Source organism: Lactiplantibacillus modestisalitolerans (assembly GCF_005405425.1).
Classification (GTDB): Bacteria; Bacillota; Bacilli; order Lactobacillales; family Lactobacillaceae; genus Lactiplantibacillus; species Lactiplantibacillus modestisalitolerans.
Genome location: NZ_BJEA01000003.1, coordinates 57,672 through 115,342 on the forward strand (window position 1 = coordinate 57,672; position 57,671 = coordinate 115,342).

Annotated in this window: 61 protein-coding genes, 1 tRNA gene and 1 other annotated feature (1 of these 63 only partly in view); of the genes, 56 read left to right on the plus strand and 6 right to left on the minus strand. The window is 48.9% G+C overall.

What is annotated here, in order from left to right; all coding sequences use genetic code 11:
• The 7 genes from FFM79_RS01920 to FFM79_RS01950 all read left to right on the plus strand — a co-directional run.
• A protein-coding gene (locus tag FFM79_RS01920; RefSeq protein WP_137641781.1) for a peptidoglycan D,D-transpeptidase FtsI family protein crosses the window boundary here: on the plus strand, positions 1-1,013 show its end. The gene continues 1,018 nt to the left of window position 1, outside the view; the window shows 1,013 of its 2,031 coding nt (coding positions 1,019-2,031); its start codon lies beyond the left edge, outside the window; its stop codon occupies positions 1,011-1,013.
• Positions 1,014-1,143: 130 nt separating this feature from the next.
• Positions 1,144-1,293: a 50S ribosomal protein L33 gene (gene rpmG, locus FFM79_RS01925; protein ID WP_003638573.1), complete on the plus strand. Its 150-nt coding sequence runs from the start codon at positions 1,144-1,146 to the stop codon at positions 1,291-1,293.
• 142 nt (positions 1,294-1,435) lie between these two features.
• Positions 1,436-2,002 (plus strand): 5-formyltetrahydrofolate cyclo-ligase, encoded by a 567-nt coding sequence (locus FFM79_RS01930; protein ID WP_137641782.1) that lies wholly within the window; start codon positions 1,436-1,438, stop codon positions 2,000-2,002.
• A complete protein-coding gene (locus FFM79_RS01935; protein ID WP_137641783.1) occupies positions 1,989-2,672 on the plus strand; it encodes a rhomboid family intramembrane serine protease in 684 nt (227 codons plus the stop codon). Before FFM79_RS01930 ends, FFM79_RS01935 begins: the two co-directional genes overlap by 14 nt.
• An 18-nt stretch (positions 2,673-2,690) precedes the next feature.
• On the plus strand, positions 2,691-2,912 hold the full coding sequence (locus FFM79_RS01940; RefSeq protein ID WP_137641784.1) for a YqgQ family protein: 222 nt from the start codon (positions 2,691-2,693) through the stop codon (positions 2,910-2,912).
• A gap of 17 nt (positions 2,913-2,929) precedes the next feature.
• Entirely contained in the window at positions 2,930-3,892 is a 963-nt protein-coding gene (locus FFM79_RS01945; RefSeq protein ID WP_137641785.1) for an ROK family glucokinase, read from the plus strand.
• A gap of 285 nt (positions 3,893-4,177) precedes the next feature.
• Positions 4,178-4,591: a rhodanese-like domain-containing protein gene (locus tag FFM79_RS01950; RefSeq protein WP_137641786.1), complete on the plus strand. Its 414-nt coding sequence runs from the start codon at positions 4,178-4,180 to the stop codon at positions 4,589-4,591.
• A 53-nt stretch (positions 4,592-4,644) separates the two neighbouring features.
• Here FFM79_RS01950 and FFM79_RS01955 read toward each other — a convergent pair whose 3' ends face one another.
• The gene (locus FFM79_RS01955) at positions 4,645-4,821 is read right to left on the minus strand and encodes a DUF3042 family protein (protein ID WP_003640329.1); all 177 of its coding nucleotides are present in this window, start codon (positions 4,819-4,821) and stop codon (positions 4,645-4,647) included.
• Positions 4,822-4,917: 96 nt separating this feature from the next.
• Between FFM79_RS01955 and FFM79_RS01960 the strand changes: the two genes are divergently transcribed.
• From FFM79_RS01960 to FFM79_RS01995, 8 genes are all read left to right on the plus strand, one after another.
• Complete coding sequence (locus FFM79_RS01960) at positions 4,918-5,661, plus strand: glycerophosphodiester phosphodiesterase (RefSeq protein WP_137641787.1); 744 nt, start codon at positions 4,918-4,920, stop codon at positions 5,659-5,661.
• Entirely contained in the window at positions 5,658-6,584 is a 927-nt protein-coding gene (gene miaA, locus FFM79_RS01965; protein WP_137641788.1) for a tRNA (adenosine(37)-N6)-dimethylallyltransferase MiaA, read from the plus strand. The genes FFM79_RS01960 and miaA overlap by 4 nt, the downstream gene beginning before the upstream one ends.
• 111 nt (positions 6,585-6,695) lie before the next feature.
• A complete protein-coding gene (locus FFM79_RS01970; protein ID WP_137641789.1) occupies positions 6,696-7,076 on the plus strand; it encodes a MerR family transcriptional regulator in 381 nt (126 codons plus the stop codon).
• Between the two features lie 47 nt (positions 7,077-7,123).
• Entirely contained in the window at positions 7,124-8,470 is a 1,347-nt protein-coding gene (locus tag FFM79_RS01975) for a glutamine synthetase family protein (protein WP_137641790.1), read from the plus strand.
• 169 nt (positions 8,471-8,639) lie between these two features.
• The gene (locus tag FFM79_RS01980) at positions 8,640-8,876 is read left to right on the plus strand and encodes a hypothetical protein (protein WP_137641791.1); all 237 of its coding nucleotides are present in this window, start codon (positions 8,640-8,642) and stop codon (positions 8,874-8,876) included.
• Positions 8,877-9,147: 271 nt separating this feature from the next.
• Entirely contained in the window at positions 9,148-10,035 is an 888-nt protein-coding gene (locus FFM79_RS01985; protein WP_137641792.1) for an exonuclease SbcC, read from the plus strand.
• Positions 10,025-10,975: a hypothetical protein gene (locus FFM79_RS01990; protein WP_137641793.1), complete on the plus strand. Its 951-nt coding sequence runs from the start codon at positions 10,025-10,027 to the stop codon at positions 10,973-10,975. The genes FFM79_RS01985 and FFM79_RS01990 overlap by 11 nt, the downstream gene beginning before the upstream one ends.
• A 14-nt stretch (positions 10,976-10,989) precedes the next feature.
• Complete coding sequence (locus FFM79_RS01995) at positions 10,990-11,529, plus strand: dUTPase (RefSeq protein ID WP_137641794.1); 540 nt, start codon at positions 10,990-10,992, stop codon at positions 11,527-11,529.
• Positions 11,530-11,571: 42 nt separating this feature from the next.
• Here FFM79_RS01995 and FFM79_RS02000 read toward each other — a convergent pair whose 3' ends face one another.
• The gene (locus FFM79_RS02000; RefSeq protein WP_137641795.1) at positions 11,572-11,916 is read right to left on the minus strand and encodes a hypothetical protein; all 345 of its coding nucleotides are present in this window, start codon (positions 11,914-11,916) and stop codon (positions 11,572-11,574) included.
• A gap of 172 nt (positions 11,917-12,088) precedes the next feature.
• Here FFM79_RS02000 and FFM79_RS02005 point away from each other — a divergent pair.
• Positions 12,089-12,162 (plus strand) — tRNA-Arg (locus FFM79_RS02005).
• A 538-nt stretch (positions 12,163-12,700) separates the two neighbouring features.
• Positions 12,701-12,826: a hypothetical protein gene (locus tag FFM79_RS12790; protein ID WP_263854447.1), complete on the plus strand. Its 126-nt coding sequence runs from the start codon at positions 12,701-12,703 to the stop codon at positions 12,824-12,826.
• Positions 12,827-12,973: 147 nt separating this feature from the next.
• Here FFM79_RS12790 and FFM79_RS02010 read toward each other — a convergent pair whose 3' ends face one another.
• Together FFM79_RS02010 and FFM79_RS02015 are read right to left on the minus strand one after the other, a co-directional pair.
• Positions 12,974-13,171: a hypothetical protein gene (locus FFM79_RS02010; RefSeq protein ID WP_137641796.1), complete on the minus strand. Its 198-nt coding sequence runs from the start codon at positions 13,169-13,171 to the stop codon at positions 12,974-12,976.
• A gap of 223 nt (positions 13,172-13,394) precedes the next feature.
• Complete coding sequence (locus FFM79_RS02015; protein ID WP_137641797.1) at positions 13,395-13,550, minus strand: hypothetical protein; 156 nt, start codon at positions 13,548-13,550, stop codon at positions 13,395-13,397.
• Positions 13,551-13,841: 291 nt separating this feature from the next.
• On the opposite strand from FFM79_RS02015, the gene FFM79_RS02020 reads away from it, so the two are divergent.
• The 20 genes from FFM79_RS02020 to FFM79_RS02115 all read left to right on the plus strand — a co-directional run bounded on the left by FFM79_RS02020 (position 13,842) and on the right by FFM79_RS02115 (position 31,770).
• Positions 13,842-14,471 (plus strand): TetR/AcrR family transcriptional regulator, encoded by a 630-nt coding sequence (locus FFM79_RS02020; RefSeq protein ID WP_137641798.1) that lies wholly within the window; start codon positions 13,842-13,844, stop codon positions 14,469-14,471.
• A gap of 62 nt (positions 14,472-14,533) precedes the next feature.
• Positions 14,534-14,607: a sequence feature (ribosomal protein L21 leader region), on the plus strand.
• A 23-nt stretch (positions 14,608-14,630) separates the two neighbouring features.
• Positions 14,631-14,939: a 50S ribosomal protein L21 gene (gene rplU, locus FFM79_RS02025; protein WP_137641799.1), complete on the plus strand. Its 309-nt coding sequence runs from the start codon at positions 14,631-14,633 to the stop codon at positions 14,937-14,939.
• A gap of 21 nt (positions 14,940-14,960) precedes the next feature.
• Entirely contained in the window at positions 14,961-15,296 is a 336-nt protein-coding gene (locus FFM79_RS02030) for a ribosomal-processing cysteine protease Prp (RefSeq protein WP_137641800.1), read from the plus strand.
• Between the two features lie 24 nt (positions 15,297-15,320).
• Positions 15,321-15,599, plus strand: a complete 279-nt coding sequence (gene rpmA, locus FFM79_RS02035) for a 50S ribosomal protein L27 (protein ID WP_137641801.1) — start codon at positions 15,321-15,323, stop codon at positions 15,597-15,599.
• A 138-nt stretch (positions 15,600-15,737) separates the two neighbouring features.
• Positions 15,738-16,802: a M24 family metallopeptidase gene (locus FFM79_RS02040; RefSeq protein ID WP_137641802.1), complete on the plus strand. Its 1,065-nt coding sequence runs from the start codon at positions 15,738-15,740 to the stop codon at positions 16,800-16,802.
• Positions 16,803-16,872: 70 nt separating this feature from the next.
• Positions 16,873-17,430 carry an elongation factor P gene (efp, locus tag FFM79_RS02045; protein WP_137641803.1) on the plus strand — a complete coding sequence of 186 codons (558 nt, stop codon included), beginning with the start codon at positions 16,873-16,875 and terminating at the stop codon, positions 17,428-17,430.
• A 45-nt stretch (positions 17,431-17,475) separates the two neighbouring features.
• Positions 17,476-17,934 carry an Asp23/Gls24 family envelope stress response protein gene (locus tag FFM79_RS02050; RefSeq protein ID WP_137641804.1) on the plus strand — a complete coding sequence of 153 codons (459 nt, stop codon included), beginning with the start codon at positions 17,476-17,478 and terminating at the stop codon, positions 17,932-17,934.
• The gene (gene nusB / locus FFM79_RS02055; protein ID WP_137641805.1) at positions 17,931-18,350 is read left to right on the plus strand and encodes a transcription antitermination factor NusB; all 420 of its coding nucleotides are present in this window, start codon (positions 17,931-17,933) and stop codon (positions 18,348-18,350) included. Before FFM79_RS02050 ends, nusB begins: the two co-directional genes overlap by 4 nt.
• Positions 18,351-18,494: 144 nt before the next feature.
• The gene (locus FFM79_RS02060; RefSeq protein WP_137641806.1) at positions 18,495-19,352 is read left to right on the plus strand and encodes a bifunctional 5,10-methylenetetrahydrofolate dehydrogenase/5,10-methenyltetrahydrofolate cyclohydrolase; all 858 of its coding nucleotides are present in this window, start codon (positions 18,495-18,497) and stop codon (positions 19,350-19,352) included.
• Complete coding sequence (gene xseA / locus FFM79_RS02065; protein ID WP_137641807.1) at positions 19,349-20,701, plus strand: exodeoxyribonuclease VII large subunit; 1,353 nt, start codon at positions 19,349-19,351, stop codon at positions 20,699-20,701. The genes FFM79_RS02060 and xseA overlap by 4 nt, the downstream gene beginning before the upstream one ends.
• Positions 20,694-20,930, plus strand: a complete 237-nt coding sequence (locus tag FFM79_RS02070; protein ID WP_137641808.1) for an exodeoxyribonuclease VII small subunit — start codon at positions 20,694-20,696, stop codon at positions 20,928-20,930. The genes xseA and FFM79_RS02070 overlap by 8 nt, the downstream gene beginning before the upstream one ends.
• A complete protein-coding gene (locus FFM79_RS02075; RefSeq protein ID WP_371852195.1) occupies positions 20,923-21,816 on the plus strand; it encodes a polyprenyl synthetase family protein in 894 nt (297 codons plus the stop codon). The genes FFM79_RS02070 and FFM79_RS02075 overlap by 8 nt, the downstream gene beginning before the upstream one ends.
• Positions 21,817-21,830: 14 nt before the next feature.
• The gene (locus FFM79_RS02080) at positions 21,831-22,646 is read left to right on the plus strand and encodes a TlyA family RNA methyltransferase (RefSeq protein WP_137641810.1); all 816 of its coding nucleotides are present in this window, start codon (positions 21,831-21,833) and stop codon (positions 22,644-22,646) included.
• Between the two features lie 87 nt (positions 22,647-22,733).
• Positions 22,734-23,192, plus strand: a complete 459-nt coding sequence (locus FFM79_RS02085; protein WP_137641811.1) for an arginine repressor — start codon at positions 22,734-22,736, stop codon at positions 23,190-23,192.
• A 97-nt stretch (positions 23,193-23,289) separates the two neighbouring features.
• Positions 23,290-24,987: a DNA repair protein RecN gene (recN, locus tag FFM79_RS02090; protein WP_137641812.1), complete on the plus strand. Its 1,698-nt coding sequence runs from the start codon at positions 23,290-23,292 to the stop codon at positions 24,985-24,987.
• A gap of 256 nt (positions 24,988-25,243) precedes the next feature.
• Positions 25,244-28,096, plus strand: a complete 2,853-nt coding sequence (locus FFM79_RS02095) for an endo-beta-N-acetylglucosaminidase (protein WP_137641813.1) — start codon at positions 25,244-25,246, stop codon at positions 28,094-28,096.
• 252 nt (positions 28,097-28,348) lie between these two features.
• Positions 28,349-29,539, plus strand: coding sequence for a betaine/proline/choline family ABC transporter ATP-binding protein (locus FFM79_RS02100; RefSeq protein WP_174795720.1), 1,191 nt, complete (start codon positions 28,349-28,351; stop codon positions 29,537-29,539).
• On the plus strand, positions 29,536-30,168 hold the full coding sequence (locus tag FFM79_RS02105; RefSeq protein ID WP_137641815.1) for an ABC transporter permease: 633 nt from the start codon (positions 29,536-29,538) through the stop codon (positions 30,166-30,168). Before FFM79_RS02100 ends, FFM79_RS02105 begins: the two co-directional genes overlap by 4 nt.
• A gap of 13 nt (positions 30,169-30,181) precedes the next feature.
• The gene (locus FFM79_RS02110; protein ID WP_137641816.1) at positions 30,182-31,117 is read left to right on the plus strand and encodes an osmoprotectant ABC transporter substrate-binding protein; all 936 of its coding nucleotides are present in this window, start codon (positions 30,182-30,184) and stop codon (positions 31,115-31,117) included.
• Positions 31,117-31,770: an ABC transporter permease gene (locus FFM79_RS02115; protein ID WP_137641817.1), complete on the plus strand. Its 654-nt coding sequence runs from the start codon at positions 31,117-31,119 to the stop codon at positions 31,768-31,770. Before FFM79_RS02110 ends, FFM79_RS02115 begins: the two co-directional genes overlap by 1 nt.
• Positions 31,771-31,925: 155 nt before the next feature.
• Here the strand turns inward: FFM79_RS02115 and FFM79_RS02120 are convergent, their stop codons facing one another.
• Positions 31,926-32,267: a hypothetical protein gene (locus FFM79_RS02120; protein WP_137641818.1), complete on the minus strand. Its 342-nt coding sequence runs from the start codon at positions 32,265-32,267 to the stop codon at positions 31,926-31,928.
• A 189-nt stretch (positions 32,268-32,456) separates the two neighbouring features.
• On the opposite strand from FFM79_RS02120, the gene gmk reads away from it, so the two are divergent.
• From gmk to FFM79_RS02175, 11 genes are all read left to right on the plus strand, one after another.
• On the plus strand, positions 32,457-33,077 hold the full coding sequence (gene gmk / locus FFM79_RS02125) for a guanylate kinase (RefSeq protein ID WP_137641819.1): 621 nt from the start codon (positions 32,457-32,459) through the stop codon (positions 33,075-33,077).
• A complete protein-coding gene (rpoZ, locus tag FFM79_RS02130; protein ID WP_137641820.1) occupies positions 33,074-33,286 on the plus strand; it encodes a DNA-directed RNA polymerase subunit omega in 213 nt (70 codons plus the stop codon). The genes gmk and rpoZ overlap by 4 nt, the downstream gene beginning before the upstream one ends.
• Positions 33,287-33,531: 245 nt before the next feature.
• Entirely contained in the window at positions 33,532-34,764 is a 1,233-nt protein-coding gene (coaBC, locus tag FFM79_RS02135) for a bifunctional phosphopantothenoylcysteine decarboxylase/phosphopantothenate--cysteine ligase CoaBC (RefSeq protein WP_137641821.1), read from the plus strand.
• 15 nt (positions 34,765-34,779) lie between these two features.
• Positions 34,780-37,197, plus strand: coding sequence for a primosomal protein N' (gene priA, locus FFM79_RS02140; RefSeq protein WP_137641822.1), 2,418 nt, complete (start codon positions 34,780-34,782; stop codon positions 37,195-37,197).
• A 21-nt stretch (positions 37,198-37,218) separates the two neighbouring features.
• A complete protein-coding gene (fmt, locus tag FFM79_RS02145) occupies positions 37,219-38,166 on the plus strand; it encodes a methionyl-tRNA formyltransferase (protein WP_137641823.1) in 948 nt (315 codons plus the stop codon).
• The gene (gene rsmB / locus FFM79_RS02150; RefSeq protein ID WP_137641824.1) at positions 38,166-39,509 is read left to right on the plus strand and encodes a 16S rRNA (cytosine(967)-C(5))-methyltransferase RsmB; all 1,344 of its coding nucleotides are present in this window, start codon (positions 38,166-38,168) and stop codon (positions 39,507-39,509) included. Before fmt ends, rsmB begins: the two co-directional genes overlap by 1 nt.
• 17 nt (positions 39,510-39,526) lie before the next feature.
• Positions 39,527-40,276 carry a Stp1/IreP family PP2C-type Ser/Thr phosphatase gene (locus FFM79_RS02155; protein WP_137641825.1) on the plus strand — a complete coding sequence of 250 codons (750 nt, stop codon included), beginning with the start codon at positions 39,527-39,529 and terminating at the stop codon, positions 40,274-40,276.
• Positions 40,273-42,300 (plus strand): Stk1 family PASTA domain-containing Ser/Thr kinase, encoded by a 2,028-nt coding sequence (gene pknB / locus FFM79_RS02160; RefSeq protein WP_137641826.1) that lies wholly within the window; start codon positions 40,273-40,275, stop codon positions 42,298-42,300. Before FFM79_RS02155 ends, pknB begins: the two co-directional genes overlap by 4 nt.
• Positions 42,301-42,393: 93 nt before the next feature.
• Positions 42,394-43,290, plus strand: coding sequence for a ribosome small subunit-dependent GTPase A (gene rsgA, locus FFM79_RS02165; protein WP_137641827.1), 897 nt, complete (start codon positions 42,394-42,396; stop codon positions 43,288-43,290).
• Positions 43,291-43,308: 18 nt separating this feature from the next.
• Positions 43,309-43,962, plus strand: a complete 654-nt coding sequence (rpe, locus tag FFM79_RS02170; RefSeq protein WP_137641828.1) for a ribulose-phosphate 3-epimerase — start codon at positions 43,309-43,311, stop codon at positions 43,960-43,962.
• Complete coding sequence (locus FFM79_RS02175) at positions 43,962-44,615, plus strand: thiamine diphosphokinase (protein ID WP_137641829.1); 654 nt, start codon at positions 43,962-43,964, stop codon at positions 44,613-44,615. The genes rpe and FFM79_RS02175 overlap by 1 nt, the downstream gene beginning before the upstream one ends.
• 582 nt (positions 44,616-45,197) lie before the next feature.
• On the opposite strand, the gene rpmB is transcribed toward FFM79_RS02175, so the two are convergent.
• On the minus strand, positions 45,198-45,383 hold the full coding sequence (rpmB, locus tag FFM79_RS02180) for a 50S ribosomal protein L28 (protein ID WP_003638622.1): 186 nt from the start codon (positions 45,381-45,383) through the stop codon (positions 45,198-45,200).
• A 236-nt stretch (positions 45,384-45,619) separates the two neighbouring features.
• Between rpmB and FFM79_RS02185 the strand changes: the two genes are divergently transcribed.
• From FFM79_RS02185 to ftsY, 8 genes are all read left to right on the plus strand, one after another.
• A complete protein-coding gene (locus FFM79_RS02185) occupies positions 45,620-45,982 on the plus strand; it encodes an Asp23/Gls24 family envelope stress response protein (protein WP_137641830.1) in 363 nt (120 codons plus the stop codon).
• Between the two features lie 35 nt (positions 45,983-46,017).
• The gene (locus tag FFM79_RS02190; protein ID WP_137641831.1) at positions 46,018-47,721 is read left to right on the plus strand and encodes a DAK2 domain-containing protein; all 1,704 of its coding nucleotides are present in this window, start codon (positions 46,018-46,020) and stop codon (positions 47,719-47,721) included.
• Between the two features lie 407 nt (positions 47,722-48,128).
• Positions 48,129-50,165 (plus strand): ATP-dependent DNA helicase RecG, encoded by a 2,037-nt coding sequence (gene recG / locus FFM79_RS02195; protein ID WP_137641832.1) that lies wholly within the window; start codon positions 48,129-48,131, stop codon positions 50,163-50,165.
• Positions 50,166-50,198: 33 nt separating this feature from the next.
• On the plus strand, positions 50,199-51,242 hold the full coding sequence (plsX, locus tag FFM79_RS02200) for a phosphate acyltransferase PlsX (RefSeq protein ID WP_170177357.1): 1,044 nt from the start codon (positions 50,199-50,201) through the stop codon (positions 51,240-51,242).
• 38 nt (positions 51,243-51,280) lie between these two features.
• Positions 51,281-51,526 carry an acyl carrier protein gene (gene acpP / locus FFM79_RS02205; protein WP_137641834.1) on the plus strand — a complete coding sequence of 82 codons (246 nt, stop codon included), beginning with the start codon at positions 51,281-51,283 and terminating at the stop codon, positions 51,524-51,526.
• A 249-nt stretch (positions 51,527-51,775) separates the two neighbouring features.
• Entirely contained in the window at positions 51,776-52,480 is a 705-nt protein-coding gene (rnc, locus tag FFM79_RS02210) for a ribonuclease III (RefSeq protein WP_137641835.1), read from the plus strand.
• 20 nt (positions 52,481-52,500) lie between these two features.
• Positions 52,501-56,088, plus strand: a complete 3,588-nt coding sequence (gene smc, locus FFM79_RS02215) for a chromosome segregation protein SMC (protein ID WP_137641836.1) — start codon at positions 52,501-52,503, stop codon at positions 56,086-56,088.
• Positions 56,089-56,108: 20 nt separating this feature from the next.
• Complete coding sequence (gene ftsY / locus FFM79_RS02220; RefSeq protein WP_137641837.1) at positions 56,109-57,650, plus strand: signal recognition particle-docking protein FtsY; 1,542 nt, start codon at positions 56,109-56,111, stop codon at positions 57,648-57,650.
• The last annotated feature ends 21 nt before the right edge of the window (positions 57,651-57,671 follow it).

Sequence of the window (57,671 nt, forward strand, 5' to 3'; positions counted from 1 at the left end):
CGGGGGCTTACGCCGTGATTTTGAATCCAAATACGGGTGCAGTTTACGCGATTGCTGGGGTTGACCGTGATACCTCAACTGGAAAAATCACCGAAAACGCTCTCGGTTCAATTAACCAATCGATCGTTATGGGTTCGGTCGTCAAGGGGGCGACCGTGATGGGAGCACTGCAAGATGGTGTGATTACGCCAACCAACAGTACCCTAACCGACGTGCCGATTAAGTTAGCCGGAACCGCGGCCAAGACCTCGTGGTTCAACAAGAGTGGGAATTTGAACCTAACCCTGAACGCCTCAACCGCGATGGAAGTTTCCTCTAACTCTTACATGATGCAGTTGGCCATGAAGGAAGGGAACTTCCACTACGCAGCTGGTAAGGCGCTAACGATGTCCAATTCAGTCTTCTCAAAGATGCGGGGTTACTTCAACCAGTTCGGCCTCGGGGTTAAGACCGGGATCGACTTACCTGGTGAAGCCACAGGGTATCAAGGGGATTCCAGTCAAAGTAGTATTGGTAAAGCGTTAGACTTGTCCTACGGGAACTACGATTCTTATACGACGGTTCAAGTGGCTCAATACATTGCCACGATGGCTAACGGTGGTCGGCGAATCGCACCGCACGTCGTGGGAGCGGTCACGGGAACCAAGGCTAACGGTAAGCAGGGGGCGGTTAAGACTAACGTTAAGGGCCGCGTGCTCAATACGATCGACGTCCCAGCATCCTACTTTGACGTAGTTCACCAAGGCTATTGGGACGTGGTTCACGGGAGCTTAACACAACGTACGGGGAGCGCCTTAGCGGACCTTTCCCCGAAGGTTGCGGCTAAGTCTGGGACCGCCGAAACGTTCCACGGGACGACTTCGACCGAAACGTTAAGTTTGGCGACCTACGCGCCGTACAAAAATCCGAAGGTGGCCATGGCCATTGTCTTCCCCGGCATGTCCGGTGGGAGTGCTAATACCACGGCGGCCATTCAGATTTATAAAGCGTTCTGGAAGTATTATGGGAAATAATTAAAACCGTTCATTTTAGATGCCAGTATCTGATATTGATACTGGTATTTTTTAGTCATTAATGGTATAGTAGTTCAAGTTAAGGGTTCCGGCCCTGTAATTATGCGAATGAGTTTGGAGGGTCATCAACATGCGGGTACACATTACACTTGAATGTACTGAATGCCATGAACGCAACTACTTATCTTCAAAGAACCGTCGGAACAATCCGGATCGGGTTGAATTTAAGAAGTATTGTCCACGGGAACACAAAGTTACATTACATCGTGAAACTAAATAACAACGGGGATACCTGTTGTTTTTTTCGCAACATTGTCATTCGACAATGGGTTTCTCATTTGTTAGCAGTTACCAGGTTGAATTTTCAATTTGGGATGTTGATGAATGAGATTTTTTTATCTCATTAATTTGGAGGTGCCATCGTGGAAAAAAAAGCATTTCGTCAACAACAAATTCAACGGCTGAGCCAACTACCGGCCGAAAGCCGGGTCGCACAGAACCTATCCTTGCAACAACAACTGTTTGCTAGCCCGGAATGGCAACGGGCGCAGACGGTTGCCATTACAATTAGTAGCGCAATTGAAGTCGATACGCGGCCGCTCGTTAAGCAGGCTTGGGCGGATGGCAAACAGGTCGTAATTCCGAAAACGTTACCGCACCGGCAGATGGCGTTTTATCCGTATAACGACGCGACGGAACTTGCACGGACGAAGTTTGGCATTTTGGAACCAACGACTGGGACCCCCGTCGATAAGCGCGCGATTGACTTGATTTTAGTACCTGGGTTGGGCTATAGCCGGGAGCAGCTTGCACGGATCGGTTTTGGCGGTGGCTACTATGACCGCTTCTTAGCCGACTACCCCGGGACCAAGTTAACGCTAGCGTTTCGCGAGATGGCCTTTGCGACGGCGCAGTGGCCGGTTGCGCCTTACGATGTTTTACTTGATCGGTTATTAATTGCAAAGGATGGTCAGCATGGGACGGATTAAACGCTGGTGGCAAACGGAGCCAGTGATGACCCAAGTGCTACTTGGGCTGACGGTCGGCATTTTCTTAATTGAATGGCTACTTGGTGACGGGATGGTCGCAATGATGAACATGCTTGGTGCCAAGAATAACCAAGCCATCGTGGCCGGCCAATGGTGGCGGTTTGTTACCCCCATTTTTCTACATATGGGGTTGACGCACATTGCTTTAAACGCGGTCGTCATTTACTTTATGGGGATTCAAATTGAAGCAATGTTTGGGCATTGGCGGTTACTCGCAATTTACTTACTCGGTGGCATTAGTGGAAACATCATGAGTTTTGCACTCTCCGATAACCAGTCGGTAGGCGCAAGTACCGCCGCCTTTGCGTTATTTGGTGCTTTTCTAATGGTAGGGGAATCCTTCTGGGAGAACCCGGTTATTCGGCAATTAACGGGCCGCTTCCTTTTGCTGACGGTCATGAACCTCGTGTTTGACCTATTTTCGACGGGGATTGACATTTGGGGCCACGTTGGCGGCTTAGTAGGTGGCTTCTTAATTGCCTACATGCTTGGCGTTCCGCGGATTGGCAAAATCGCGACCCTTAAGCGGGTGGTGGCTACCATCGTGCTAATTATTAGCTGGATAGCATTGTTAAAAATAGGTTTTACAAATGTCAATTTAACTGTATAATAAATCGAGGATATGCACATGAAAACACTTTACGACGTTCAACAATTACTGAAAAAGTTTGGTGTGTACGTTTACGTGGGCAAGCGCATCTGGGACATCGAACTCATGGCAATTGAGGTGGACCACTTATACCAAGCGGGCGTTATCGATGCCAAGTTGTACGCACACGTAAAACTCGTATTGACTCATGAGCACCGGCTAGAAGCAGAACGTGAGCGCGTTAAGGACGCGCATCATTAATGGAGGGATTTAGCAACATGGATCGCAAGTTAATCGGAGTCGACCTAGGTGGGACGACAACTAAGTTCGCTATTTTAACTGAAGATGGCGACATTCAACAAAAGTGGAGTATTGATACGACGATTTTGGACGAAGGGGCCCACATCGTACCAAACATCATCGACTCAATTAATCACCACATCGACCTGTACAAGATGGACCGGTCACAGTTTGTCGGTATCGGGATGGGAACTCCCGGAACCGTTGACCGTGATAAGGGAACGGTTATTGGTGCGTACAACTTAAACTGGAAGACGCTTCAACCCGTTAAGGAACAAATTGAAGCCGGTACTGGGATTAAGTTTACGCTGGATAACGACGCGAACGTTGCCGCTTTAGGCGAACGCTGGAAGGGTGCTGGCGAAAACGACAATGACGTTGTGTTCGTTACCCTTGGAACCGGTGTTGGTGGCGGGATCATTTCCGAAGGCCGCTTACTGCACGGGGCCGCTGGCGCTGCTGGTGAAATTGGCCACGTTACGGTTGAACCCAACGGTTACATGTGTACTTGTGGTAAGAAGGGTTGCTTGGAACAATACGCTTCCGCAACTGGGGTCGTGCACGTTGCGCGTGACATGGCTGAAGAATTCTCTGGGGACTCCAAGTTGAAGCAATTATTGGACAACGGGGAAGAAATCAGTTCTAAGATTACCTTTGACCTTGCTAAGGAAGACGACGTCCTTGCTAAGCGGGTCGTAGACCGCGTTTCTTACTACTTAGGGTTAGCTTTAGCTAACGTTGGTAACACCATGAACCCAACCTACATCGTTATTGGTGGTGGGGTTTCAGCTGCTGGGGATTTCCTATTACAACAAGTCATCAGTTACTTCAAACAATTTACGTTCCCAACGGTACGGAATACGACGACTTTGAAGTTAGCCGTTTTAGGTAACGATGCTGGTGTAATCGGTGCGGCTTCATTAGCACAACGGTTTATCTAATTAAATTTAAATATGGGAGGACCTTCTTTGTGGAGGGTCCTTTTTTGTTGGTCTGTGCTAGTTGGTGCTGAGATTGCTCAGCGGTTTTCTGGGTGAGCTTAAATTGATGCCCGCAGTGTTCCAGCTAACCGGTGACACCCGCTACTGGCGGCAGCGTTATTACTAATAGGGGTAGCGTTCAATTAATTAATCTGTCGACGAATCAATGGCAGTAATTTGCCTAAGCCCCTAGCCAAAGTAAGCGGTTTTGTGTAAAATGGTAAGGTAGAAAATAGGAGGGATAACGTGGTTGTAGGTGCAATTACCGGTATGGGTTACGTCAATATTGTTTTACTTATTATTATCGCAGCGTATGTGATTTATGCGTTATATAGCTATATTCGGCGGCGTCAAGTTTCAACGATGTTGGAAGAGGATGAATTTCAAGCCGGTATGCGGAAAGCGCAAGTGGTTGATTTACGCGAAAAGAAGGACTTTGATGCGGGCCACATTTTAGGCGCGCGCAACATTCCGTTTAATAGTTTGAAAGTTCGGATGGGCGAGCTGCGAACGGACATGCCCGTTTACGTTTATGATCAAACCCACGCGCTGAGTACGCGGGCCGTTGTTACGTTAGCGAAAAACGGTTTCAAAGAATTATACATTCTGAAACCGGGTTACGCGCGTTGGGAAGGCAAAACTAAAAAAGCGAAGTATTAAAAAATGGCGGCTGAGACAAATTAGGTTTTGTTCGGCCACCATTTTTATTTGCATTAACCGTTGTGTGCGGAACGGCTCTTGCGCATTGCTTTTTTACGATTTTCTTCAAACTTGTTTTCTTGGTCTTCAATTGGGTCGACGACCTGCTTCTTGAAGGATAAAACAGAACCGATAACGGCTCCAGCCGTCGCAACGACTCCGAATAAGAAGCCCCGTGTAAATGATTTCATAGTTTGAACCTCCTAGCTATTGTTAGTTTCATTATGCTTGTTTTGAGATAAGATAGCAATCATTTCAGATTAAATTTTAAAAAAGTGGGTGAAAAAATGTTAACCAAAATCATTGCGCACCGCGGTAGTAAGGGCACGCATCCGGAAAATACCATCTTAGCGTTTGAAGCGGCGCTGGCTGCTGGGGCGGATGGGATTGAAACGGACGTTCACCTGTCGAAGGACGGGCACTTGATTATTATGCATGATGAAACCGTTGATCGGACGACGGATGGGACTGGCAACATTCAGGACCTGACTTTGGCGGAAATCAAAGCATTAGACGCGGGCAGTTGGTTTGCGCCCCGGTTCGTGGGTGCCCGGGTCCCGACGTTAGACGAGGTTGTGCAATGTTTGATTACCCACCACTTTACCGGAATCTTTAACTTGGAATTAAAGACGAACCGCATTCATTATCCGGGAATCGAAGCGCAAGTTGCGACCTACTTTAAGCAGCATCCGGTGCCGTTTCAGTTGGTCTACTCTAGCTTTTATGGCCGGTCGCTGGAGCGGTTGTACCGGTTGCAACCGGACGCGGAATTTGATAGTCTATTTAGTTTAAAAGCCCAGGACGCTAGGCGATTGTTGGCGCGCCACGTTATTTTAGGTTATCACCCGGATATGCGCTGGGTGCGCTGGCACTGGTTATTTTTACCCAAGGTGCAGTTACGACCCTGGACGGTTAATAGGGTCCGCGACATGCGTTTTTGCTACCGCCACCACTTAGCGGGCTTAATTACGGATTATCCGGAGCTTGCGTTTCAAGTGCGGGCTCGAATGCAGAAAGGACGGAAGGATTGACAAAGACAAAGGTTTTAATCATTGCTGGGCCAACTGCGGTTGGTAAAACGGCCTTATCATTAGCGTTAGCTAAGCAGTTGAACGGCGAAATCATTTCAGGTGATTCAATGCAAGTGTATCGCCGCCTAGATATTGGGACGGCTAAGGTTCGACCAGCTGAGCAAGCGGGGATTCCGCACTATTTAATTGATATTAAGGACGTTACGGAACGGTTTACGGTTGCGGAGTTTGTGACCAGGGCTAGCCAACTGATTGCGGACATTACGGCCCGGGGAAAATTACCAATCATCGTTGGCGGAACTGGTTTTTACCTCCAATCGCTACTGGACGGATTCCAATTTGGCACCAGTGCGACCGAACCGGATTGGAGCTACCGCCAACATTGGTTTGACGTAGCCGCTGAGCAGGGCAATGCGGCCGTTTGGACGGCGTTAAAGCAGTGCGATCCGCAGGCCGCGGCCGCGATTGCGCCGAATAACCTAGTTCGGGTCGTGCGTGCGCTTGAATACCAACACGTTAGCGGTGAGCGGTTTTCGGCGCAAGCCGACCGGCCCCACCAAGCGTTGGACGCGTTCACAATCTGCCTGACGACGGAACGGGCGCGGTTATACGACCGGATTAACCAGCGGGTCGATCAAATGATGAGCGCCGGTTTAGAAACGGAAGCCCGATGGCTCGATGATCAAGGGGGACGCGCGCTGCCAGCCGGAAAGGGCATTGGTTATCATGAACTTTTCCCTTACTTTGCGGGTGAGCGGGACTTAACAACCGCCGTTGAACTGATTAAGCGCGACTCGCGACACTACGCGAAACGCCAATTGACCTGGTTTCGTAATAAGATGACGGTTGCCTGGTTTGACCTATTGGAACATCCGGAGCAACGCAAGCAAATTGACCGACAATTAGCCGGTTGGTTAAATTAAAATATAAATTGGTATACCTTAATTAAATGATGTGATATTTTCTTACATGAATGATTGACAAGTGGGGTTGAGATTGCTAATATTAAGTCTGTATTCGAGAGGAGGGTCGTCATGAAAGAGAAGGAATTACGTCGTTCGTTGGCTGTCTTGCCAATTGGTACGGTTATGAAGCTGACTGATTTATCGGCTCGGCAAATTCGCTATTATGAAGAACAAGGGCTGATTCAGCCCGAGCGGAATGCCGGTAACCGCCGAATGTTTTCGTTAAACGATGTTGATCGGTTATTAGAAATTAAGGACTACTTAACCGATGGAATCAATATGGCTGGAATTAAACAGATTTATGCCATGCAAAAGCAACGGGCTGCTCAAAAAGAGGCTGACTTGGCAAGGCCGCTCACGGACCAGGACGTACGCCGAATCTTACATGATGAGTTCTTGAATATTGGGGGACTAAAGTCTCAGCGGGGCCCCAACTATCCTCAACACTAACCAATGCGTCTGCATCCATTAGGCACTTAATTTAAGGAGCGATTTTCATGGCAAAACAGCAGTACACGAAGGACGATATTCGGCGAATCGTCAAGGAAGAAAACGTTAACTTTTTACGGTTAATGTTTACTGATTTATTTGGTACCATCAAGAACGTGGAAGTACCCGTTTCACAACTCGATAAGTTGTTAGATAACAAGTTGATGTTTGATGGTTCTTCCATCGACGGCTTTGTTCGGATTGAAGAAAGCGATATGTACTTGTATCCAGACCTTTCGACTTGGTTGATCATGCCGTGGAACACGGAACACGGTAAAATCGCACGGCTAATCTGTGAAGTCTACACGACTGATAAGAAGCCGTTTGAAGGGGACCCCCGGAATAACTTGATTCGGGTCTTAAATGACATGCGTGATGCGGGGTATACCTCGTTTAACGTTGGGACGGAACCAGAGTTCTTCTTATTTAAGATGAACGATAAGGGCGAACCAACGACCGAATTGAATGATAAGGGGAGCTACTTCGACTTGTCGCCAATGGACCTTGGTGAAAACTGCCGGCGCGATATTGCCTTAGAACTTGAACGGTTAGGGTTTAACGTTGAAGCCAGCCACCACGAAGTCGCTCCTGGCCAACACGAAATTGACTTCAAATACGCTGATGCCTTGACTGCTGCGGACCATATTCAAACGTTTAAATTGGTTGTTAAGACGATCGCCCGGAAGTATAACCTGTGGGCAACCTTCATGCCAAAGCCGTTAAACGGTGTGAATGGTTCCGGGATGCACGTGAACATGTCCTTGTTCCATGATAAGGGGAACGCGTTCTATGATCCTGAAGAAAAGGATGAGTTACAATTATCCGATGACGCTTACCACTTCTTAGGTGGGTTAATGAAACACGCCCGGAGTTACACGGCCGTGACGAACCCAACGGTTAACTCGTATAAGCGGTTAGTTCCAGGTTATGAAGCACCCGTTTACGTGGCTTGGTCCGCATCGAACCGGTCACCAATGATCCGAATTCCAAGTGCCCGTGGTTTATCAACCCGGTTGGAATTACGGAGCGTGGACGCGTCAACCAACCCATATTTAGCCTTTGCAGCGGTCTTAGAAGCCGGCTTAGACGGGATTAAGAATGGGATTGAACCACCAAAGAGCGTTGATCGCAATATTTACGTGATGGACGAAGACGAACGGCATTCAGCCGGAATCGTTGACTTACCATCAACCTTGCACAATGCTTTGAAGGAATTCCAAACGGACCCAACCATGAAGAAAGCCTTGGGACCACACATTTACCAAAGCTTCTTGGAAGCAAAGCGACTTGAATGGGCTTCTTATCGCCAACAAGTTAGCGAATGGGAACGTGATCAGTACATGGAATTGTACTAAAACTTAATTGAAATGAACGAAGCGGTTGAGGACTCTTTTGAGTTTTCAACCGCTTTTTTGAAAAAAACGTGAACCGCGCCCCCGGCGAACGCCGAAGCCAACCACAGATTTAAAACCAGCGCGAAAGCCAGGACCAGAATCAGCATCAACGTCAACGGCCAGCGCTACAATGAATGATTCAGGCAGTGATTATTTAGGTGCCGCGGACCAGTCAACGACTAGTTTGCCGATTGCTTCAAGTTCGCAGCCAGCCGGGCACCCCGACACAATGCTTGCGGTTAAGCAATCAATCAAGTTACCGCAAACGAGGACCTCAACGGGTTCCGGGATAACGCTACTTGGCGTGGTGCTCAGCCTATTAACCTTTGGCTGGTTTGGCGTTTATGCAAAACGGCGGCATTCTTAAAAATTAATTTGTAAGTAGGTACGGCGCGCTCATAAACTTATTTGTGGGCGCGTTTTTAGTTGCTTTTTTAAACGGCAAAAGGACAAAAATCTGCTATGATTATACTAATGACCCGCATCGTTTGCTGACCCAACGGTCACTGGCGATGAAAAGGTTATAAATTTCAAAAAACGCTGGTGTTAACCTTTATTAATTTTCGCTTTTTCGGTAACATTAGTTATAGCAGTGCAATTCAGCAAGTTATTAATTAATTGATTGCAAGGAGATTATTATGGAAAAACAAAATCAGCCTGATCTTGAGAATCAAGATCAACCTACGCGCGCGCTTACGAAACACCTCCAAGATAAGTTGGATTACGTAACCACGCTGCGCCAAGCAATTACGGCTGGTGACGACCGGTTGATCTACGAATTGATCGATGGTGACCATTATCACCAAGCCTTATTAAACGAGGAACCGGATCCAACCCGTAATGCCCAAGTGGATCTAATTACGGATGTCCATCCGGCAATCAGTCATTACTTGAGCACTAAATTGATCGACTATTTGGCGCATGAATACCCGTTCTTCTACTATGAAGAAACCCAGTTGGGTGAATTCCAAATTTACTTTGGTAATTGGTGGGACCGGCGACGGTTCGGTAAGTTGAACGTTTTAAAAGTTGCCTTTGAATTTAGTTCTGAGGAATACAATAAACTGCAAAAGACGTTCGAACTAGCAGCGGCCCATAAGCGGTTTAATACCGACCAAATTCAGAAAATTTCCGCCGGTAGCGACGAACTTCAAAAGCTAATCGATGCCCAAGCGGATCGGGATGCTCAGAAGGAAACGCTACGAAAGAAATTAAAGGAAAATGGCCAACGGAATTCCCTGTTTGATTCTGGTCGAATCAAGGAAGAGCGGCAACAAATCATTGATCAACTCACACAGTTGGCGGATGAGGACGAACAGGCTAACAATGCCCATGCAACGATGAAGGATAACGAAGCGAAAATTTTGACGTTATCTAAGGAAGATACGATTTTGGCTTATGAAAAGCAAGCCATTGAAAACGCCTTTAAGAGCTTCGAGAATTTTAATGAGCGTAATCACAGTCTATACGTAGACTACTTGACCACGCTGATTGGAAAGGCGCAGGTAGCAGAGGATGGCGAATAACGAGAAACAGATTGATTCAGCAACGCTCAGCACGCACGGTAAACTCACAATGTTTAACGAGGGCCTCAAAAGCGGCCTAGCTAACGGTGAAAAGTTTACGGCCTTGATGGATCAGTTAATCGACACAACTGACGGGGAAGTGTTACTGGCGGCCGCGCAGAAACTAGCCGCTTTCAAGTTGGATTCGGCGTACGTCACGTTCCCGCATCAATATCAAAACGCGGATTACTATTTGATCTTTATGAGCCGGTTACTCGGCATGCATCAAGACGAGCAGGCGACCTTGAATTCACGGCGGAAGACCGAGTCACTGTACCACGTGTTTAAAACGTTATCCGATGACTATACGTTCCGTTTTCAAGTGGTCACCAACGCTAACGGGGGCGCCTATTATCAAGAGCAGACGACCGGTGAAAATCTTTTTTATGTCCACCTTGAACGCCGTTTACTACGTTTTAATAGTACTGCGGTTACGAACTTATTTATTAATAAGTTACTAGTTAAAGGGGTTGGGGTTGACCAAATTAACGTTGTGTTAACCACGCTGACCCAGTTTGGTTACTGGTTACGCGATGACTTTGGTTTTAACGTTGATTTCAATATCTTGGACGTAGACAATGCCGCCAAGTACGAACTGCGCTCGGCGCAACTGGACCGCTCAATTATTGATAAGTTGTTCGTTTCAGCCGCTGAAAACGACCACATGTTACGTAATTACATGCATGGTCACGGTGCCGAAATTGAACTACGTACCGGGTTAGTCGTTGACATTTTCCGCAGTGCGGCGAATGGTAGTGATCGGTGGGTATTGACGGTTCACGACCCGGATCAAGCGGTTTCCTGGTTTGACGTGTTGCTTCACTTTGATTTTATGCGTGACTGGTATTTGGACAACATCGATTCTTTGGAAATTAAAGCGGATCCATTAGTATTTGCTTAATTAAGGAGGAAGAAATGTTAGACTTAACCACGTTATTACAGCAGTCGATTCGCTTAGACCGCGCAATTACGGCGAAACAGCAGCTCCATTGGCGCCCGGCAACTAGGTTGCAAAACGCGATGGTGGCGCTCGACGTTGAGCTGGCTGAAATGGCGAATACGTCGGAATGGTTCAAAGTTTGGAAGATTCATAAGGGCAAGGCCGATGCGGGAAAAACTAAGCGCGAGACGCTTCTGAATGAATACGTTGACGCGATGGATTTCTTCTTCTTGCTGGCAGCAATCCAACAATGGACTCACTTAGTCCCGTTAACCGCCAAGCAATTAGATGAGCTGACGGCCAAACCCGCGACGGATTTGAGTAAGCAATATTTAGCCATTAAGCACTTATTATATGACGCTTACTTTAACCATCGACAGGTAAGTTATCGGCATGCGTGGCACGTGTTCTTAAAGATTGGCCTGGTTGAATTCGGGTTTACTCAGGATGAGATCCAAACGGCTTTTGTTGCTAAAAATAAAGTTAATGAGCAGCGGCAAGCTGATCATTATTAAAAAATCTGTCATTCGATCGTTAGTCGAATGGCAGATTTTTGGTTAGGCGTTGGTGGTTGGTTCCAGCGTGACTTGGTTGTCAGGATCATCAGCGACTAACTGATTAACTTGGTCAATCAATGGTTGGCGCTGATCAAGGTCGTCGTCACATTCAAAGAAAGCGCCGAGTTCCTCAGTTAACAACGCGGGGTCAACGTCCATGTAGCGCTGATCATAGCTGGTAATGGTGTAGTGGTCGTGGTCGGGCATGTGGGCAATGACGCACCCGGTGGCTGATTTACCCTTAGTTGCCTTATCAGTAAATTCGACAGCTAGGTTAAAGGGACCGTCCGACGAGCGGTCTTTGATGGCGTGGGCGATATTGCCCGCAATGGCTTCAAGTTTCATGTTTTCACCTCGTTAGCTATTATAACGAGTTCGGGGCAACTTGACTAGAAGGGAAATGCGATTAAGCTTAGTTGGTGATTTAATGAATAAAAGGGGAGCGATACCGGTAATGGTAAGCGTTAAATAAGAATTGACACCGTTAACGTTTTTATCTATAATAAATCGTGTTGTTGTCACGTTGGCTCAACCGGATAGAGCATCCGCCTTCTAAGCGGAGGGTTGTGAGTTCAAGTCTCACACGTGACATATTTGAAAAAGGGAGCCCGCTTAGCGGGCTTCCTTTTTTTAGTATTAGTCAGTATTAAAAATGATAATTACGTTCTGTTAACGCGGATGTTAATTAATTGTTGAGAAAGTTATCTAGAGCGTTGTTCGCAATATTATGCTTTTTTTGAATAATATTTTCGATACGATAGAAGCCAGATTGATTAATCGGATAAAAAGATAGTGCAGCAAAATTATCATCTATGAAAGTGAGAAAAGTCTCGCTGTGTTTTAGAATTAAGCAAAGGCCCTGTTGCTCTGAGAAAGAATAATAGGCTCTGATCATATTTCGGGTTATTAATTTTGCGTTTTGAGATTTAATTAAATTAAAGGATGCTGCGTTTTTCGTGGGGTCAGTCAAAGTCCAAGCTTGCGCAAGTAGTACTAAGATATGTAACCGATAACAATTGTTTAAGAAAGTTTAAAGAAGCCAATAAAATCCGCCTAAGCCGGTACTTTTACTTGAAATATTCCTGTAACATAACGATAATATAAATGTAACAGGGAAGGAGAATCAATTATGGGTCCAGTCTTAGCAATTATTGGTATTTTGGCCGTCGCGGGTGGTATTCAGTATTATTCAGACATGGTTGCGAAGGAAAATGCAGCCAGCAAGCATTTCACTGCTTCCCGTAATAACCGTTAGGCCAGCGGGTGATTCTAATCACTGCACATTGGTATAATACAATCAAATCAAACAAAAAGCTTTGAGTCGTACATGCGATTCAAAGCTTTTTGTTGTTATATGCAAATTTAGTGGTACCAACATTTTAAGCAGTTGCTCATCGATGGGCTAGCCCGAATAGCCGATGAGGGCTAAGCCAAACGAGTAAATGCTTAAAATGACGTTTGGGCTGTGGAGATAATCCTTAATAAGGTCGTAAAGGTACATCACGAACAGCGTTGAAAAGATTCCCACGAAAAAAGCAACGATGAACAGACAACTCTGCAAGACAATTTCAATCACCTGATTGACTAGTTTCCCCAACATCTAATAATCCCCCTTATTAGTGCTATCCTAATCATACCGGTTTTGTATAGACCAGTAAAGTGACGGCTATTTGTATCGCTGATAAGCGGAACGACATAAATATGGGGTGTAAACAATAGCTGAAATTAATTGCTAACGCAGGACTAGCTAGTAATTCGAAAAATGATGATCAGTAATAATGGTAGAAAAAAAGAACTCGTCCCGAGGACCAGTTCTTTTCGTATTACTTGATTTTAGGCGTTTGTTCGATGGTTTCAGTCTTACCAGCGGCCCAACGTTGGATAGCAGCGACTTGCTTTTCGCGCCGAATCCGCTTTTGCTTGTCAGCAACTGGACGACGACCGGCCCAAGTATTGTATGGCTTTCTTACAACAGTCATAAGAGTATGTCCCTCCTTTGATTAGTCCAATAACAACTATTAAAAACTAGTCTCATGTAAATTGCAACCGAATTTAACAGAAAAGTTACTTTTCCAAAAAATTGCATTTTAATTATACCGAATTCTTTCGATGATTGTCAAGGCAAAATCCTTTACAGACTTTAAAGTTTCAGCCCGCTCAAAGCACCAGTTTGATAGACGCTTTCTTACCTTTTTGTAAAATTATCTGCTAGCTATTGGACACTTTTTAAGGATAATGCTATATTGTGGACAGAAAGTAGGGAAGTTATTATGAGTCACGAAGTTGACCCCCGAGTTGATAAAACTCGCCGGCGTTTACGCCAGGCATTAATTACATTACTACAAACTGAAACGGTTGAAAACATTTCGGTGCAACAGTTAACGAGTACGGCCGAGGTTACTCGCGGTACTTTTTATCTACATTATAAAGATAAACCGACCTTTATTAAGCAGGCGCTCGATGATTTGATTGACGAACTCTTTGAGCAGGGAATTAAACGGGTCGCGATTGGGGATGTCATTACTAATCCGGCTGATCCGTTGCAACGGGTGACCGTTCTATCCTTATCGGCGGCGTTAGGGTACATTGATCAACACGCCGAAGCGTTTAAAACGTTACTGTTAGATCAGCAACAACTGGCCGTTAACCAGCGAATCAATACCCAATTAACCAAGTGGATGAACGCGTTTTACCGGGATTTTGAAGATCAATTTGCGGATCTAGAAGTGCCCGTTAGCGTTCAGGTTTCTTACTACGTGTCCGCGACGATTGGGTTAATTACGGACTGGCTAGCCAATGATATGATTTACACGCCACGCTATTTAACTAAGTGTATTAAGAAAATGCACCATTTAATGACGGCGCGGAACATTACCTTTACTGATTTTTTCGTTCAATAACTAAGATTGCTTGACTATTATGAAAAAGTTTGATAGTATTTTCCTGTTGTATTTGTGGACTTCTACAGCTACAACCGCTCGGATTGAGTTTTAAGTTCAGTAATGACGCTTATATTCGGCGAGTCTAAGTGATTTATATATTTAAGGAGGTGCACAAACGTGTACGCAATTATCGTAACTGGTGGTAAGCAATATAAGGTTGAAGCAGGTCAAGCAATTTACGTTGAAAAACTTGATGCTGCAGCTGGTGACAAGGTAACTTTTGATCAAGTTGTCTTTGTTGGTGGCGACGCAACTAAGATTGGCACACCGACTGTTGATGGTGCAACGGTTGAAGGTACTGTTGAAAAACAAGGCCGTGACCGTAAAGTGGTAACTTTCAAGTACAAGGCCAAGAAGGGTCAACATACTAAGAAGGGTCACCGCCAACCATATACTAAGGTAACAATCGACAAAATTAACGCATAATTAAGAAAGTAGGCATTCAAGATGATTCAGGCAGTGATTTCGCGTAATTCTGAAGGCCAAATTACGACCTTTAAATTAACGGGACATGCTGATTCAGGTGCTTATGGACAAGACATCGTTTGTGCGGCGGCTTCGGTGTTAGCAATTAGTACGGTCAACGGGATCGAACAAGTTGCCCACCTGCAACCCGCGGTCCAAAGCGATGAAACCAATGGCGGGCTGTTAATTGCTGATTTTACAGGTTTAGATCTGGCAAACCAACAATTGCAGACCCTGCTAGAAAGTTTCACGCTTGGTTTGAATGATGTCGCGGCGAACTATGGTGATTACATCCAAGTTCGTGAACAAACACGATAACCACATTCGGAGGTGGACTTTACTATGTTAATGAACTTGCAATTTTTCAGTCACCATAAAGGTGGCGGTTCAACTGCCAACGGTCGGAACTCAGCTGGTCGTCGTTTAGGCGCAAAGCGGGCTGATGGCCAAACTGTTAAGAATGGTAACATTCTTTATCGTCAACGCGGAACCCATATTTACCCTGGTGTTAACGTTGGCCGCGGTGGTGACGATACGTTATTTGCAATGGTTGACGGTGTCGTTCGTTTTGAACGCAAAGGTCGCGACAAGCGCCAAGTTTCTGTTTACCCAGCAAAATAATTTTTAAGAGCCTCTGCGTGAGGCTCTTTTTTTTCGCCTAACCTGGTCGCTTGCGGTTCAGCGAATTTTTATCCGGATTCCGGCAACGCGTTAAAAATTTGGTATAATGAAGCGTGTAGCAATGATGGGAGTGACTCAATGTCAAGTCGAATTGAACGATTACAACAAACGTTTGACCAGTTGAAAATTGATGCGTTCTTAGTTTCTAGTGAAGCTAATCTGCACTATTTAACTGGAATGCCCGCAATGGCCGGTGACGGCTACTTGTTGGTGCTGGCAGATTCGGTCTACCTGATTACGGACGCGCGTTACCAGACGGCGTTTAATGGCCAGTATGATCAGGATCATTTGGTGATTACGCGTGATTATTTAGGGGCGGTTTGCAAAATAATTGCCCAAACGCAAACCGGCGTCATGGGATTTGAAGCTGATTTACCGTACGCCGCTTACAGTTACTTAGATGAATATTTAACGAGTGACTTGGTCGGGCTACCGGACGTTGTTGACCAGCTACGAATTACCAAAAGCGCGGAAGAAATTCAGCGCTTACGTGCTGCTGCGCAGTTGGCGGACGCTGGTTTTGAATACGTGACGAGCATTGTTCGTCCGGGAATGCGTGAAATTGACGTTAGCAATTTGCTGGACGCCTTCATGCGCTCGCACGGGGCTAGCAACCCGTCGTTTACCACCATCGTATTAGGGGGTGCGCGGGCGGCGTTACCGCACGGGACGGCGTCAACGGCAGTTCTTGAGGCCGGGCAAATGGTGACCCTAGATTTTGGGTACTTTGTCAATGACTATACGGCTGATATGACCCGGACCTTTGCGCTTGGGACGCCGGATGCAAAGCTGAAGACGGCTTATCAGGCCGTTCAACAGGCTCAGCAGGCGGTGATTGATCACGTACAGGCTGGCGCTAATAGCGCGGATCTGGACGCGGCCGGGCGTGATCTGTTAACCAAGGCTGGCTACGGTCCCGCGTTTAATCACGGGATGGGGCATGGCATTGGCTTGGCGATTCACGAAGGTCCCCTGATTTCAAAAAATACGAACAACGTTTTAGTTGCGAATAGTGTTGTGACGGTGGAACCTGGCGTTTATTTCCCTGATTTAGGCGGGATTCGGATTGAAGACGACGTCCTTGTGACGGCAACTGGGCACGAACGATTAACGCAAGCTACGCGTAATCTATTGATTTTGTAGTCCAGACAGTTGCCACGGCGGCGTGGTCTTGTTATAGTTATTAAGATATCTTCGAGGAGGACTTTTAAACATGATTTCAACAGCAGATTTTAAAAATGGATTAACCATTGAAGTTGACAATGCAATTTGGCGGATCGTAGAATTCCAGCACGTTAAGCCAGGTAAGGGTGGCGCCTTTGTTCGTTCTAAGTTAAAGAACTTACGGACGGGTGCGGTTCAAGATAAGACTTTCCGGGCCGGTGCACGGATGGAACAAGCCCCAATCGAAAAGAGCACGATGCAATACTTATATGAAGATGGGGATAGCTACGTCTTCATGAACACCGAAACTTACGAACAACTTGAAATTCCTGGTGAACACATTCAAGACGAATTAAAGTTCTTGAAGGAAAACATGGAAGTTCAAGTAACCTTATACAAGGGCGAAGTGCTTGGAATTGATTTACCAAACACCGTTACTTTGGAAGTTACTGAAACTGAACCTGGGATCAAGGGTGACACGGCTTCAGGTGGTTCGAAGCCCGCAACCCTTGAAACGGGTGCCATTATTCAAGTGCCATTCTTCGTTAAAGCCGGCGACAAGTTAATCGTTAACACGGTTGATAGCACCTACGTTTCCCGCGCTTAATTCAACGACGAGTACCGACAAACATGGAATTGGAGGAATGTCAAAATGGCTGAAAGTAGCAACATTACGTTACAAAGTCAAGAACCCAGCTTAGGACAAATTCAAATTGCACCAGAAGTGCTTGAAATCATCGTTGGTATCGCGGTAAGCCAAATTGATGGCGTCAACCGGATGCAGGGCACGATTTCTTCCAGTGTCAATGAGTTGTTTGGTCGCAAGAAGAGTCTTGGGAAGGGCGTTAAGCTGACAATCGTGGATGACCAGATTAGCGTAGACGTTTACGCCTACCTCAACTACGGTGTATCCGTTCCGAAGGTCGCTTTAGCTATCCAAGATAAGGTAAAGCAACAGATCTTAGTAATGACGGACTTAGCGTTGAGCGAAGTTAACGTGCACATTACCGGGATCGTGACCGAAAAGACGGAGAGCGCAATCGATCCGAACAACCTTTTTGGTGATGAAGACCCCGCAGTCGATGAAAATGAAGATGGTGAAGAATCGTGAGTTTAACCCGTCATGAAATTCGGGAAAAGGCATTTCAGGCGCTTTTTGCGCTCAATGCAAATCCGGATGCTGATGAAAATCAGTTATTCCAACAATTGTTAAATCCAGCCGGAACCGCTGAACTGGAAATACCAGCGTATCTGAGTACGCTGGTAACGGGTGTCCGTGAACACCAGGCTGACTTAGATACTAAAATTCAGACGTATCTAACGCGGACCTGGTCATTGGACCGGTTAGCGAAAACCGACTTGATTATTTTGCGAATTGCCTTTTATGAATTAGCGTTCGTCGACGACGTACCGGCTAAGGTGGCCGTTAACGAAGCGATTGAATTAGCAAAGGCGTTTAGCGATGACCAATCGCGGAAATTCGTAAGCGGTGTGCTTGGTAAAGCGGTTAAAGACCAGCAAGCTTAGCTTAAAACCGAACAATTTGATGTTCATCCGTAAAAGTCTGGCGCTTTGCCAGACTTTTTTTAATAACTTATCATTTAACCGTGATTTAACGGCCGGATGAATATGCTAAAATGGTGGCAGACAAATTAAGGGAGCGTGGCGTAAGTGACAGAGATTATTGATGGTAAGGCAGTTGCTAAAAAGGTGAACGCGGTAACGGCCAAGGCAGTGGATGAATTGAAACAGCGTGGTGTTCAACCAGGAATTGCCGTAGTCATTGTGGGTGCGGACCCGGCGAGCCAGATTTATGTCCGGAATAAAAACCGCAAGGCGCAGGCCCTCGGGATGTATTCCGTTGTTCGGGAATTACCAGCAAGTACAACGCAAGCGGAATTATTAGCGGTGATTGCAGAATACAACGCTGATGACCGAATTCACGGGATTCTCGTGCAATCACCGTTACCTGCTCAAATCAATGAGCCGTTGATTACGATGGCCATCGATCCCCATAAGGACGTGGACGGCTTTCACCCAACCAACGTTGGTAAGCTCTTGACGAACTTTCCAGGCAATTATCCGGTTGCGAATACGCCCCGAGGAATTATGACGATGTTAGCGGAATACGGTGTTGATCCGGCTGGTAAAACGGCGGTCGTCATTGGTCGTAGTACAATCGTTGGTAAGCCTATGGCAGCGTTGTTGACGAATGCCAACGCGACGGTCACGATTGCTCATAGCCGGACGCAAAATCTTAAGGCGCTAGCAAAAACGGCGGATATTTTAGTCGTTGCCACTGGAATTGCGCATTTAATTACCGGTGCCGATATCAAACCAGGAGCTACCGTGATTGACGTTGGCATGGACCGGGATGAAAATGGTAAACTAACAGGGGACGTTGATTTCGAAAGCGCCCGCCAAGTTGCCGGACTCATTACCCCCGTTCCGGGTGGTGTGGGCCCGATGACGATTGCCACCTTGATGCAAACCACGGTGGAATTAGCAAAATGGAGTGATGCTGAGTGAGTGACAGTCAACAATATTTGACGGTTTCCGCATTGACGCAGTACATTAAACGTAAATTTGACGTGGACCCGTATTTAGGTAAGGTGTACCTCACGGGTGAAATTTCTAACTACCGGCCGCGGCCGCGTACCCATCAATACTTTAGTTTGAAGGATGATCACGCGAAAATTTCGGCGATCATGTTTAAAAGCGCCTTTGCGAAGGTTAAGTTTCAACCCGAAGAAGGCATGAAGGTATTGGTCGTCGGTCGGATTGGGCTGTATGAACCAAGCGGCAGTTATCAAATCTACGTCGAGCGCATGGAGCCTGATGGCATCGGCGCGCTGTACCAGGCGTATGAACAATTGAAAAAGAAGTTAGCGGCTGAGGGCTTATTTACTGCGCCCAAAAAGCCGCTTCCGCGTTTTCCAAAACGAATCGCAGTGGTGACCAGTCAAAGTGGTGCGGTGATTCGCGATATTATTACGACGGTTCGGCGTCGTTATCCAATTGCCCAGATTGTGTTGTTCCCAGCGCAGGTTCAGGGGGACGCTGCGGCACCAGAAATTGCGCGCCAAATTGAGCGCGCCAACGCGACTGGTAATTTTGATACTTTGATTATTGGTCGGGGCGGGGGTTCGATTGAAGACCTGTGGCCGTTTAATGAAGAAATCGTGGCGCGCGCGATTGCAGCGAGTGCTTTACCGGTTATTTCATCGGTCGGCCACGAAACTGATACGACGATTGCCGACCTGGTTGCCGACGTCCGGGCGGCAACCCCCACGGCGGCAGCCGAATTGGCAGTTCCGGTCTACAATGACGTCCTGTTGCAACTGAAACAGGACCAAACCCGCGTCTTAAACGCCTTTCAAAACCGGGTCCAACGTGAACGCCAGCGGTTGGCTAAGTTGCAAGCGTCCTACGTGTTTACCCAACCGAACCGTTTGTATGAAGGGTATTTACAAAAACTCGATCAGCTCACGCAACGACTTAAACAAGCTGGTCAGGTTCAAGTTAATCAGGCTGAGCTGCAAGTTCAACGGGTAACGCAGGGATTGATTCAACAGACCCCCGTGCATCAAGTTCGCCAAGCGCAAACCCAGTTAGCTAACTTACAGCAACGGCTGAACCGGAGCGCCCAGTTAGTGACGCAGCAAAAGCGGCAGCAGCTTGCGCAAGCAGTGCAGTCGCTGGACCTATTGAGCCCACTGAAAATTATGGGACGCGGTTACGCCTTTGTAACCGATGGCGAGCAAGTGGTTCATGGCGTTGAACAGTTGCAGGTGCAGCAAGCCGTGACGATTCACATGGCTGACGGGCAAGCGCAAGCGCAAATCACCAAGATCGATGGAGGAAAGCGAAATGGCTGAACAACCAACTTTTGAACAAAATTTAAACCAATTAGAAACCATTGTTAATCAATTAGAGCAGGGTGACGTTCCTTTGGAGCAAGCTTTAACGCAGTTCCAAAAAGGGGTCGCGTTAAGTAAGCAGCTGCAAGCAACCTTAGAAGGGGCTGAAAAGACGCTTACAAAAATGATGGACGAAACGGGTAACGAAGTGCCGTTAGACCAATCGGACGCGGATGCCAATGACTAGCGCAGCGGTTTTAGCCGCCTTTGAACAGCAGTGGGTGCCGCGAATCAACGCTTACTTGGATGAGCAGTTACGTGATTGTAGTGATCGCCCCGTTTTAACGGAAGCGATTCGCTATTCGGTTTTAGCTGGTGGCAAGCGCTTACGACCATTATTAACGCTGGCGGTTTTAACCACTTTTAACCAAACGATTACGCCCGCCCACTTACGGAGTAGTACCGCGGTCGAGTTAATGCATACTTATTCGTTAATTCATGATGATTTGCCAGCGATGGATAACGACCGATTACGGCGGGGCGAGCCGACGAGTCACGTGAAGTTTGGTGAAGACGTTGCCATTCTGGCGGGCGACGCGCTCCAACCGTTAAGCTTTGAATGGTTAGCAAGTAGTGGATTGGACGCTGCCGTGGTGGCCGCCCAAGTGCGGGCCTTTGCGGTTGCGACCGGTCCCCGTGGAATGGTGGCAGGGCAAGTGGCCGACGTTAAAAATACGGGCCACCAGCTAACGCTCCCCAAATTACGTCAGTTGCACCGTGAAAAGACCGGCGCTTTAATTCATTACGCGGTTGAGTCGGGCTTAATTCAAGCGCAGGTGCCAACGAACGTTGCCGCTGCTTTGCTGGATTATGCGGATGCGTTTGGGTTGGCGTTTCAAATTTATGATGATATTTTAGACGTCACGAGTACGCCGGCTGAGCTTGGAAAGGCCACCCATAAGGATGCTGGTGAGCAGAAGAATACGTATCCTGAATTACTGGGGTTAAGCGGCGCCGAAGCGGCCTTAAAACAGGCCGTTGCGGCTGCCCAAACCGCGTTAGCGACGGCCAGTGTCCGCAGCCAGCGGCCGATGACGTTATTGGGTGCGTTTTTGACGTATTTTACAAATTAAAGGACTTAAATTAGATGGAAAAAGAACGAGTTGACGTATTATTAGTACAACAAGGGTTATTTGATACCCGTGAAAAAGCGAAGCGGGCCGTGATGGCTGGTGAAATTCTGGGTGTTAATGAAGAACGGCTGGATAAACCAGGAATGAAAATTCCGGTGACCACGGAATTGCATTTGAAGGGCAAGCCAATGCCGTACGTTTCCCGTGGCGGGCTCAAGCTGGAAAAGGCCCTGCAGAGTTTTAAAATCGACGTGCACGACCGGACCGTTTTAGACATTGGCTCTTCAACCGGGGGATTCACCGACGTTGTTTTGCAAAATGGCGCTAAAATGAGTTACGCACTGGACGTTGGTAGTAACCAGTTAGTCTGGAAATTGCGGCAAGATCCTCGGGTTGAAGTCATGGAAAAGACTAATTTCCGCTACAGTAAGTTAGCTGATTTTCACCGTGGCCAGCCGAACTTTGCTTCAATCGACGTTTCCTTTATTTCGCTGCACTTAATTTTGCCACCGTTGCACGCCATCATTGAACCGGGCGGTGACGTGGTGGCCTTGATCAAGCCCCAGTTTGAAGCCGGCCGTGAACACGTTGGTAAGCACGGGATTGTCCGTGATCCGGCCGTTCATACGGCGGTTTTGACCAATATTGTAAACTTTGCTCAGGAAGCTGGTTATAATGTGCTCGGGTTAGATTATTCACCAATCAAAGGTGGCGAGGGCAATATCGAATTCCTGATTCACTTACAAGCTACCGCTGAAACGCCTACCGTAGCGCCATCCGTCTCGATTGAGCAAACCCAGCAAGCCGCCTATGATCAGCTGAATAAGTAACGAATTCTAATTCAGGTCTTTCATATTTATGCAAAATAGCTTATCATGTGGTTAAATGGATTTGAATAAGCCGCCGGGGGTGATCGGGTGAAAAAGCAAGAACGCCAACGATACATTAAACGATTATTAAGTTCAAACGAAATTGAACGACAAGAAGACTTTGTCAGTTTGTTACGGGCCGAAAATATTGAAGTGACGCAAGCAACGATCTCACGCGATATTAAGGACATGCAGCTGGTCAAGGTTCCCTCGGCAACGGGTGGTTACCATTATAGTATGCCGGTCCAAAAGCAAATGGATACGGAAAAAAAGCTCAAACGCACCTTGCGCGACGCTTACGTATCGTACGCAACGCAGGATAAGTTTGTGCTCATCAAGGTTCTTCCTGGTAACGGCCCGGCACTGGCAACGTTGATTGAAGCAATGCACTACGAAGAAGTTTTCGGCACAATTGGTGACGATGCGACCGTTTTGATCATTTGTAAGTCCCTGGCCATGACTTTGGACTTACAGCAACGACTTCAACGACTTTTAAATGATAACTAGCAAATTAGTTAGTGCTGTTCGACCTGCTCACTTGTGTGTCAGGTCGCTTTTTTTACAGCAACGGAAGATTTGACGACTGACTAAGGGAGGCTGTACCGTGTTACAGGAACTGTCAATTACGAATTTTGCGATTATTGAACACTTAGACATTGCGTTTGAAAATGGGATGACCGTCCTAACGGGGGAAACCGGGGCTGGTAAATCAATCATCATCGATGCCGTCGGGCTGCTAGCCGGTGGGCGCGGTTCCCAGGAATTTATCCGTACGGGGACCGATAAAGCGGTTTTACAAGGCATGTTTATTTTGCCAGCGGACGGGGTCACGGCGAAGCTACTCGACGAAGCGGGGATTGAGCACGCGGATAATACGGTGATCCTGCAGCGCGAGATTGCCAAGAGCGGTCGCAATACTTGCCGGATAAACGGCATGCTCGTCAATACCACTACGCTAAAGAAAATTGGCGAAACGATCGTCGATATTCACGGGCAAAATGAGCACCAGGAACTCATGCAACCTGAGAAGCACCTGGGGCTGTTAGATGAATTCGCGAATAAGCAAATTCACGAGTTACGGGCGCGCTACCGGCAACAGTACCAAACGTACCGCCAGCTTAGCCAAGAACTCCGGCAAAAAAATGATAACGAAAAGGAATGGGCCCAACGCCTAGACATGCTTAACTTTCAAGTTGAGGAGATTGCGGCGGCTCAGGTCAAGGTGGGGGAAGAAGCGGACTTAACCGCTGAACGGGACCGGTTGGATAATTATCAAATGATCAACCAAGCCCTGCAGCAAAGTTACGCGTTATTATCAGCCGATGAAGAGACCAGTGGCGCGGTTGACATGGTGGGGACCGCCATGAACGCCTTAGAACCCATTGCCAATTTAGATCCCGCGTTCAATGAAATTTTAGTTAACGTTAAAAACGCGTTTTACGGGTTACAAGACGCGGCGGGGCAAATTTCGAACCAGTTGGATCTACAAGAATTTGACGAGGGTCGGCTGGATGAAATTGAACAACGGTTGGACGTTTTGAGTCAGTTGAAACGAAAGTACGGTGATTCGGAACAACAGATTCTCGACTATTATCAAAAGATTGCGGCGGAGTTAGAAAAAATGACCGATTCCGAAGAGAATAGTGAGGACCTCGCCCAACGAGTGAGTGATCAGAAAGCGGCCCTCCTTAAAACTGGGGAAGCGTTGTCCGACCAGCGGCGCAAGAGTGCCAAGAGCCTCCAGCGCCAAATTCACCAAGAATTAAAGGATTTGTATATGGATAAAGCGGTTTTTGAAGTCCGCTTTAAACCAACGAACGGTCAAATTTACCGGAGCGGTTTAGATAACGTTGAATTTTATATTCAGACCAACCCGGGCGAACGGATGCGGCCGTTAGCGAAAATTGCTTCTGGCGGGGAACTCTCCCGGATGATGCTTGCGCTTAAAACCATTTTTTCCGAGTCACAAGGGATTACCAGTATCATCTTTGACGAAGTGGATACCGGGGTTAGTGGCCGGGTCGCGCAGGCGATTGCCGAAAAAATCAACGGGATTGCCAAGTTTTCGCAGGTACTTTGTATTACCCACTTACCACAGGTCGCCGCAATGAGTGATCACCATTACTTTATTGCTAAGAAGATTAAGGCGAACCGGACTAAAACTAGCGTGATGAAACTTGACCAGCCGGCCCGGGTGCAAGAACTCGCCCGGATGTTAGCGGGGACGAAGGTGACCAAGCTATCTATGGAACATGCTGAGGAGCTATTGCGACTGGCCGGTGAGGAAAAAAGTAGTCAATAAATAATGATCAATGAGAAGAGCGTGTGCCAAAAGTCGGCTGACTTTTGGCACACGTTTTGGCTATTGACATTTGGGAACACAAGCGGCTGTGACGTATACCACAGCCGCTTTGATTTGGACATTTTTTGTAGATTATTAAATTAGTGTACTAACTAATTTAATTTATGGATTACTTTCATAATTGAAAACGCTACCATTTACCTGTTAACGAATAGTGCACCAAATAAATTGATGCTTTTAGGGGAGGAACGTTTCAATGAAAACGACGCATTATCGCAAAGCAACGCTCGCGCTAGCCCTACTATCTTTGTCAGCGGGGCTGGCAGCGTGTCAAAAGTCAACGAGTCAGAGTTCGAGTCAGGTTAAGTACAAGCAGACCGCGGAAGCCACGGTGGATAAAGGGATGGACAACATGCCGGAAGAACCGTATTGGTTTCCAAATCAATTATTAAAGTGGCAGTTTAAGCGCGATAAGAACGCGCAGGCCTACGTTGCCACTGAACCACTCGCGAAGCGGATCAACAAGCAACAATTACCAACGGTCAACGCGACCCAAAATCCCAAGATGAAGGTTGTGGCACTGTCCATTATGAACAGCTCAACCAGTGGCAACGCCCCGCGGGGAATCAATACGGTCGACGCCAACGTTTTTTCTAATTGGCAATACATTGACCAGTTAGTTTATTGGGGTGGCGCTGCCGGCGAAGGGCTAATCGTCCCACCAACGCCGGATGTGATTGATGCGGCCCACAAAAACGGGGTACCGGTTCTCGGAACCGTTTTCTTCCCACAAATTCAGAGTGGTGGGAAGCTCAAATGGTTGAACGAATTCTTAAAGCAGGATAAGGATGGTCATTTTCCAATCGTTCCTAAGTTGATTGCGGTGGCCCAGGCGTACGGGTTTGACGGCTGGTTTATTAATCAGGAAACTGATCCGGAAGTGGAAAGCTTTGACGACGTTGCCGATGGTGATGCTAAGAAGACGACGACCAGTCAAGGGTTGACTAAAAAGCACGCCGAACTAATGCAGGCGCTAATTAAGGAATACAAGCAACAAGCAGGCAATAAGCTGGATGTTATGTGGTACGATTCGATGACCAGTGACGGCAAAATGGACTGGCAAAACGCGCTAACGAAGGAAAACCAAGCGTACTTGGTGGACGCCAATATGAAGCCGGTTGCCGACACGATGTTTATGAACTTCTGGTGGACCAAGGACCGGTTAGCGAAGCAGGATTTATTGAAGCAGTCACGGGAACGGGCAGAAAAACTAAAACTAGATCCATATAACTTGTTTGCCGGAATTGATGTCCAAGAAAACGGTACCGCGACGCCCGTTAAGTGGAACTTATTTGCCAATGATAAAAACGTACCGTACACGTCGCTAGGGTTGTATGCGCCTAACTGGACTTACACGTCGGCCGAAGATTTGGATGAGTTTCAAGCTAAGGAAAGTGCTTTTTGGGTTAACAGTAATGGGGACCCATCGAAGAGCGTTCCGTCCAAGAGCGAGACTACGTGGCCGGGAATTTCAACCTACGCTGTGGAACAAAGCGCAATTACTAAGTTGCCGTTTGTCACAAACTTTAGTTTAGGTAACGGCTATAATTACTTTGTGAAGGGGCAAAACGTCTCGTTGCGGGATTGGAATAATCGTTCCGTACAGGCCGTCAACCCAACGTATCGCTGGATGATTGATAACGACGGGCAAAACCAACTGAAAGCTGACTTTGATTACAGTGATGCTTATGAAGGTGGTAACGCCCTTAAATTTAGTGGTAACGTTCAAAAGGATACGGCCAGCACCGTTAAGTTATATACGACAAAGCTGAAATTTAAAGCGACCACCCAAGTGCAGTTAACGGCTAAGGCGAACGCTAAGAGTCAATTCGACCTAGTGCTGCACTTAAACGATGGGCAAAAGCAAACTGTTAAGGGTAAACGGGCCGTCACTAAAAAGTGGACGACCGTCAAATACGACGTGTCCCAATTGGCGGGGAAGACCGTAACGGGAGTTGATCTTAAAATCACGCCGAGTGCTAAGACGGCCAGCTATGAAGCGTCACTAGGACGACTGGCAATGACCGGGAAGCAACAGGCTGCACCGAAGGCTCTGAGTGGCCTGAAAGTTACGAGCAAGAAGTTTGATGAAGAGGGGAAAGTTGCCGGGGTTAACTTAAAGTGGCAAGCACCGACTGACCAACAACTGGATCGTTATGAAATTTACCAAGTGAATAGTGATCAGAGTCGTTCATTCTTAGGCACAACGACGGCTCCAAACTTCTATGTAAATGGATTAGACCGGAAGAGTAATCAGGACGAAAGTGATTTTATTGTGGTCCCGGTCGATATTTGGAACCAGCGTGGTGCGGCTTCAAAAGCGGCGACGCTGACTTGGCCGGATAACCGCAAACCAAAAGCAGCCTTTACGGCGGCAACGACGTTAGCGGCTCCGGGAACGACCATTAAATTTACCAATGAGTCGTCTTCAAATTCTAAACAATTCAAGTGGGAATTTGAAGGGGCTGAACAAACGACGAGCACTGCTAAGAATCCAAGCGTGACCTATAAGAAGGCCGGGACCTATAATGTAAAATTAACGGCTAAAAATGCGGATGGTCAGCGGACGGTTACTCAAGAAAAATTAATTACGATTACGGATCAGGCTAAGGGCGACCTAAAGACCCTTTCTAAGGGTGCGAAGACCGATGCCTCTGGCTTTACTAACAGTAGTGAAGCGCCTAAATTGGCGGTTGACGGCAAGCTAGATACGAAGTGGTGCGCAACTGGTAATCCACCGCATACGCTCACCATTGACCTAGGAAAGGCCCAAACGGTTAGTGCGGTCAAGCTCGCGCATGCGGAAGCTGGTGGCGAAGGCAAGGATATGAATACGCAGGCGTGGACGATTCAAACTAGTACCGATGGTAAGACCTTTAAGCAGGTGGCGCGGACGTTGAATAATTCAGCGGCAACCAGTGAAAATACGTTTGCGGCAACGACTGCGCGCTATGTTCGAATTGTAGTGGATAAACCAACTCAAGTTGCTGATTCGGCTGTCCGAATTTACGAAATGAACGTGTTGGGGATTAACCAAGTTCTCAAATAATGAATAGATATTGAAAGTTTAAGGTGTTTAAGAATAATTATGCAAGAGTTTGAATTTTATATTCAAACTCTTTTTGATTAAAATAACGGTGTATCAAGGGGTGGTAGCGATTGCAGATAGCCGTAGTTGGCAATTTATGTGACGTGTTGTTTGCAATTTCCTTTCCGGATAAGTTATCCTTAGTAGGGTACAGTTTATTAAGTAAATTGAATAAGCTGAAAAAAGATTGGAGTGATGAGGTTGTTTCTGACAATGTCCCATTTGAATAAAACATATCCTGGCGGCAAAGTAGCTGTTAAAGATTTCAACTTGGAAATTGAAAAAGGTGAATTTGTGTGCTTCATCGGAACTTCTGGTTCGGGTAAGACGACGACCATGCGAATGATTAATCGGATGTTGAGTCAGACTTCCGGGACCATTAAGTTAAATGGTGAAGATATTGGTAAGATGGATCCCGTGAAATTGCGGCGTAAGATTGGTTACGTTATCCAAAACATTGGTTTAATGCCCCACATGACCATTCGCGATAACATTACCTTGGTGCCCCGCTTACTAAAGTGGCCCCAAGAGAAGATGAACGAACGCGCTAAGAAAATGATTAAGTTAGTAGAACTTCCTGAAGACTATTTAGATCGTTATCCTTCCGAACTTTCTGGGGGGCAACAACAACGGATCGGGGTTGTTCGGGCGCTAGCGGCGGATCAAGACCTGGTCTTGATGGACGAACCGTTTGGGGCGCTTGACCCAATTACCCGTGAATCGTTACAGGATTTGGTTAAGGATTTACAAGAACGGCTTGGTAAGACCTTCGTATTTGTTACCCATGATATGGACGAAGCGTTGAAGTTATCCACGAAGATCGTCATCATGGATGGCGGTGAAATTATGCAAGTGGCCTCACCGGACGACGTGTTACGGCACCCCGCAAACGAGTTCGTTGAAAACTTGATCGGGAAAGATCGCTTGATTCAAGCCCGGCCAAGTATTACGACCGTTGGCCAAGTCATGTTGAAGGATCCAATTGCCACAACGCCGGGTAAATCTTTGACCGATGCGTTGCGGTTAATGCATGATAAGCGGGTTGATAGCCTACTGGTTACCGATGAAGCTGGTATCCTGAAAGGGGTCATCGGCATTGAAGACGTTGACTACAACTTCAATTCGGCAACGAGTGTCAGTGACATCATGGAAAAGGACCTCTTCTACGTTCAATCGAATTCATTAATTCGTGATACGGTTGAACGCATCCTCAAACGCGGGCTGAAAAATATCCCGGTCGTTGATGACAAACACCGGCTCGTTGGGATCGTGACGCGGGCAACGCTGGTGGATATCGTGTACGACGCACTTTGGGGCGACGAGGCGGAAGACGAAGCCTCCAATAATATTCATCACGAGGAGGACGCAGCCCCAGCCGACGCTAAAGGCGGTGAGACTAAATGATTAGTTTCTTAGAAACTTATGGCGCGCAGATGATTTTAAAAACGTGGCAACACATTTATATCTCCGCCTTCTCACTGGCCTTGGGGGTCATTGTGGCGGTGCCACTCGGGATTTTAATGACGCGAGTAAAGTCATCGGTCGCGAACGTCATCATGTCGATTGCTAGTATGTTACAGACGATTCCAGCGATGGCCCTGTTGGCCTTAATGATTCCGTTCCTCGGGATCGGGGCTTTTCCAGCAATCATTGCGCTGTTTATCTATTCATTACTGCCAATTCTTCGCAACACCTACCTTGGAATGGAAGACGTGGAACCCGCGCTGATCGATGCAGCTAAAGGCATGGGGATGACGGGCTGGCAGTCGATTATCAAAGTTGAAGTTCCAATGGCGGCGCCCGTGATCATGTCCGGGGTGCGGTTATCCGCAACCTACGTAATTGCGTGGGCAGCCTTGGCTTCCTATATCGGTGCCGGCGGTTTAGGTGACTTTATTTTTAACGGGTTGAACCTTTACCGTACCGACCTAATTTTAGGTGGGTCGATTCCGGTCATTATTTTAGCCCTCATCGTCGATTGGTTACTGGGGAAACTCGAAGCAGTTGTGACCCCACGGACCACGCAATCGTAAGGGGGGAGCTCACATGAAAAAATTAAAGAAATGGTTCTTAGGTTTAATTGCGACCGTTGCGAGTGGGTTACTCTTAACGGGTTGTGGTTTTCCAGGCCTATCCGGAACGTCCGCTGGAACGGTTCGGATTGCCGCTCAAAACACCACCGAGCAGCAAATTATGGCTTACGTTATTCAAGATATGATTCAACACTATTCAAACATGAACACGACCTTGATTAATAACTTAGGTTCCGGGACAGTTAGCTTTAACGCCCTTAAAAACGATCAGGCGGACATTTCGTCGATTCGGTTTACTGGGACCGACCTGACGACCATTCTTGGTGAAAAGGTCGACCGGGGACATGTTAAGGAAACTGACCAGTTAGTTAAGGATGAATTTAATAGTAAATATCATATGACTTATTTCCCAACGTACGGTTTTGCGGATACTTACGCCTTTATGGTGACTAAGGAAACCGCTAAGAAGTACAATTTGAAAACGGTCAGTGATATGAAGAAAGTTGCACCGAAGTTGACGGTTGGGTTGGACCAAACTTGGTTGGAACGGAAGGGTGACGGTTACGCTGCGTTCCAGAAACTCTACGGTTATAAGTTCGGAACGACCTACCCAATGCAAATTGGACTAGTTTACGACGCGTTGGAATCTGGTAAGATGGACGCCATCCTAGGTTACTCTACTGATGGTCGGATTGGGAGTTATGATTTGACCATCTTAAAGGATAATAAGAATTTCTTCCCACCATATAACGCGAGCGCCGTTGCAACCAATAAAGTGCTTAAGGAACATCCAAAGTTGAAATCAATTTTGAGTCGCTTAAACGGTCAAATTGATTTAAAGACAATCCAGAAGTTAAATTATAAGGTTGATAATAACTTGGAGGAACCGGAAACGGTAGCCAAGAACTTCTTGGAACAAAATAACTACTTTGAAGGGAGTGACAAGTAATGGCTAATATGAACTTGTTAGAGCAATTGGTTTATTACTACCAACAAAACGGTGCGTACGTTTTAAGTCAGTTTAGCCGTCACTTCCTCGTGTCGATCTACGGGGTACTGTTTGCCGCCATTGTGGGGATTCCGATTGGGATTTTCATTGCGCATCACAGTAAGCTGAGTTCGGCGGTGATTGCGTTAGCGAACGTGATTCAAACGGTACCGTCGCTAGCGATGCTATCAATTATTATGATTGGCTTGGGACTCGGAGTGAACACGGTGATTGTGACCGTCTTCCTTTACGCGTTACTGCCAATTATCAAGAACACCTATACGGGCATGCTGAACGTGAGTCCGTCGATTTTAGATTCCGGTAAGGGGATGGGAATGACCAGGTGGCAAATTCTGCGCATGGTTGAACTCCCGTTATCCTTGTCGGTTATCATGGCTGGCTTACGGAACGCCCTCGTCCTTGCTATTGGGATCACCGCCATCGGGACCTTCGTTGGTGCCGGCGGCTTAGGGGATATCATTATTCGTGGGACTAACGCCACGAACGGTGGTGCCATCATCTTAGCCGGGGCGTTGCCGACCGCGTTAATGGCGATTATTTCCGATACGGTCTTGGCTTGGATTGAAAAACGGGCCGATCCGACGCAAAAATAGTTAAAATAAAAAGATTGATTTACAGGAATTCCAAACGGACTCATTCAGGGAAGTCGGAGGAAACTGTAACATCAATCTTTTTTTTGCACCAAAAACACCACGCGCATATGCAAGGTAATATAGCCGTGATTGCATCTTTTGATGCAAGCGTTGTTTTAATTCGTTAAGCGCTCAATGTAGCGAACGTTGTTGGGGTCAATCAAATGGGTTAAGTGTAACCGTTGATTGATCAGCACCAGTTGGCCGTTCGGTAACGTTTTAAGCTGCCCGTGAATATTGTACGGGTGGGCCGCCGTTAATTGGGGCTGCATCTGGATGCGTAGCCGGTAATGCCGTTGCTCAGCCTGATTGAGAAACTGCTTGCGTTGAAAAACAGGCATCGTGGGCATTAACGGCGCCGGTTGGTCCGGGGTAGCGTTAAAGTCATCCATAAATTGGCGGTACGTTGCCTGTAAATTTTTAGAAATTAACTTGAGATTGGATTGTTGATTTTGCATGTTTGCCACCTCGAACATTTGTTTGTGTTTTCATTATACGAACAAGCGTTCTAAAATGCAAGCGAAAAATTTGGTTCGTTTGGATTAGGATGAGAAAAGCGGGCTCAACGCTTGATAAAGCTTGCAATCTCCGGGTAAAAAGTGCAAAATAAGCTTTAAAACATATTTAATTAAGGGGAATTTGTGATCATGGCGAAACAAGGCATGTTAATCGTCTTATCAGGTCCTTCGGGTGTCGGTAAAGGTACCGTCCGGAAGGAAATCTTTGACTCAGATGATAACGATTTTCAATATTCAGTCTCGATGACGACGCGCGCAATGCGTCCGGGCGAAGTAAATGGGAAAGACTATTATTTTGTCTCGAAAGAAGAGTTTGAGGCTGAAATTAAGAGTGGCGGAATGCTTGAATATGCTAAGTATGTTGACAACTACTACGGAACGCCCTTAAAATATATTAAGCAGTCACTAGCGGCAGGCAAGGACGTTTTCTTGGAAATTGAAGTGAACGGGGCCATGCAAGTTCGCGAGAAGATGCCCGATGGGGTGTTTATTTTCTTGACGCCGCCCGATTTAATGGAATTAAAACACCGGATTATTGGCCGGGGCACGGATGATATGGCCGTAATTAATAAGCGGATGGCTAAAGCCGTTGGTGAAATTAAAATGATGCGCAATTACGATTACGCCGTGATTAACGATGAGGTGCCATTAGCGGCCGAACGAATCAAAGCGATTATTCGTAGTGAACGGTACAGTGTTAAACGGGTCATGCCCGAATACGAAGAAATGTTAGGAGATGCGGAATCTTGATTTTATACCCATCAGTTGATGATTTATTGAAGCAAGTTAATTCACGCTATTCATTGATTATGTTGGCTAGCAAGCGCGCCCATGAATTGGATGCCGGTGCAAGTCCCATGTTAAGCAACTACAAATCAGTGAAAACGATTGGTCGGGCCTTAGAAGAAATCGCAGCTGGCGATTTAATGATCGACCCCGACGAAAAGGATAAGGATTAACGGTTAGTGGTTGGAAACGGTGCTGAGCTAATGGAGCTTAGCGCTTTTTTTATGGGTTCTTGTTAGCAATGATCCCGGTAGCTGAATTGGACGGGGCGCTCGCTAATGGGACCCTTCGGCGGCTTGAAGCTTCACCTCATCCCCGTTTCTTGATACAATTGACCCATTGATAAATGACGGTCCGAGTAGGTACCGCCAAATGAACCCGCGGTAAAAGTTGAGCCGTGGGGTAAGGACGTGAAAAAGTGGAGATTTGGAAAGATTGTCACGTTACCGTTGTGGTTAGTGGCGGTATCGCCAGTTATAAGGCCCTCGTGTTGATTCGGCAACTGATGAAACGGGGCGCGACGGTCCGGGTTGCGTTAACGGCCCACGCGGCTGAGTTTATTACCCCGTTAACGTTTCAAACGTTGACTCGTCAACCAGTGGTGTTGAATGAGTTTACGACGAGTGATCCGTCCCACGTTGTTCACGTGGCATTAGCGGACTGGACCGACGTCATGGTCTTGGTTCCGGCAACGGCTAATCTCATTGCCCGGGTGGCGAACGGTCTCGCCGACGATGCGGCGACCAGCACGATTTTAGCGACCACTGCGCCGAAGTACGTGGTGCCCGCGATGAATTCACACATGTACGCTAACCCGGCAACTCAGCGTAATTTACGACAACTAGTGGCCGATGGACTAACGGTGCTAACGCCGGCAGATGGAATGCTAGCGGAAGGCTACGCGGGTCGGGGGCGGATGCCGGAGCCCGAAGCAATTTTGGCCTGGTTAACGGATCAGCAGATTCAACGGACACCGTCGTTACCGTTAACCGGGCGGCGCGTGCTTGTGACGGCGGGCGGTACGCGGGAGGCCTTGGATCCGGTCCGCTACATTACTAACCGTTCGTCGGGTAAAATGGGTTATGCGGTGGCTGCGGCAGCCCGGACAATGGGGGCGCAGGTCACGCTCATTAGTGCGGCAACGCATTTGCGTGCGCCGGCCGGCGTACAAGTACTACCAGTAGCGTCCGCCGCGGAACTCCGCGATGCGGTCGTCACCCACTTTGAGGCTTGCGACTTATTAGTCATGGCAGCCGCGGTGTCGGATTACCGCCCCGTTCAAACTAATCAACAAAAAATTAAAAAACCGCAGGACCATGCGGACTTAACGTTACAATTAACGGAAACAACGGATATTTTAAAGGAACTTGCAACCCGTAAAACGCACCAGTACGTCGTGGGCTTCGCGGCCGAAACGCAAAACCTGTTGGCTAACGCGCAACACAAGTTAACCAGTAAGCGGCTGGATTTGCTAGTTGCCAACGATGTTTCACAACCCGGAGTCGGCTTCAATGGTGACACCAACCAGGTGACGCTATTACGGCCGGACCAGGCACCGCTGACGACCGCCCTGATGTCTAAGCGGGCGGTTGCAAACCAAATTTTAACCACGGTTGTCGCTGAAACTGGCTGGCAACCACAACCAAAGTAAGAAAGGAAGGTCGTTGTGGCAGAAATTGCACAAGTATTGGTAGACGTGCCGACCATGCAAACGAACCGGCCGTATAGTTACCGTATCCCGGCCGCTTGGCAGGCTCAGGTCCAACCCGGGATGCGAGTTGTAGTTCCGTTTGGTCGCGGTAAGCGCCGGGTGCAAGGGTTTGTGCTCAGTTGCGGCGACCAGCCGGAATTTGACGGAGCGTTAAAAGAAATTGACGCAGTTGTTGATTTAGCGCCCGTTTTAAATACGGAAATGTTGGCCCTTACCAAGTGGTTAGCGGCCAGCACCTTTTCGTTTCAAATTACTTGTGCGCAAACGATGTTACCAGCGGTAATGCGCGCAAAGTACGTCAAACTTTTACGACCAACGACTCAAACGCCGCCCGCGGTTCGGACCACTTGGTTTGGTGATCAGCCGGAAGTGCCGTTTGATCAGGTTGCGACGACGTCTCAAGCGGTGAGCCAATTATTACGGTTACAGGCTGCTGGAGAAGTTGACGTTTACTACCAAGTTAAAAATCAGGCCCGGCGAAAGACCCAATTCGGGGTTAAAGCCCGCTTAGACGCAAGCGCCATTACCGCGACGGAGGGCGAATTACGCCACGGCGCAAAACAACAATTGGCGCTCCTGAAGGGGTTAGCCACGTTGAACGGTGAGACCGTCACGCAGGCGGACTTTTGCCAGCGTTTTGACGTCAATCCGGCTACGATTCGGACTGGTGAACAGAAGGGTTGGTTGCAACGAGTTCAGCTGGAAGTTTACCGCGACCCCTACGCAACGAGTGAAATTAAGGCCACGCAGGCGTTGACGTTAAACGCCGAGCAACAAGTTGCCGTGGATCAGATTACGCAAGCCGTCACGCAGGACGCGACGACCACCTTCTTACTTGAAGGGGTCACCGGGAGCGGTAAGACGGAAGTTTACCTCCAATCAATGGCGGCGGCCCTGGCTCAGGGAAAGACCGCACTGATGCTCGTGCCCGAAATTTCACTCACTCCCCAAATGGTTCAACGGGTGCGCGGACGATTTGGTAAGGCGGTTGCGGTACTGCACAGTGGGCTTTCAAACGGTGAAAAGTACGACGAATGGCGTCGAATCCAACGCGGTGAAGCCCAGGTCGTTGTCGGTGCCCGCTCAGCCGTGTTTGCGCCGCTTAAAGACATTGGTTTAATCGTGATGGACGAAGAACATGAAAGCACTTATAAGCAGGACGACGCGCCACGTTATCACGCCCGCCAAGTAGCGCTGTGGCGTAGTCAGTACCACCATTGTCCGGTCGTTCTCGGCTCCGCGACGCCGTCACTGGAAACCCGGGCTCGCGCTGAAAAGGGCGTTTATCAGCGGTTAGTACTGGCTGAGCGGGTCAATCAACGCCCGTTACCGACCGTTTCCATCATTGATATGAAAAAAGAAATGCAGCAACACGCGGAAAGTAATTTTTCGGCGCCGTTGTTGGTCGCGCTTCAAGACCGCTTAGACCGGCATGAACAAAGCGTTTTAATGCTCAACCGGCGGGGCTTCTCATCGTTCGTTTTGTGCCGGGACTGTGGGTTTGTGCTGAAGTGTCCCAACTGTGACATTTCACTCACGCTCCACATGGACAGCCACACGATGAAGTGTCATTATTGCGGCCATGAGGAACCAATTCCGCGAATCTGTCCGAACTGCCACGGTCATCAAATTCGATACTACGGCACCGGGACGGAAAAGGTTGAAACGGAATTGAAAGAATTGCTACCCGACGCCAACATTATTCGGATGGACAACGATACGACCCGGAAAAAGGGGGCCCACGCGAAGCTGTTGGCTAAGTTTGGCAGTGGGGAAGCTAATATTTTAATCGGCACGCAAATGATTGCGAAGGGGCTGGACTTTCCGAACGTTACTCTGGTTGGGGTGTTAAACGCCGATACCGGTCTGGGACTGCCCGATTTTCGGGCTAGTGAGCGGACCTTTCAGCTACTAACGCAGGTCAGCGGCCGCGCCGGTCGGGCGACTAAGCCGGGGCACGTTTACATTCAAACTTTTAATCCGGACCACTATGCGATTCGGTTTGCCCAGCACCATGATTATGAGGGCTTCTTCAAGTATGAAATGCGGATGCGCCACCAAGGGGACTACCCACCGTACTACTTTACCGTGCAAATTACTGCCAGTGACTTGGATGAGGCGGTTGCGGCCAAGCGCATGTACCAATTGTTACAATGGCTGCGCCCACGGTTAGCATCGCAAACCATTATTTTGGGGCCAACGCCCAAGCCAATCGCCCGCGTTAATCGGCGTTACTACTATCAAATTGTGATTAAATATAAACGTGAGCCAAACCTGGCCGCCACGTTAACGACGTTGTTACATGAAACGCAGGCCCAACAACGCCAAGGCCTTCAAATTGGAATTGACGTTGAACCGTTGCACTTTATGTAAGTATTCAGGAGGAATCAAGGTATGCCATCAATCGTTTTTATGGGGACCCCGCAGTTTGCGGCGCCCATTCTAGAAAGTTTAATTGAACAGAAGTACCAAGTTTTAGCGGTGGTTACGCAACCCGACCGTAAAGTTGGTCGTAAGCACGTTTTAACCGCGTCACCCGTGAAAAAGGTGGCCGTGGCGCACAGGATTGAAGTGCTCCAGCCTGAAAAAATTGGTGGGAGCCCAGAAATGGCCCGGATCATCGAACTTCAGCCTGATCTAATCGTGACGGCTGCGTTTGGGCAATTTTTACCAACGAAGCTATTAAAAGCGGCTAAACTGGCCGCTATCAACGTCCACGGCTCGTTATTACCGAAGTACCGGGGCGGCGCTCCCGTCCAATATTCGATTATTAACGGCGAAGCCGAAACCGGCATTACCATTATCTACATGGTTAAAAAGATGGACGCCGGCGACATGCTCGCACAGCGCGCCATTCCAATTGAAAAAACCGACGATACCGGTACGATGTTTGAGAAGCTGAGCCGCGTCGGGCGCGACCTCTTACTTGAAACGCTCCCCAAGTTAATTGCCGGTGAGCTAACCGCGACGCCGCAAGCAGAAGATCAGGTCACCTTTGCCCCTAACATTCAACCGGAGCAAGAGGCGGTCGACTTTAAGACCCAAACGGCGGCTCAAATTGACAATCAGGTGCGGGGAATGCGGCCAGCCCCAATTGCGTACACGGTGTTAGCCGGCAAACGGACTAAGCTTTGGGACGTGACGCCACTAACCGAAACCGTGACGCAGGCCCCTGGTCAAGTAGTTCGCCGCGAAAAGCACGCGTTAGTGATTGCGGCGGCGGCCGGAACGGCGTTAGCGATTAACCAGCTCCAACCAGCTGGGAAGCCTAAAATGATGATTACTGATTATTTAAACGGGTCCGCTGACACGTTTACGACCGGAGAGCAGGTTATTGATTAATGACGAAATTAGATGAAAATCCCCGTTGGCTAGCCGTTACGGCCCTAGCCAAGATTAAAAACGGTGCTTATTCCAACTTACAGTTAAATCAGCTCATTCGTGAGCATTCGCTGGACCGACGCGATGTTAACCTATTAACCAACATGGTTTACGGCGTGATTCAGCACCGCTTGACCTTGGAGTTCTGGCTCAAGCCGTTTGTCAAGCGGCCCAAGCAGCTGGTGCCCTGGGTACACGAGCTCCTATTAAGTGCGCTTTACCAGTGGCAATTTTTGGATAAAATTCCACAACGCGCGGTCTTTAATGAAACGATTGAGATTGCGAAAGTCAAGGGGCACCCGGGAATCCGGCGGTTCGTTACCGGGGTGCTCCATCAAATGGATAGAAGCGGGTTGCCGGCCTTTACGACGATTGAAGATCCCGATGAACGCCTGCAAGTGATGTACAGTATGCCCAAGTGGATTATCCAGGAACTGCGGCGCCAGGTTGGTCAGGATAAGATGGTTGCGGTGTTAGCCTCCTTAAACCAACCGGCGAAACAGGCCTTACGGGTCAACCTTGATCAAGCGACGGTCGCGGACGTTCAGGCGGAACTTGAAACGGCCGGCCTAAGCGTTGAACCGAGTGCCGTAGCGCCCGCCGGCCTAATTGTTACCGCGGGTCAGGCCGTTAATACGGCCGCGCTGGCGGCGGGCCGGTTGACGATTCAAGACGAAAGTGCCCAACTGGCCGTGGACGCGTTGGATCCGCAACCCGCAGACCGGGTTTTAGATGCCTGTGCGGCGCCCGGTGGTAAGACGACCCAGATTGCGGCCGCACTAGCTGCTGAGCAGGGGGGCCAAGTTACGGCCCTCGATATTCACACCAGTAAGGTGAAGCTAATTGCGAAAAATGCGGCACGGATGCACGTGGCTAACCGGGTAGCGGCGACCCAACTCGACGCACGTAAGGCGCAGAGCGAGTTCGGTGACGCCCAATTTGACCGCATCCTAGTCGACGCGCCCTGCTCGGGGTTGGGATTAATGCGGCGGAAACCTGAAATTCGGTATGAAAAGCAGCTGGCGGATAGTTTGAACTTGCAACAAATTCAACTTGCAATCTTAGCTGCGGTCGCACCAACCTTGAAAAAAGGTGGTATCATGACGTATAGCACTTGTACAATTTTAGAACAGGAAAATCAGGCGGTCGTTGAGCAGTTCCTCGCGACCCACCCTGAATTTGAATTAGAAACAACGCCAACTAAGCAAGGGTTGAAGGCGGATCGGTCAACGAAAACGTTGACGATTTATCCGGATGATTATCTATCCGACGGCTTTTTCATCGCTTGTTTACGGAAAAAATAACGCTGGAGTGGTGAATCGTGGATTTTGCATATCGGTCGGATATTGGCCAACAACGCGAAGAAAATGAAGACTATGTTGGAGTATTTAAAAATAAAGCCGGAATTAACTTTGCCATCGTTGCTGACGGCATTGGCGGCCACCAGGGGGGCGACGTTGCCTCCGAGATGGCGGTCTCACACATGGGCTACCGGTTTGAAAATACGGATTTTGATCAGCCGGACGACGCGGTCAAGTGGTTGTCGGCGGAAGTTCAGGATGAAAACCGACACATTATTGAAAAGGCTCAGGAATTTTCCGATTTAAAGGGCATGGGAACAACGATGGTTGCGGTCATTCTTTTTAATGAAGATTTTTTAATGGCTAATATTGGTGACAGTCGGGGCTACTTATACCGCGACGGGGCCTTACACCAGTTAACGGAAGACCATTCGCTGGTCAACGAACTGGTGAAGCGCGGGGAGATTTCGGCGGAACAAGCCCGCAAGCACCCGCAAAAGAATATCATTACCCGGACTTTGGGCATTTCGCCCGACGCCGATATTGATACTAATTTGTTTCCGATGCAACCGGGAGACCAACTGTTACTCTGTTCAGACGGACTCACGAACATGGTCAGTGATGATCAGCTGGCAACGGTGTTAAAGGATGGCAACCAAACCGCAACCGAAAAATGTGAAACCCTCATTAAATTGGCCAACGCGGCCGGTGGGTTAGATAACATTACCGCCTTAATTGTCGCGGTTGATGGTGAGGTGGCCGCTAGATGACACCCAACTATACCCTTAGCGGACGGTATCGAATCGTCCGGTCCTTAGGTGAAGGTGGGATGGCCAACGTTTATTTGGCACACGATTTAATTTTAGATCGAGACGTCGCGGTAAAGCTCTTACGTTTGGATTTACGGGATGATCCGAAGACCATCAAGCGTTTCCAGCGGGAGGCCCTCGCGACGACGGAGCTGGTTCACCCGCACATCGTGAGTTTGTACGATGTCGGGGAAGAAAACGGGATGCAGTACTTAGTAATGGAGTACGTCAAGGGGATGGACTTGAAGAATTATATCAAGTCCCAGTTCCCACTACCGTTGCAGCAAGTGCTCGATATTATGGCTCAAATTTTAAGCGCGGTGGCGACCGCCCACGCGCACAACATTATTCACCGGGACCTTAAGCCCCAAAATATTTTAATTGACGAAGCCGGCAACGCAAAAATTACGGATTTCGGTATTGCGGTGGCGTTGTCGGAGCACACGATGACCCAAACCAACACCATTTTGGGTTCGGTCCACTATTTGTCGCCCGAACAAGCCCGTGGCAGCATGGCGACGAAGCAGTCGGATATTTACTCGCTCGGGATCATCTTGTACGAGATGTTGACGGGTTCGGTACCGTTTAATGGTGAAACCGCGGTTTCGATTGCGTTAAAGCACTTTCAAAGCGCAATCCCCTCGGTACGGGATTACGATGCGGATATTCCGCAGGCCCTTGAAAACGTGGTGTTACGTGCAACGGCCAAGGATCCCCGGAACCGTTACGCCGCGGTTGAAGATATGGCGGCTGACTTAAAAACCACGTTGGCGCCAGCCAGAGCGGGTGAAAAGCGCTTTGAACCCGCTGATTTAAACATTGATGAAACTAAAATTATGCCCAGCGCGGATATTCAGGCGGCCTTAGCTGCTAGCCAGGATGGTAAGACGCAGGTCATGCCGCGGGCACACGAAGCACCAGCTAAACCGAAACCGGCCGCTTCCAAACCCGCTGAAGCGACCCCGGAAGATAAGCCGTTACCGAAACGGTCGTGGGCGAAGCGCCACCCGTTACGGCGCAAGTTGCTGATTGGGTTAGGGATTGTTTTACTGTTTGCCTTAGCGGTATTGGTCGGTTGGGAGCTCAGTCAACCGCAAGCCACGACCATTCCGAAGGTGACTGGGATGACGAAGCAGGCTGCCACCGAAACGCTGGCAAAACGCCACTTATCAGTTGGAACCGTTCGGCGCGTCAAGAGTAATCGGGTGCGTAAAAATCAAGTGATCAAGTCGACACCAGGTGCCAAAACATCGGTTCCGGAGCGCTCTAAGATTGGGTTGACTATTAGTAGCGGTGCCAAAGAGATGAGTTTTGGTAACTACGTGAACGATAGCTATCAAGACGTGCGGCAAACTTTGAAGTCGGCGGGCTTTACCGTCAAAAAGGTCTACAGTACCTCGGACGTAACGGCCGGCCAAATTATTAGTCAGGACGTTGCGGCCGGCAGTCGGGTCTTACCGACGGATACGACCGTGACCTTCACCGTTAGCGCTGGGAGCCACTACGTTAACTTAAAGGATTTAACGGGTGAGAGTCAGCGCGACATTTTGACCTACGCTCAAGACAACGGACTAAACGTGAACTTTCAGCGCGGGTATACTGACGAGCAAAAGGAAGGCTACTCGTATGACCAAGAGCCCGATGGGGGCACTAACGTCCGTTCGGGTTCCACGGTGACCGTAATGATGTCACGTGGTAATCAACCGACTAATCAGCCGGACCCTAAAAACTTTTACGTTAAGGTCACCATTCCGTTTAAGGCCTTAACGGCGGCAGCCCCTCAGGCTAATAACGTTAAGATCTATTTGGAAGACGATACCCATACGCGGGAGACGCTTTACCGGGAGTTAACGATTATGCATGATACCCGGATTAGTTTACCGTTTCAATTAACGGGCGATTTGAAGGGCCGGTACCGAATCGTTCGCAACGGGGTGACGATTGCCAATAAGACGCAAATTACGGCCGAAGACGCAACAAATTAAGTGAAAAGTCATGCGAAAGGCATGACTTTTTTGGTACAATGAAGCTAGTTCTTAAAGTGGACCGTACCAAAATTTATAAAAGGTGGTGCTAATTTGAAAGTTGGACAAATTCGCCAGTCATTGAGCGGCTTTTACGACGTTTATGCTGACGGGCAACTATACCGGACGCGGGCGCGGGGCAATTTCCGCAAACGTAAAATTACGCCGTTGGTTGGCGACCAGGTGGAGTTTGACAGTACGACGCCGCAGGAAGGGTACGTTTTAAAGGTTTTGCCGCGCCAGACACAGTTGGTACGGCCTCCAGTCGCAAACGTTGATTTGGCAATCGTCGTGACCGCAACCACGCCGCAGGAGTTCTCAACGAACTTACTTGACCGCCAGTTAGTCGCGTTGGGGGTGGCTGGGATTGACGCGGTAATTTACTTTGCCAAAACGGATTTATTAAGTGATGCGGACTATCAGGACCGCCAAACGTTGGCGGCCGCCTATCGTAAAATTGGGTATCCCGTTATTTGTGATCGGACCGCCTTTTCAGAAGCGGCCTTAACGATGGTTAAACGGGCGCTGGCCGGCCACGTAGCGGTGGTTATGGGTCAAACTGGGGCCGGTAAATCAACCCTGTTGAACCACTTGGAGCCTGGCTTGGCGTTAGCGACCGGTGAAATTTCACAGGCGCTTAACCGAGGGAAGCATACGACGCGTAAAGTTAGTTTGATTCCGGTTGCGGACGGTTTAGTGGCAGATACCCCGGGCTTTTCCTCGTACGAAGTGTTCGACATTGCTGCTAACGAGTTAACCCACTATTTCCCAGAGTTCGTGCGGTTGAGTGCGGACTGTAAGTATCGCGGTTGCGTGCATATCAACGAACCGCACTGTGCGGTGAAAGCAGCCCTCGATGCCGGCCAGTTATTAACGAGTCGGTACGACAATTATTTACAGTTTTATGAAACCATCAAAAATAAAAAAGTGGTTTATAACAAGAAAAAATAAAAAGTGAGTGAAGTAAACATGATTAAAGTTGCGCCTTCAATTTTAAGTGCAGATTTTGCGAACTTGCAACGCGACGTTCAAATGGTTGAACAAGCTGGGGCGGACGCGCTGCACATTGACGTGATGGACGGCCAGTTCGTCCCAAACTTGTCGTTTGGAATGAGTACGGTTGCGGCGTTACGGCCGGTAACGTCGTTAACGTTAGATTGTCACCTGATGATTACGGCGCCCGAACGGTTTGTCGGCCAGTTTGCGAAGGCCGGGGCGGACCTGATTGGGGTCCACGTTGAAAGTACGCCGCACATCTACCATGCCTTACAGCTGATCAAACAGGCCGGGGTCAAGGCGGAAGTTGTTGTTAATCCCGGGACCCCGTTGACTCAAATTGCCGACTTGTTACCAATCGTTGATCAAGTTCTGGTGATGACGGTTAATCCGGGCTTTGGCGGTCAAGCGTTTATTGACGCGATGGTCACTAAAATTAAAGCGCTCGATGAATTAAAGCGGGAGCATAATTATCACTTTGACATTGAAGTCGACGGCGGCATTAACGCCACGACCGTTAAGGCGTGCTACGATGCTGGTGCCACGGTTGCGGTTGCGGGGTCCTTCGTCTACGGAAGTGCTGATCCCGCGCAGCGGATCGAAGATTTGAAAGTAGCGACCAACTAATGAAAGTGATTAATTTGCTAGTCGGCGGACCGACCGCCAACTATCCCGCCGACTTAACTCAGCGGGCCGGTGACTGGGTGGGGGCCGATCGTGGCGCCCTCCGCTTAGTTCAGCGCGGAATTACGCCCAAAATGGTTGTCGGCGACTTCGATTCGATTGACCAGCAGGAATTCGCGACCGTTAAAGCGGCCTTTGAAGGCTCGGTGATCGTCAAACCGGATCAGGACCATACCGATACCCAGTTAGCGGTTAAGTCGATTTTTGAACGCTACGCTCCGGATGAACTGCATATCTACGGCGCAACGGGCGGCCGGCTCGACCACTTGCTGGCAAACGTTTGGCTCGTCTTGGACCCGTTCTTTCGTCGCTGGGCACCTAAAATTAAGCTCATTGACCGGCAAAACACGGTTCAATACTTCTTGCCTGGTGAGTACCAGCTGGAAAAAGAGGCCGATAAACGCTACCTCGCGTTCGTCCCGTTGATGCCGATGCACCTGACGTTACCGGATGAACTGTATCAATTAGCCGCGGCGCATAACGACTATCCAATTTCGTGGGCTAGTAACGAATTCGTCGGGACTAGCGGTCATCTCAGCTTTGATCAGGGCGTTTTAGCCGTGATTCAAAGTTGCGATGCGCAGCCGACCGATTAATAAAAACAAAACGTGCGCTAAAAGTCGATTAGCTGACTTTTGGCGCACGTTTGGACTATTATCGGTTGGTGATAGGTGGTATAGATCTGTTAGAAAGGGTGCCAGTTGAATTTTCAACAACTTTACGGTGACTATTAAAATGGGCGAGCTAAGTTGTGCCTGATTTTCTACGTCTTGTCAATAGGAATGTTGTTAAATCAATGTTTTATGATGAGAAGTTTAGGGTCTAGGTTCCGGAACAATGCTTTTCGTTCTGGAACCCAGGCCCTATTGCTATTAGTAAGTCTTTTGCAGAACTGACGTCATCGATTGAGTTTTTCTAAAGTTAGCCGCAAAGCTTTGGATTAAGGAAAGACTAGCCGGTAGTGGGTGTAACCATGGCTCAAATCGATGCCCGCAGTGTTCCAGCCAACCGGTGACACCCGCTGCTGGCGGCATCATTCTGATATGCTTTTGAGCGAGTTATTGTAGTTGGAATTTGCGCGGCCGATTATAAAGTTTATAAAAAAATCCGTCGCGAGGACGGATTGAAGATAACAAAAAACGCCAGCCACAAAATAAATTGCGGTGACGATTTGTGCGCTAGACGCGCGTAACTTTACCTGATTTTAAAGTCCGAGCTGAAACCCAAACCTTCTTTGGTTTACCATCAACTAAAATGCGAACTTTTTGCAAGTTAGCTTTCCAGCTGCGGCGGCTGTGGTTTAAGGCGTGGGAACGCGTGTTACCAAAGTGCGTCCGTTTGCCCGTAACGTAGTCTTTTGCCATGTCGATCTGCCTCCTTCGGTAATCATTGATAAAAGGTCGTTGCTTTATCATTCACTAGAATAATTTATCATAGTTTCGGGGTGGTTGCAATACATTTCTATCAAGTAATTTTACTTTACTGCTGAATTCCGCCAGCCCGGGCTTTGTTCAGGGTGGCGCTTAATTTTTCTTTCCTACGTCGTTGTGCTATGATAAACTATCGTAAATGAACGCGTTAAAATAAGGAGGCTGTTTTCATGGCTGTCAAAATCAAAACGCAATTTGGAACGATCGATATCGATAACGATGTAATTGCAACCGTCGTCGGTGGCGCCGCAACGGATAATTACGGCGTCGTTGGGATGGCGAGTCGGAATCAAATTCGCGATAATTTAAATGAAATTTTACGGCGCGAAAATTATGCACGGGGCGTGGTTGTTCGCCAAGAAGATAACGGCGTCGCAATCGATGTCAATATTATTGTGAGCTACGGGACCAAGATTTCCGAAGTTTCACGCAACGTCCAATCCAAGGTCAAATATAATTTGCAAAACATGCTTGGCGTTACGGCCAATTCGGTCAACGTCATTGTCCAAGGTGTGCGGGTAATGAACGACTAAATCGAAATTGGTGGAAGCCAAGGAGGAATTTTGAATTGAAAATCACCACGATTACTAACCTTGAATTTGGCAAAATGGTGCAAGCTGCGTCGCAGAAATTGAACCAACGCGCTGAATTCATTAATTCGTTGAACGTTTTCCCGGTACCAGATGGTGATACCGGTACAAATATGAGTTTATCCATGGCCAGTGGGGCCAAATACGAACGCGAAGAAACGAGTACCCAGGTCGGCGACTTAGCCGCTGCCTTAGCCAAGGGCTTGTTAATGGGTGCGCGGGGCAATTCCGGCGTTATTTTATCCCAAATTTTCCGGGGCTTTTCAAAGAGCATGGCGGGAAAAGCAACCTTAGACGCAACCGACTTAACGGAAGCGTTCGCTGCGGGTGCCCAAACGGCTTATAAGGCCGTGATGAAGCCGACGGAAGGGACAATCTTAACGGTTATCCGTGAAGCCGCCGGTGCTGGTAAAAAGGCCGCTAAGAAGACTGATGATATTGAAGAAATCATGAATGAGATCGTGAAAGCGGCGGAAGCGGCCCTCAAATCAACGCCAGATTTACTGCCCGTTTTGAAGCAGGTCGGTGTTGTGGATTCCGGTGGTCAGGGGTTAACCTTTGTGCTGGAAGCCTTTAGTGACGCACTAAGTGGTCGGATTGATGAATCTGATGACTACGTTCCTGACGACGCGGAAATGGATTCAATGATTGACGCGGCCCACCACCAGAGTGTGCAGGGTCAACTTGATCCGAGTGACATTAAGTACGGTTACTGTACTGAAATCATGGTTCGGTTGGGTGATGGCAAGGAAGTTGATCACAAGTTTGATTATGACACTTTCTACGATTATCTCGCCAAGTTAGGGGACTCACTACTCGTCATCAACGATGACGAAATCGTTAAGGTTCACGTGCACACGGAACATCCGGGTGACGTGATGACCTGGGGCCAGCGGTTCGGGGCTTTGATCAAGGTTAAGGTCGATAACATGCGCCTTCAACAAGAGACCATTATGGAACATGACCAGCAACCAGCTGAAACCGCTGAAGAAGTGGCCCAGTCCGCTGCGCCTAAGATCGATATGAAGGGGTACGCGGTTATTTCGGTTTCATCCGGTGACGGTTTAACGAAGCTCTTCAAGGGCTTAGGGGTCACGAACATCATTGCTGGTGGTCAAACGATGAACCCAAGCACGGCTGATATTGTGGATGCTATTAAGGCGAGTGGTGCTAAGCAGGCCCTCGTGCTACCGAATAATAAGAACATCTTTTTAGCTGCCGAACAAGCGGCCGACGTTGCTGATATTCCGGTTAAAATCGTGCATACGAAGACCATCTCGCAGGGGATGACGGCGATGCTCGCGTTCAATCCGAATGCTGAGTTACTTGAAAACCAAGAGGATATGGAATCCACGTTGAGTACGGTCATTAGTGGGCAAGTCACCCACGCCGTTCGCGACACGACCATTGATGGCTTGGCAATCAAGAAAGATGATTATATGGGCTTAGTTGACGGCAAGATTGTCGTAACGAACCCGGATCGCGACGAAGCCACCCTTGAGATGGTTAAGAAGATGCTGGACGAGGTTAGTGAACTCGTCACGATTATTTACGGTGAGGACGCCACGAAGGCTGACGCCGAAAAACTTGGTCAGGCTATTCAAGGGCTGGACGATGAGTTGGAAATTGAAATTCACGAAGGTGACCAACCCGTTTATCCGTACTTAATCTCAGTTGAATAATAACGTTTACGGCCAAATGTAGGTTGACGCGTAAATTCAGATGATCGTAACTCAAGCTACGATCATCACGACAAGGGGAATGATTCCGAATTTAGGGATGATTCCCCTTGTAGTTGTTCTGGACTTGAAATTAGGACTCTATGCTAATTAGTGTTGCGGTTGCGCCAGCAGCGGGTGCTAAATTTAGCGCAAACTTGCCGGCTTATTTTAGTAACCACAGAGAATTGGTGGGAAATTCAACTAGCGATTTTTGGGGGATCTCAGCACAATTGATCTAGCGCCAAAATGAGCCGATCTACGTTAATAGTTGGCGTCCTTCTTACCATGGGCGCGGTTGATGGTTTGGTTTCCCGGAACGGTCTTTGGTATAATTAATAAGTAATTAATGGGAAGGGAGTGCGTGGCGCATGCAACAACTAAGTGACCCAGTCAGCGAGTTGAGTGGGGTTGGCCCGAGCCGACAAAAAGCTTTAGCCGGGCTCGGCATCAATACGGTGGCCGACTTACTAACGTACTACCCCTTTCGCTACGACGATTTACAAGTTAAAGATGTTAATGAAATCGCGGACCAGGAAAAGGTGACGCTGAAGGGCACCGTGGCGGCTGAGCCGGTCCTTAGCCGTTTTGGCCGCAAGAAGAGCCGCTTGAATTTTCGGCTCTTAATTGATCACGACGTTTACCTGGTCACTTTTTTTAACCAGCCCTATTTGCAAAAGCAAATTATTACTGGTCAGTCGATCGCGGTGTATGGTAAGTGGGACGCGAAGCGGAGTAGCTTGACGGGGATGAAAATAATTAACCCGAATAACGCGGAATCGGCGTTCGGGTCGATCTATCCGGCCAGTAAGGCGGTTCGGCAAACAACGATTCAAAAATTAATCAAGCAAGCTTACGCGGCGTATGGTGATCTGATCGAAGACATTGTCCCGGCGCCGCTTGAAGCCAAGTACCGCTTGTTACCACGGCGGCAAATGATTCACGACATGCACTTTCCGCCGAGCAAGGAGGCGTCAGCCGCGGCGCGCCGGTCGGCAACGTATGAGGAGTTTTTACTGTTTCAGATGCAGATGCAGGCCTTGAAGCGGGCGGATGCTAGCACTAACGGGATTGCAATTCACTATGACAATCAGCGGTTAAAAGCGTTCATTAAAACGCTCCCGTTTGAATTGACGCACGCGCAAAAGCGGGTCGTGAATGAAATCTGTCTGGACTTGAAGGCGCCCCAACACATGAACCGCTTGCTCCAAGGCGACGTGGGTTCGGGGAAAACCATCGTCGCGGCCATTGTGATGTACGCGGCCATTACGGCTGGCTATCAAGCTGCTTTGATGGCCCCCACTGAAATTTTAGCGGAACAACACGCCGATAACTTGGCGAAGGTGTTTGCCAAGACCGATGTGAACGTGGCCCTGTTAACGGGGTCCACGAAACCGGCCGCGCGGAAACCGTTGCTGGGGGCGCTAGCAAACGGGGAAATCGACTTGTTGATTGGGACCCACGCACTCATTCAAGACGACGTGCAGTACGCTAACTTGGGGCTAGTGATTACGGATGAACAGCACCGGTTTGGAGTGAACCAACGGGCAGCCTTCCGGCAAAAGGGGGGCCAGCCCGATGCGCTCGCAATGACGGCGACCCCGATTCCACGGACGTTAGCCATCACGGCCTACGGTGAGATGGACGTCTCGGAAATCGACGAGCTACCGGCGGGCCGGCAGCCCATTCAAACCACCTGGGTTCGAAGTAATCAAGCCAACAACGCGTTGCATTTTGTTCAGCAGCAAGTGGCCGCGGGGGCGCAAGCTTACGTGGTGACGCCGTTGATTGAGGAATCTGAAACCCTGGACGTTAAAAATGCCGAGGCACTGTCGGAAAATTTGCAGGCCTACTTTGGTCCGAGCGTTAAAGTGGGACTGCTACATGGTCGGTTAAAGGCCGACGAGAAGGAAGCCGTGATGACGGCCTTTAAAGCGGGTGAGATTCAGGTGTTGGTTTCAACGACCGTGATTGAAGTCGGGGTTGACGTTAAAAACGCAACCATTATGATGATCTACAATGCTGATCGCTTCGGTCTGGCGCAATTACACCAGTTACGGGGCCGGGTTGGTCGGGGGACGCAGGCGTCGTTTTGTATCCTGGTTGCTGACCCGAAGAATCAGCAGGGAATCGAACGGATGCAAATTATGACTGAAACCACGAACGGTTTCGTCCTCGCCCAGCGTGACTTGGAATTACGGGGCGCTGGTGACGTACTGGGAATTAAACAGTCCGGGATGCCTGAATTTAAGGTTGGTGATCCGGTGGCCGACTTAACGGTTTTACAAGTTGCTCAGCAAGACGCTCATGCAATCGTTCAGACGCCGGATTGGCAGACGCGTCCCGAGTACCGGGCGTTAGCAGAAAACTTAGAAGCGAAATTAGCGGCGGTTGGGACTTTAGACTAGCTCGCGATAACGAGAGGAAATGGTGACAAGATGATGAAAATTGCAATTGATGCAATGGGTGGCGACTACGCTCCGAACGCGGTCATTGAGGGGGTTGAACAGGCCCGCGACTTATTTGAAGACACGGTGTTCTTACTTTATGGTCAGCGCGACGTCTTGACGGCCCAGTTAAAAAACCGGGACCGGATTCAGATTATTAACGCCGATGAAGTCATTACGATGGAAGACGAACCCGTTCGGGCAGTTCGCCGTAAGAAGCACTCTTCAATTGTCATGGCGGCCCAAGCGGTTAAGGATGGGGAAGCGGACGCCTTCTTCTCAGCTGGTAATTCCGGGGCGGTCCTGGCTGCCGGCCTCTTCATTGTTGGGCGAATCAAGGGAATCGACCGGCCCGGCCTCGTAACGGCCTTACCAGTGGTTCGGAACGCGCACCAGTCTAATTTTGTCATGATGGACATCGGTGCTAACGCGGACAGTAAACCCCAAAACTTACAACAATACGGGGTGCTTGGAACGTACTACGCGGAACGGATGATGCACGCGAAGCAGCCGCGAGTTGGACTACTGAACAACGGTACCGAAGATGATAAGGGGAATAAGGTTCATAAAGCGGCCTTTGACTTGTTATCGCAGACGGCGGACATTAATTTTATCGGTAACGTTGAAGCCCGCGAATTATTGAACGGTGCGGCGGACGTCGTGGTCACTGACGGTTTTACGGGGAACGCGGTTCTAAAAAGTATTGAAGGAACGGCCCGTTCAATGCTCGGTTTAGTGAAGGACGCGGTCTACAATACTGGCGTTAGTGGTAAGCTGGGTGGCTTATTATTGAAGAGTGGTTTCAATGAAATTCGGACCCAAATGGACTATTCCCAGTACGGTGGCGCGGTCCTCTTAGGCTTAAAGGCGCCGGTCGTTAAGGCCCACGGCTCGAGCAAGGCACCAACCATCGTTAATACGATTCGGCAGATTCGGCAGATGGTCAGCACCAACTTAGTTCCCGGGGTTGCTGAGTATTATCAGCAACAACAAGCAAATCAGCAGGCGAGTGTAGACAAGCCCGCCGAAAACGATTAAAATACGTTAGTGAATTAAAGTTAGTGAGGGACCTCAAGATGACAAAAGAAGAAATCTTCAACAAGATTGCGGGCATCATTGCTGACCGCTTCGAAGTTGATCAAAGTACCGTGACCAACGAAATGAACTTGCAAAATGACTTAGACGCGGATTCAATTGACTTTGTCGAATTTGTCTTGGAATTGGAAGACACCTTCGGCAGTGAAATCTCGGATGAAGACGCTGAGAAGTTAACGACGGTTGGCCAAGTGGTTGACTACGTCGCTGCACACCAAGCAAAATAAGGGTTGAAAAAGGATTGAGGCGCAAGCCCCAGTCCTTTTCTTATGGCTGGGCGGTGCCAACCGCGTTCAGGACTGTGAAGGCAACTCTAGCCCGCCATTGCCGGCCGTTAACTTTTAGGCTAGTGTGGGTGGCCCGGGCGCGGTTACGGGGGGCTTTTGATTAAGAATTGTTATTCAGGTCGTAAACATAGTATAATATTAAACTGTAGCAGTGACTGCAAAACACGATATTACGAAAGGATGATAGTCATGATTACCGAATTAGCCGCAATGCTTAAAGCGCGTTTCGGAATTGAGTTTCACGATTCGTCCTTGTTAGCGGAAGCCTTTACGCAGGCCTCGTACGTTAACGAGCATCAGGATCAGCATTTAAAATTTTATGAACGGGTCGAATTTTTGGGGGATGCCGTCTTGGAATTAGCCGTGTCCGAATATTTATACAAACGTTATAAAGACATGCCCCAAGGCAAGTTGACCCGCCTCCGGGCAGCAATGGTCTGTGAAGACAGTTTTGCTAGCTTTGCCCGTGAGTGTGGGTTTCCACAGTATATTCGCTTAGGTAAGGGTGAACAAAAGGCCCGGGCGTGGGAACGCGATTCGCTCCTTTGCGATATTTTTGAATCGTTTGTCGGGGCGCTCTACCTGGATCAGGGGCGTGAACCGGTATTGAAGTTCGTTCACCAGGTGATTTTTCCTAAGTTGGATGAAGGCCGGTTTGACGGCGTCTTTGACTACAAGACGACTCTGCAAGAATATTTGCAGCGCGACGGTGACGTGGACATTGAATACAGCCTCGTTGAACAGGATGGTCCAGCTAACGAGCGCTCGTACGAAATTGCGGTTTCAGCGGATGGTCAACAAATTGGCCAGGGCTGGGGCCACTCGAAAAAAGAGGCGGAGCAAAGTGCGGCCCGCCAAGCTTACACCCAGTTACAAACAAGTAACGATCAATAATTACAGGAAGTTTGTGTCGAATGCAACTAAAATCATTAGAAATTAGCGGCTTTAAGTCGTTCGCAGATAAAACTAAAATTGACTTTCAAGCCGGAATGACGGGCATTATCGGCCCAAACGGGAGCGGTAAAAGTAACATTATCGAAGCCATTCGGTGGGTCTTGGGTGAGCAGGCGGTGAAAAGTCTGCGCGGCACGAAGATGACCGACGTGATCTTTGCCGGGTCGGCTAACCGTAAGCCGCTTAACCGGGCGAAGGTGACGATCACTTTTGATAATAGTGATCACTTTTTACCGTTGGATTACGCGGAGGTCAGTATTACCCGGAAGCTCTTTCGAAACGGTGATAGTGAGTATCTTATTAACAACCAAAGTTGCCGCTTGAAGGACATCACGAACTTGATGATCGATACCGGGCTTGGCAAGGACTCGTTTTCGGTGATTTCACAGGGCCGGGTTGAAGCGGTTTTTAACGCAAAACCCGAGGAGCGGCGCAGTATCATTGAAGACGTCGCGGGGGTCCTGAAGTATAAGAAAGATAAACAAACGACGGAAAATAAGTTGGCCGAAACGACTGACTACTTGGACCGGGTTACCGACATTATCGCGGAGCTGGAGCAGCAGCGTGAACCGCTGGAGCAACAAGCTAGCCTGGCGCGGGATTATCAGGATCAAAAGCAACGGTTTGATACGCTTGACCGTTCGCGCCTCGTTCAAAAGATTACGATTGCCCACGATCAGTTAACGACCGTTGAGCAAAAATTGGCGCGGGCTAAGACCATGGTGCAGGACTATCAGGAACAAGTTGACCGTGGCGCTAGCCAACTAGCAGCGCTCAAGGCGCGGCAAACCAAGCAACAACAATTAAAAGACCAGCTCGCGGCGCAAAACTTGGAACTAACGAAAACCATTGAAAACACCCAGGGTCAACGCGGAGTCGATGCGGAGCGGCGGCAAAACCAGCAAGCGACGCAGCAGCGGTTGCAGGCCCAAGTTAAACAGGTGACGGCGCAGTTACAACGGCTCGCCACGCAGGAAGCTGAATTGCGTCAAACCCTGACTACGCAACAAGCGCAGGTCCAGACCTTGCAAGCAAGTGTGACCAAGCTAAAAAAAGCGACCGGTGCAACCGGGCGCCAACGGCTAGCGGATCAACTGACGAAGCTACGTAATCAGTACATTGATGAAAAGCAGGAACAGGCGTCGCTGAATAACGAAGCCAAAAACTTGCAAAAACAGCACCAGCAGTCGGGTAACCAGACCAGTGCGCTGGCGACCCGGTTGGCTCAGGCGCAAGCGGCTTTAAAACAAACGGCCACGACGGTTGACGTTCATAACCACGACCGCAGTGAACTGGCTAACCAAGTTGACGCCCAACAACGCCAACTGACTGATCAACAACGGCAGTACAAGCAAACCGCCGAGCAAATTGATCACCAACAACAACGCTGGTTGGACGCGGCCGGGCTGATGCAACGCGAAAAGTCCCGCTTGGAAGCCCTCCAAGCGGTTCAAGAACGCTACACTAACTTCTACGCCGGTGTCCGGATGATTTTACAACATCGTCAGCAGTTCAACGGCATTGCGGGGGCGGTTTCGGAACTGTTAACCGTTCCGGGCGACTACACGAAAGCCGTCGAAGTTGCGTTAGGGGGGCAACTCCAAAACGTAGTTTGCGATACCCAACAAACTGCGAAGGCCGCCGTTGGGTTCTTGAAACAGCACCACGCCGGCCGGGCGACCTTTTTACCGGTGGAACGAATTGCGGCGCGGCAGTTACCCGTTAACACCGTTCAGGCGCTCCAGCAACAGCCCGGTGTACTCGGGATTGCTAGCGAACTCGTGAGTTGCGACCCCCAATTGGTCGCCATTAAACGCTACCTCCTGGGGACGACGGTCATCGTGGATAGCCTGGACCACGCGCTGGCCATTTCGCGGACGCGGCGCTTCCGCTGTAAATTGGTGACGGTTGGCGGCGAAACGATTGCTGCTAGCGGGGCCATTACCGGTGGGGCGACCCGGCATGACGATAACGGTCTGCTCCAACAGCAACAAACTACCGAAAAGATTGAAGCCAACTTGCAACAGATGCAGGGCCAACTGGTGACCTACGAACAGGGCTTGGCGGATGCTAAGAAGGCTAATCAGGACTTAAACGTTCAAATCGAAACGGGCCAACAACGGCTCAGCGCGCTGAAGGCGCAACTAAGTCAAGTTGAAGCTCAATTAGAAGCGGCCCAGGCCACGCAAGCGCAACAACAGCGCCAAGTAAAGGCGCTGACTTATGAGCAGCGGCAGGCGGCCCAGGATGATCAGTATGATGACCAGGTCAGTCGAAACGCGGCGGCTCAAAAGACTAACGCGGCGAAGTTAAAGGACTTGCAGGCGCAAATGGCGACGGTTGAGCAACAACAGACCGACTTTGACGCCTATCAAGCCAGCCAAGCCGAAGAATTGCAGACCCAACGCGAGCAGCTGGTCACCTACCAGGAACGTTGCAAGCAAACGCAACGGCAGTTGACCGCTTGTCAGGACCAGCAGGCTGAACAGCACCGGGTTCAGACGACGGCGCAAGCCGAGTTGGAGCAAATTGGGCAAGCGTTAGCTAGTCAGCAGCTGACCGGTCAAGAACGCGACCAGATCCTGAAAAAGGCCCAAGCGGAACAGACCCAAGTCGAACAACGGCAAGCGGCCTGTGCCCAGCAGCTGACGGAATTAGATACGCAGGTGGCCACAATCAGTGACCAGCAAACGCGGACCCAGCAACTGGCGGCCGCCGCGACGGATGATTACCGCCGACTTGAGTTGAGTCAAACAAAACTGACGGGTGAAGTCGACCACGCGACGGCCGATTTAGCGGAAAAGTACAACTTAACGTTAGCGGCCGCCCAAAAGGACGCCAGCGACTTACCGTTATCCGAAATCAATGCCCAGTTAAAATTACTGAAACGCGGGCTTGATGAATTGGGAACGGTCAACCTTGGCGCCATCGATGAATTTGAACGTGTCAAACAACGTTATGATTTCTTGACGACCCAGGCGGATGACTTAAAGGCGGCCAAGGCCGACCTCCTGCAAACGATGACCGACTTGGATACGACCGTGGCAACCCGCTTTAAACGGGCCTTTGACCAGGTTGCGACCCAGTTTAGTCGGATCTTTGTTCAGATGTTTGGGGGCGGTAAGGCCCAGTTGATTTTAACGGATCCGGAGCACTTGCTTACGAGTGGGGTCGATATTATGGCCCAGCCACCGGGCAAGAAGTTCCAACGTTTAAGCCTACTATCTGGTGGTGAACGGGCGTTAACGGCCATTACACTATTATTTGCAATTTTAGCCGTTCGGCCCGTTCCGTTCAGTATCTTGGATGAAGCTGAGGCGGCCTTGGACGATGCCAACGTTGACCGCTTTAGCGAATATTTAAATGAATTTCAAACCGGGACCCAGTTCGTAATTATTACGCACCGGAAGGGGACAATGATGCACGCCGACGTCCTTTACGGGGTAACGATGGAAGAATCAGGGGTCTCAAAGATGGTCTCAGTTTCGTTGGCCGCCTTGAAAGATGACCAGGGCACGCCCGATACACCGGACCAACCAACTCATTAATCATTAAGGGGAGTGTCAAAATGGGATTATTTAGTCGCCTAAAAAAGGTGTTTAGCTTACCAGAATCCGCTGCGTCACAGGCGGAAGAGCCGACTAGTCAAGTGGCGACGAGTGCTGCAACGACGAGTACGGCAGCTACCAGTGCGACGAGTGCGGCCACGTCAGTCGCAGCGACCGGGAGTGATCAAGCAACAAGCGCCACGCCAACGAGTGCGGTGCAAACATCAACGGCATCCGCCAGTGCCAGCCTAGCTGAGTCGGCCCCGGCTGTCTCAGCCACTTCCGCGGCGATTTCTGAAGCGTCCGCGGAGTCACTGGCCTCAAGTAGTACGGTTGACGCTTCCGCTGCCGGGATTGAAGCGGATCACTCAGCTCAATCTGAGGCGGCCGACCAAGACCAATCTGAAGCACCGTTAACGGCCAGTGAAGCCGTGGCGCGCTCCTTAGCGGCGATTCGGGCGCAGGCTGCCAGTGCGGATGCGGAACCAGTCGCGGCCAGCACGGCGGCAACTACTGAAACTGACACTGCCGCTGAGAAACAGCCCGCTGCTACTAGTGAGACGGGGGTGGTTGAAGCGCCGGTTGAATCCACGGCCCCGGCTAGTGAAGGGGCATCCGCAGAGCCGACCGAAGCGGAACGTTACGACGAAGGCTTGAAAAAGTCGCGGAAAACTTTTGGTGACCGGATCAACGCCTTCTTAGCCAACTTCCGCCACGTCGATGAGAGCTTCTTCGACGAACTCGAAGATACCTTGATTGAATCCGACGTCGGCTATGAAACGGCGATGCGCATCAGTGACGAGTTGCGCGACGAAGTTAAATTAAAGAACGCCAAGAGTAAAAAGGATATTTCAAGCGTGATCGTTGAAAAGCTTGTTGACATGTATGGTGAGGCCGGTGAAGGTGAAGATAACAGCATTTACCTGGCTGCACAAGGGCCGACGGTGATCCTGTTCGTCGGGGTCAACGGGGCTGGTAAAACAACCACCATTGGTAAAATGGCGAACATGTATAAGCAACAGGGTAAAAAAGTGCTGTTAGCAGCTTGTGATACTTTCCGGGCCGGTGCCATCCAACAATTACAAGTTTGGGGCGAACGTGACGGCGTGGACGTAGTTGCGGGCGCGGAACGCAGTGATCCGGCTTCCGTTTGCTTTGACGCAGTCAAGAAGGCAAAGGCTGAGGATTATGATATTCTTTTCGTTGATACGGCTGGACGGTTGCAAAACAAGGTCAACTTAATGAACGAATTGGAAAAAATCAAGCGGGTCATTACCCGTGAAATTCCAGCAGCACCGCACGAAGTCTTATTAGTCTTGGATGCCACGACGGGTCAGAATGCGTTGAACCAGGCGAAAATTTTTAAACAGTCGACGGACGTTAGCGGAATCGTTTTAACGAAACTCGATGGAACTGCCCGTGGGGGGATTGTTCTGGCGATTCGCAACGAACTACACTTAGCGGTTAAGTACGTTGGCTTAGGTGAAAAAGTGACGGATTTACGGCCATTTAACGCAAACGACTTTGTTTACGGTCTGTTTAAAGACGTGATTACGGCTTAGGTGAATCATTTTTGACGCCAA

Bases quoted from the DNA above. Each gene is read 5' to 3' on its own strand.
- rpmG (WP_003638573.1), top strand. From the start codon at position 1,144: ATGCGGGTACACATTACACTTGAATGTACTGAATGCCATGAACGCAAC.
- FFM79_RS01935 (WP_137641783.1), top strand. From the start codon at position 1,989: ATGGGACGGATTAAACGCTGGTGGCAAACGGAGCCAGTGATGACCCAA.
- FFM79_RS01940 (WP_137641784.1), top strand. From the start codon at position 2,691: ATGAAAACACTTTACGACGTTCAACAATTACTGAAAAAGTTTGGTGTG.
- FFM79_RS01945 (WP_137641785.1), top strand. From the start codon at position 2,930: ATGGATCGCAAGTTAATCGGAGTCGACCTAGGTGGGACGACAACTAAG.
- FFM79_RS01955 (WP_003640329.1), bottom strand. From the start codon at position 4,821: ATGAAATCATTTACACGGGGCTTCTTATTCGGAGTCGTTGCGACGGCT.
- FFM79_RS01960 (WP_137641787.1), top strand. From the start codon at position 4,918: ATGTTAACCAAAATCATTGCGCACCGCGGTAGTAAGGGCACGCATCCG.
- FFM79_RS01970 (WP_137641789.1), top strand. From the start codon at position 6,696: ATGAAAGAGAAGGAATTACGTCGTTCGTTGGCTGTCTTGCCAATTGGT.
- FFM79_RS01975 (WP_137641790.1), top strand. From the start codon at position 7,124: ATGGCAAAACAGCAGTACACGAAGGACGATATTCGGCGAATCGTCAAG.
- FFM79_RS01980 (WP_137641791.1), top strand. From the start codon at position 8,640: ATGAATGATTCAGGCAGTGATTATTTAGGTGCCGCGGACCAGTCAACG.
- FFM79_RS01985 (WP_137641792.1), top strand. From the start codon at position 9,148: ATGGAAAAACAAAATCAGCCTGATCTTGAGAATCAAGATCAACCTACG.
- FFM79_RS01990 (WP_137641793.1), top strand. From the start codon at position 10,025: ATGGCGAATAACGAGAAACAGATTGATTCAGCAACGCTCAGCACGCAC.
- FFM79_RS01995 (WP_137641794.1), top strand. From the start codon at position 10,990: ATGTTAGACTTAACCACGTTATTACAGCAGTCGATTCGCTTAGACCGC.
- FFM79_RS02000 (WP_137641795.1), bottom strand. From the start codon at position 11,916: ATGAAACTTGAAGCCATTGCGGGCAATATCGCCCACGCCATCAAAGAC.
- FFM79_RS12790 (WP_263854447.1), top strand. From the start codon at position 12,701: ATGGGTCCAGTCTTAGCAATTATTGGTATTTTGGCCGTCGCGGGTGGT.
- FFM79_RS02010 (WP_137641796.1), bottom strand. From the start codon at position 13,171: ATGTTGGGGAAACTAGTCAATCAGGTGATTGAAATTGTCTTGCAGAGT.
- FFM79_RS02015 (WP_137641797.1), bottom strand. From the start codon at position 13,550: ATGACTGTTGTAAGAAAGCCATACAATACTTGGGCCGGTCGTCGTCCA.
- FFM79_RS02020 (WP_137641798.1), top strand. From the start codon at position 13,842: ATGAGTCACGAAGTTGACCCCCGAGTTGATAAAACTCGCCGGCGTTTA.
- FFM79_RS02030 (WP_137641800.1), top strand. From the start codon at position 14,961: ATGATTCAGGCAGTGATTTCGCGTAATTCTGAAGGCCAAATTACGACC.
- rpmA (WP_137641801.1), top strand. From the start codon at position 15,321: ATGTTAATGAACTTGCAATTTTTCAGTCACCATAAAGGTGGCGGTTCA.
- FFM79_RS02040 (WP_137641802.1), top strand. From the start codon at position 15,738: ATGTCAAGTCGAATTGAACGATTACAACAAACGTTTGACCAGTTGAAA.
- efp (WP_137641803.1), top strand. From the start codon at position 16,873: ATGATTTCAACAGCAGATTTTAAAAATGGATTAACCATTGAAGTTGAC.
- FFM79_RS02050 (WP_137641804.1), top strand. From the start codon at position 17,476: ATGGCTGAAAGTAGCAACATTACGTTACAAAGTCAAGAACCCAGCTTA.
- FFM79_RS02070 (WP_137641808.1), top strand. From the start codon at position 20,694: ATGGCTGAACAACCAACTTTTGAACAAAATTTAAACCAATTAGAAACC.
- FFM79_RS02075 (WP_371852195.1), top strand. From the start codon at position 20,923: ATGACTAGCGCAGCGGTTTTAGCCGCCTTTGAACAGCAGTGGGTGCCG.
- FFM79_RS02080 (WP_137641810.1), top strand. From the start codon at position 21,831: ATGGAAAAAGAACGAGTTGACGTATTATTAGTACAACAAGGGTTATTT.
- FFM79_RS02095 (WP_137641813.1), top strand. From the start codon at position 25,244: ATGAAAACGACGCATTATCGCAAAGCAACGCTCGCGCTAGCCCTACTA.
- FFM79_RS02100 (WP_174795720.1), top strand. From the start codon at position 28,349: ATGTCCCATTTGAATAAAACATATCCTGGCGGCAAAGTAGCTGTTAAA.
- FFM79_RS02105 (WP_137641815.1), top strand. From the start codon at position 29,536: ATGATTAGTTTCTTAGAAACTTATGGCGCGCAGATGATTTTAAAAACG.
- FFM79_RS02110 (WP_137641816.1), top strand. From the start codon at position 30,182: ATGAAAAAATTAAAGAAATGGTTCTTAGGTTTAATTGCGACCGTTGCG.
- FFM79_RS02115 (WP_137641817.1), top strand. From the start codon at position 31,117: ATGGCTAATATGAACTTGTTAGAGCAATTGGTTTATTACTACCAACAA.
- FFM79_RS02120 (WP_137641818.1), bottom strand. From the start codon at position 32,267: ATGCAAAATCAACAATCCAATCTCAAGTTAATTTCTAAAAATTTACAG.
- gmk (WP_137641819.1), top strand. From the start codon at position 32,457: ATGGCGAAACAAGGCATGTTAATCGTCTTATCAGGTCCTTCGGGTGTC.
- fmt (WP_137641823.1), top strand. From the start codon at position 37,219: ATGCCATCAATCGTTTTTATGGGGACCCCGCAGTTTGCGGCGCCCATT.
- rsmB (WP_137641824.1), top strand. From the start codon at position 38,166: ATGACGAAATTAGATGAAAATCCCCGTTGGCTAGCCGTTACGGCCCTA.
- pknB (WP_137641826.1), top strand. From the start codon at position 40,273: ATGACACCCAACTATACCCTTAGCGGACGGTATCGAATCGTCCGGTCC.
- rpe (WP_137641828.1), top strand. From the start codon at position 43,309: ATGATTAAAGTTGCGCCTTCAATTTTAAGTGCAGATTTTGCGAACTTG.
- FFM79_RS02175 (WP_137641829.1), top strand. From the start codon at position 43,962: ATGAAAGTGATTAATTTGCTAGTCGGCGGACCGACCGCCAACTATCCC.
- rpmB (WP_003638622.1), bottom strand. From the start codon at position 45,383: ATGGCAAAAGACTACGTTACGGGCAAACGGACGCACTTTGGTAACACG.
- FFM79_RS02185 (WP_137641830.1), top strand. From the start codon at position 45,620: ATGGCTGTCAAAATCAAAACGCAATTTGGAACGATCGATATCGATAAC.
- recG (WP_137641832.1), top strand. From the start codon at position 48,129: ATGCAACAACTAAGTGACCCAGTCAGCGAGTTGAGTGGGGTTGGCCCG.
- plsX (WP_170177357.1), top strand. From the start codon at position 50,199: ATGAAAATTGCAATTGATGCAATGGGTGGCGACTACGCTCCGAACGCG.
- acpP (WP_137641834.1), top strand. From the start codon at position 51,281: ATGACAAAAGAAGAAATCTTCAACAAGATTGCGGGCATCATTGCTGAC.
- rnc (WP_137641835.1), top strand. From the start codon at position 51,776: ATGATTACCGAATTAGCCGCAATGCTTAAAGCGCGTTTCGGAATTGAG.
- smc (WP_137641836.1), top strand. From the start codon at position 52,501: ATGCAACTAAAATCATTAGAAATTAGCGGCTTTAAGTCGTTCGCAGAT.
- ftsY (WP_137641837.1), top strand. From the start codon at position 56,109: ATGGGATTATTTAGTCGCCTAAAAAAGGTGTTTAGCTTACCAGAATCC.